Annotated in this window: 57 protein-coding genes and 1 tRNA gene (1 of these 58 only partly in view); 46 read left to right on the top strand and 12 right to left on the bottom strand. The window is 61.7% G+C overall.

Annotated features, from left to right (window positions below; all coding sequences use genetic code 11):
* From dapE to dapC, 4 genes are all read right to left on the bottom strand, one after another.
* Positions 1-920, bottom strand: the 5' portion of a protein-coding gene (dapE, locus tag CCR96_RS19980; protein WP_201222728.1) for a succinyl-diaminopimelate desuccinylase. 238 nt of this gene lie to the left of the window's left edge; the window shows 920 of its 1158 coding nt (coding positions 1-920); the start codon lies at positions 918-920; the stop codon falls past the left edge of the window.
* Between the two features lie 59 nt (positions 921-979).
* Positions 980-1333, bottom strand: a complete 354-nt coding sequence (locus tag CCR96_RS19975) for an ArsC family reductase (protein ID WP_201222719.1) — start codon at positions 1331-1333, stop codon at positions 980-982.
* Positions 1334-1384: 51 nt separating this feature from the next.
* Entirely contained in the window at positions 1385-2218 is an 834-nt protein-coding gene (gene dapD / locus CCR96_RS19970) for a 2,3,4,5-tetrahydropyridine-2,6-dicarboxylate N-succinyltransferase (RefSeq protein WP_201222717.1), read from the bottom strand.
* Positions 2219-2475: 257 nt separating this feature from the next.
* The gene (gene dapC, locus CCR96_RS19965) at positions 2476-3672 is read right to left on the bottom strand and encodes a succinyldiaminopimelate transaminase (RefSeq protein ID WP_201222715.1); all 1197 of its coding nucleotides are present in this window, start codon (positions 3670-3672) and stop codon (positions 2476-2478) included.
* A gap of 227 nt (positions 3673-3899) precedes the next feature.
* Between dapC and CCR96_RS19960 the strand changes: the two genes are divergently transcribed.
* Positions 3900-4274 carry a VOC family protein gene (locus CCR96_RS19960; RefSeq protein WP_201222707.1) on the top strand — a complete coding sequence of 125 codons (375 nt, stop codon included), beginning with the start codon at positions 3900-3902 and terminating at the stop codon, positions 4272-4274.
* Positions 4275-4278: 4 nt separating this feature from the next.
* On the opposite strand, the gene CCR96_RS19955 is transcribed toward CCR96_RS19960, so the two are convergent.
* From CCR96_RS19955 to map, 3 genes are all read right to left on the bottom strand, one after another.
* Positions 4279-4944 carry a hypothetical protein gene (locus CCR96_RS19955; RefSeq protein WP_201222698.1) on the bottom strand — a complete coding sequence of 222 codons (666 nt, stop codon included), beginning with the start codon at positions 4942-4944 and terminating at the stop codon, positions 4279-4281.
* Between the two features lie 70 nt (positions 4945-5014).
* Positions 5015-7681: a [protein-PII] uridylyltransferase gene (gene glnD / locus CCR96_RS19950; protein WP_201222696.1), complete on the bottom strand. Its 2667-nt coding sequence runs from the start codon at positions 7679-7681 to the stop codon at positions 5015-5017.
* Positions 7678-8541: a type I methionyl aminopeptidase gene (map, locus tag CCR96_RS19945; protein WP_201222694.1), complete on the bottom strand. Its 864-nt coding sequence runs from the start codon at positions 8539-8541 to the stop codon at positions 7678-7680. The genes glnD and map overlap by 4 nt, the downstream gene beginning before the upstream one ends.
* Positions 8542-8867: 326 nt before the next feature.
* On the opposite strand from map, the gene rpsB reads away from it, so the two are divergent.
* The 19 genes from rpsB to CCR96_RS19850 all read left to right on the top strand — a co-directional run bounded on the left by rpsB (position 8868) and on the right by CCR96_RS19850 (position 26895).
* Positions 8868-9596, top strand: a complete 729-nt coding sequence (rpsB, locus tag CCR96_RS19940; protein ID WP_201222979.1) for a 30S ribosomal protein S2 — start codon at positions 8868-8870, stop codon at positions 9594-9596.
* A gap of 80 nt (positions 9597-9676) precedes the next feature.
* Positions 9677-10564 (top strand): translation elongation factor Ts, encoded by an 888-nt coding sequence (tsf, locus tag CCR96_RS19935; protein WP_201222692.1) that lies wholly within the window; start codon positions 9677-9679, stop codon positions 10562-10564.
* A 34-nt stretch (positions 10565-10598) separates the two neighbouring features.
* Positions 10599-11327, top strand: coding sequence for a UMP kinase (pyrH, locus tag CCR96_RS19930; protein WP_201222691.1), 729 nt, complete (start codon positions 10599-10601; stop codon positions 11325-11327).
* A complete protein-coding gene (gene frr / locus CCR96_RS19925) occupies positions 11324-11881 on the top strand; it encodes a ribosome recycling factor (RefSeq protein WP_201222690.1) in 558 nt (185 codons plus the stop codon). The genes pyrH and frr overlap by 4 nt, the downstream gene beginning before the upstream one ends.
* Positions 11882-11937: 56 nt before the next feature.
* The gene (gene uppS / locus CCR96_RS19920) at positions 11938-12714 is read left to right on the top strand and encodes a polyprenyl diphosphate synthase (RefSeq protein WP_201222689.1); all 777 of its coding nucleotides are present in this window, start codon (positions 11938-11940) and stop codon (positions 12712-12714) included.
* The gene (locus CCR96_RS19915; protein WP_201222683.1) at positions 12704-13558 is read left to right on the top strand and encodes a phosphatidate cytidylyltransferase; all 855 of its coding nucleotides are present in this window, start codon (positions 12704-12706) and stop codon (positions 13556-13558) included. The genes uppS and CCR96_RS19915 overlap by 11 nt, the downstream gene beginning before the upstream one ends.
* A 13-nt stretch (positions 13559-13571) precedes the next feature.
* A complete protein-coding gene (gene ispC / locus CCR96_RS19910) occupies positions 13572-14759 on the top strand; it encodes a 1-deoxy-D-xylulose-5-phosphate reductoisomerase (protein WP_201222681.1) in 1188 nt (395 codons plus the stop codon).
* 6 nt (positions 14760-14765) lie between these two features.
* Entirely contained in the window at positions 14766-16130 is a 1365-nt protein-coding gene (gene rseP / locus CCR96_RS19905; RefSeq protein ID WP_338035920.1) for an RIP metalloprotease RseP, read from the top strand.
* A gap of 212 nt (positions 16131-16342) precedes the next feature.
* Positions 16343-18637, top strand: coding sequence for an outer membrane protein assembly factor BamA (gene bamA / locus CCR96_RS19900; RefSeq protein ID WP_207192027.1), 2295 nt, complete (start codon positions 16343-16345; stop codon positions 18635-18637).
* 12 nt (positions 18638-18649) lie between these two features.
* Positions 18650-19165, top strand: coding sequence for an OmpH/Skp family outer membrane protein (locus CCR96_RS19895; RefSeq protein WP_201222678.1), 516 nt, complete (start codon positions 18650-18652; stop codon positions 19163-19165).
* Between the two features lie 51 nt (positions 19166-19216).
* Complete coding sequence (lpxD, locus tag CCR96_RS19890) at positions 19217-20260, top strand: UDP-3-O-(3-hydroxymyristoyl)glucosamine N-acyltransferase (RefSeq protein WP_201222676.1); 1044 nt, start codon at positions 19217-19219, stop codon at positions 20258-20260.
* Between the two features lie 74 nt (positions 20261-20334).
* Positions 20335-20769 carry a 3-hydroxyacyl-ACP dehydratase FabZ gene (gene fabZ / locus CCR96_RS19885; protein WP_200247476.1) on the top strand — a complete coding sequence of 145 codons (435 nt, stop codon included), beginning with the start codon at positions 20335-20337 and terminating at the stop codon, positions 20767-20769.
* Between the two features lie 3 nt (positions 20770-20772).
* Positions 20773-21543: an acyl-ACP--UDP-N-acetylglucosamine O-acyltransferase gene (gene lpxA, locus CCR96_RS19880; protein WP_201222674.1), complete on the top strand. Its 771-nt coding sequence runs from the start codon at positions 20773-20775 to the stop codon at positions 21541-21543.
* Positions 21544-21558: 15 nt separating this feature from the next.
* On the top strand, positions 21559-22953 hold the full coding sequence (lpxB, locus tag CCR96_RS19875; protein ID WP_201222672.1) for a lipid-A-disaccharide synthase: 1395 nt from the start codon (positions 21559-21561) through the stop codon (positions 22951-22953).
* Positions 22946-23587: a ribonuclease HII gene (gene rnhB / locus CCR96_RS19870; protein WP_201222665.1), complete on the top strand. Its 642-nt coding sequence runs from the start codon at positions 22946-22948 to the stop codon at positions 23585-23587. Before lpxB ends, rnhB begins: the two co-directional genes overlap by 8 nt.
* 98 nt (positions 23588-23685) lie before the next feature.
* The gene (locus tag CCR96_RS24810) at positions 23686-24414 is read left to right on the top strand and encodes a peroxiredoxin family protein (RefSeq protein ID WP_242519235.1); all 729 of its coding nucleotides are present in this window, start codon (positions 23686-23688) and stop codon (positions 24412-24414) included.
* 138 nt (positions 24415-24552) lie between these two features.
* A complete protein-coding gene (gene ubiG / locus CCR96_RS19860) occupies positions 24553-25317 on the top strand; it encodes a bifunctional 2-polyprenyl-6-hydroxyphenol methylase/3-demethylubiquinol 3-O-methyltransferase UbiG (protein WP_201222663.1) in 765 nt (254 codons plus the stop codon).
* On the top strand, positions 25314-25925 hold the full coding sequence (locus tag CCR96_RS19855; RefSeq protein WP_201222661.1) for an NAD(P)-dependent oxidoreductase: 612 nt from the start codon (positions 25314-25316) through the stop codon (positions 25923-25925). Before ubiG ends, CCR96_RS19855 begins: the two co-directional genes overlap by 4 nt.
* Positions 25926-25977: 52 nt before the next feature.
* Positions 25978-26895, top strand: coding sequence for a CPBP family glutamic-type intramembrane protease (locus CCR96_RS19850; protein WP_201222659.1), 918 nt, complete (start codon positions 25978-25980; stop codon positions 26893-26895).
* Here CCR96_RS19850 and CCR96_RS19845 read toward each other — a convergent pair.
* Together CCR96_RS19845 and CCR96_RS19840 are read right to left on the bottom strand one after the other, a co-directional pair.
* Positions 26892-28727, bottom strand: coding sequence for a cation:proton antiporter (locus tag CCR96_RS19845; protein ID WP_201222653.1), 1836 nt, complete (start codon positions 28725-28727; stop codon positions 26892-26894). The two genes, CCR96_RS19850 and CCR96_RS19845, sit on opposite strands and share 4 nt — an antisense overlap.
* A 180-nt stretch (positions 28728-28907) precedes the next feature.
* Entirely contained in the window at positions 28908-30275 is a 1368-nt protein-coding gene (locus tag CCR96_RS19840; RefSeq protein WP_201222650.1) for a phosphotransferase enzyme family protein, read from the bottom strand.
* A 174-nt stretch (positions 30276-30449) separates the two neighbouring features.
* On the opposite strand from CCR96_RS19840, the gene CCR96_RS19835 reads away from it, so the two are divergent.
* From CCR96_RS19835 to CCR96_RS19740, 21 genes are all read left to right on the top strand, one after another.
* Positions 30450-30525 (top strand) — tRNA-Lys (locus CCR96_RS19835).
* A gap of 729 nt (positions 30526-31254) precedes the next feature.
* Positions 31255-32400, top strand: coding sequence for a tyrosine-type recombinase/integrase (locus CCR96_RS19830; protein ID WP_201222648.1), 1146 nt, complete (start codon positions 31255-31257; stop codon positions 32398-32400).
* 3 nt (positions 32401-32403) lie between these two features.
* Positions 32404-33000, top strand: coding sequence for a hypothetical protein (locus tag CCR96_RS19825; RefSeq protein ID WP_201222642.1), 597 nt, complete (start codon positions 32404-32406; stop codon positions 32998-33000).
* A gap of 104 nt (positions 33001-33104) precedes the next feature.
* Complete coding sequence (locus CCR96_RS19820; RefSeq protein WP_201222640.1) at positions 33105-33332, top strand: hypothetical protein; 228 nt, start codon at positions 33105-33107, stop codon at positions 33330-33332.
* Positions 33333-33622: 290 nt separating this feature from the next.
* The gene (locus CCR96_RS19815) at positions 33623-34975 is read left to right on the top strand and encodes an ATP-dependent DNA helicase (RefSeq protein WP_201222638.1); all 1353 of its coding nucleotides are present in this window, start codon (positions 33623-33625) and stop codon (positions 34973-34975) included.
* Positions 34972-37746 carry an ATP-binding protein gene (locus CCR96_RS19810; protein WP_201222636.1) on the top strand — a complete coding sequence of 925 codons (2775 nt, stop codon included), beginning with the start codon at positions 34972-34974 and terminating at the stop codon, positions 37744-37746. Before CCR96_RS19815 ends, CCR96_RS19810 begins: the two co-directional genes overlap by 4 nt.
* On the top strand, positions 37743-38081 hold the full coding sequence (locus CCR96_RS19805; protein ID WP_201222634.1) for a hypothetical protein: 339 nt from the start codon (positions 37743-37745) through the stop codon (positions 38079-38081). Before CCR96_RS19810 ends, CCR96_RS19805 begins: the two co-directional genes overlap by 4 nt.
* Positions 38078-38467: a hypothetical protein gene (locus CCR96_RS19800; protein ID WP_201222633.1), complete on the top strand. Its 390-nt coding sequence runs from the start codon at positions 38078-38080 to the stop codon at positions 38465-38467. Before CCR96_RS19805 ends, CCR96_RS19800 begins: the two co-directional genes overlap by 4 nt.
* A gap of 358 nt (positions 38468-38825) precedes the next feature.
* Entirely contained in the window at positions 38826-39008 is a 183-nt protein-coding gene (locus CCR96_RS19795) for a hypothetical protein (RefSeq protein WP_201222631.1), read from the top strand.
* A complete protein-coding gene (locus tag CCR96_RS19790; RefSeq protein WP_201222629.1) occupies positions 39005-39556 on the top strand; it encodes an HD domain-containing protein in 552 nt (183 codons plus the stop codon). Before CCR96_RS19795 ends, CCR96_RS19790 begins: the two co-directional genes overlap by 4 nt.
* 69 nt (positions 39557-39625) lie before the next feature.
* Positions 39626-39751, top strand: a complete 126-nt coding sequence (locus CCR96_RS25195; protein WP_274601164.1) for a hypothetical protein — start codon at positions 39626-39628, stop codon at positions 39749-39751.
* Positions 39748-39891, top strand: coding sequence for a hypothetical protein (locus CCR96_RS19785; RefSeq protein ID WP_201222627.1), 144 nt, complete (start codon positions 39748-39750; stop codon positions 39889-39891). The genes CCR96_RS25195 and CCR96_RS19785 overlap by 4 nt, the downstream gene beginning before the upstream one ends.
* Complete coding sequence (locus CCR96_RS19780; protein ID WP_201222625.1) at positions 39888-40091, top strand: hypothetical protein; 204 nt, start codon at positions 39888-39890, stop codon at positions 40089-40091. Before CCR96_RS19785 ends, CCR96_RS19780 begins: the two co-directional genes overlap by 4 nt.
* A 654-nt stretch (positions 40092-40745) precedes the next feature.
* The gene (locus tag CCR96_RS19775) at positions 40746-41264 is read left to right on the top strand and encodes a hypothetical protein (RefSeq protein WP_201222623.1); all 519 of its coding nucleotides are present in this window, start codon (positions 40746-40748) and stop codon (positions 41262-41264) included.
* A gap of 130 nt (positions 41265-41394) precedes the next feature.
* Entirely contained in the window at positions 41395-42141 is a 747-nt protein-coding gene (locus CCR96_RS19770; RefSeq protein WP_201222621.1) for a hypothetical protein, read from the top strand.
* A 293-nt stretch (positions 42142-42434) separates the two neighbouring features.
* Positions 42435-45221 (top strand): hypothetical protein, encoded by a 2787-nt coding sequence (locus CCR96_RS19765; RefSeq protein WP_201222619.1) that lies wholly within the window; start codon positions 42435-42437, stop codon positions 45219-45221.
* 67 nt (positions 45222-45288) lie between these two features.
* Positions 45289-46590 carry a hypothetical protein gene (locus CCR96_RS19760; protein ID WP_201222617.1) on the top strand — a complete coding sequence of 434 codons (1302 nt, stop codon included), beginning with the start codon at positions 45289-45291 and terminating at the stop codon, positions 46588-46590.
* Between the two features lie 118 nt (positions 46591-46708).
* Positions 46709-47308 carry a hypothetical protein gene (locus CCR96_RS19755; protein WP_201222615.1) on the top strand — a complete coding sequence of 200 codons (600 nt, stop codon included), beginning with the start codon at positions 46709-46711 and terminating at the stop codon, positions 47306-47308.
* 223 nt (positions 47309-47531) lie between these two features.
* Positions 47532-48593 (top strand): hypothetical protein, encoded by a 1062-nt coding sequence (locus CCR96_RS19750; RefSeq protein WP_201222613.1) that lies wholly within the window; start codon positions 47532-47534, stop codon positions 48591-48593.
* A 423-nt stretch (positions 48594-49016) separates the two neighbouring features.
* Positions 49017-49352 (top strand): Rha family transcriptional regulator, encoded by a 336-nt coding sequence (locus tag CCR96_RS19745; protein ID WP_201222611.1) that lies wholly within the window; start codon positions 49017-49019, stop codon positions 49350-49352.
* Positions 49353-49905: 553 nt separating this feature from the next.
* Positions 49906-50502, top strand: coding sequence for a hypothetical protein (locus CCR96_RS19740; RefSeq protein WP_201222609.1), 597 nt, complete (start codon positions 49906-49908; stop codon positions 50500-50502).
* A 1454-nt stretch (positions 50503-51956) separates the two neighbouring features.
* Here CCR96_RS19740 and CCR96_RS19735 read toward each other — a convergent pair.
* The 3 genes from CCR96_RS19735 to CCR96_RS19725 all read right to left on the bottom strand — a co-directional run bounded on the left by CCR96_RS19735 (position 51957) and on the right by CCR96_RS19725 (position 53340).
* Positions 51957-52208: a helix-turn-helix transcriptional regulator gene (locus CCR96_RS19735; RefSeq protein WP_201222607.1), complete on the bottom strand. Its 252-nt coding sequence runs from the start codon at positions 52206-52208 to the stop codon at positions 51957-51959.
* A 239-nt stretch (positions 52209-52447) separates the two neighbouring features.
* The gene (locus CCR96_RS19730; RefSeq protein ID WP_201222605.1) at positions 52448-53023 is read right to left on the bottom strand and encodes a FlhC family transcriptional regulator; all 576 of its coding nucleotides are present in this window, start codon (positions 53021-53023) and stop codon (positions 52448-52450) included.
* A complete protein-coding gene (locus tag CCR96_RS19725) occupies positions 53020-53340 on the bottom strand; it encodes a flagellar transcriptional regulator FlhD (RefSeq protein ID WP_201222598.1) in 321 nt (106 codons plus the stop codon). The genes CCR96_RS19730 and CCR96_RS19725 overlap by 4 nt, the downstream gene beginning before the upstream one ends.
* Positions 53341-53379: 39 nt before the next feature.
* Here CCR96_RS19725 and CCR96_RS19720 point away from each other — a divergent pair, with 39 nt between their 5' ends.
* The 5 genes from CCR96_RS19720 to CCR96_RS19700 all read left to right on the top strand — a co-directional run bounded on the left by CCR96_RS19720 (position 53380) and on the right by CCR96_RS19700 (position 56817).
* Positions 53380-53931: a helix-turn-helix domain-containing protein gene (locus CCR96_RS19720; RefSeq protein ID WP_242519234.1), complete on the top strand. Its 552-nt coding sequence runs from the start codon at positions 53380-53382 to the stop codon at positions 53929-53931.
* Between the two features lie 218 nt (positions 53932-54149).
* A complete protein-coding gene (locus CCR96_RS19715) occupies positions 54150-54596 on the top strand; it encodes a hypothetical protein (protein ID WP_201222596.1) in 447 nt (148 codons plus the stop codon).
* A 416-nt stretch (positions 54597-55012) separates the two neighbouring features.
* Positions 55013-55240, top strand: a complete 228-nt coding sequence (locus CCR96_RS19710; RefSeq protein ID WP_201222594.1) for a helix-turn-helix domain-containing protein — start codon at positions 55013-55015, stop codon at positions 55238-55240.
* On the top strand, positions 55218-56132 hold the full coding sequence (locus CCR96_RS19705) for a DnaT-like ssDNA-binding domain-containing protein (protein WP_201222592.1): 915 nt from the start codon (positions 55218-55220) through the stop codon (positions 56130-56132). Before CCR96_RS19710 ends, CCR96_RS19705 begins: the two co-directional genes overlap by 23 nt.
* Positions 56122-56817, top strand: coding sequence for an ATP-binding protein (locus CCR96_RS19700; RefSeq protein ID WP_201222590.1), 696 nt, complete (start codon positions 56122-56124; stop codon positions 56815-56817). Before CCR96_RS19705 ends, CCR96_RS19700 begins: the two co-directional genes overlap by 11 nt.
* The last annotated feature ends 399 nt before the right edge of the window (positions 56818-57216 follow it).

The following is a 57216-nucleotide window of genomic DNA, read 5'->3' as shown; positions in this document are numbered from 1 at the left end:
GCCGGGGTGAGGAACGGATGCCCGGAGACGCGCCAGTCGATCTGGTGGTCGAGGCCGTGGCGGTCGAGGATGGCGTGGATGCGCTGCTGGAGCCGCTCTGGCGTCTGCTCGGTGGAGAAGCGTAGATTGAACAGGACCTCCAGCTCGCCGGGAATCACATTATCGGCACCCGTGCCGGCGTGGATGTTCGAGATCTGGAAGCTGGTCGGCGGGAAGTGGTCGTTGCCCTGATCCCAAGAGGCCGCGCAGAGTTCGGCCAAGGCCGGCGCCGCGCGGTGCACGGGGTTGTCGGCGAGTTGCGGATAGGCGACATGGCCTTGCTTGCCGCGGATGCGCAGCCGGCCGCCGAGGCTGCCGCGGCGGCCGTTCTTGATCACGTCGCCGAGCCGCTGATGGCTCGAAGGTTCACCGACCAGCGCATAGTCGATGCGCTCATCGCGGGCTGAAAGTGCTTCGACCACGCGCCGGGTGCCGTCAATCGACGGGCCTTCCTCGTCGCTGGTGATCAAGAAGGCGATCGAGCCCCGGTGATCGGGGTGTTCAGCGATGAACCGCTCGGTCGCGGTGATCATGGCCGCCAGCGAGCCTTTCATGTCGCAGGCGCCGCGACCGTAGAGCAGGCCGTCGCGGATCTCGGGGGTGAACGGATCAGAGGCCCAGTCGGTGAGCGGGCCTGGCGGCACCACATCGGTATGGCCGGCGAAACAGAACAGCGGGCCGTCGCTGCCGCGGCGTGCCCAAAGGTTATCGACCTCGCCGAAGCGCATCGGCTCGATGCGGAAGCCGAGCGCCGCCAACCGCTCGGCCATCAATGGCTGGCAGCCGGCGTCTTCTGGGGTGACCGAGTGGCGCCGGATCAGGTCTCGGGCCAGTTCTAAGGTTGGGGAGGCCAAAGAATCGGCAGTGGAATCGAAAGACATCGTGGGGCTCATCAACCTGGAGCCGGCGCATCGCGGGCCGGCGATACTGAAAAGGACGCTCAGCGAAAGATCGCCGCGTACTCGGCCTCGGAGAAGCCGAGATAGCGCTGCTCGCCGGTATCAAGCAGCGGCCGGCGGATGATCGAGGGCTGCTCGAGCATCACCCGGATGGCCTGGTCCTCGTCCATGCCCTCGCGCAGGGCCGGATCGAGCTTGCGCCAGGTCTGGCCACGCCGGTTGATCAGCGCCTCCCAGCCGAGCGTGCTGATCCAATCGCGCAGCAGCGCCTCGTCCAATCCCTGCGTCTTGTAGTCGTGGAACTGGTAGGCGATGCCCTGGGCGTCGAGCCAGGCGCGCGCCTTGTTCATGCGGTCGCAGTTGCGAATGCCATAGAGCTTGAGTACTTGGGACACGGATCGGGACCTTGTCGAAAACCGGGTGGGCGGGCTGGCGGGAGGTTGCGCTCAGATATCGCGCAGCAACTCGTTGATGCCGACCTTGCCGCGGGTCTTCTCGTCGACCTGCTTGATGATCACCGCGCAGTAGAGGCTGTGGCTGCCGTCTTTCGCGGGCAGGTTGCCGGGGACGACGACAGCGCCAGCCGGCACTCGGCCATAGGTGATCTCTCCGGTCTCGCGATGATAGATCTTGGTGCTCTGGCCGATGTAGACGCCCATCGAGATCACTGCGCCCTGCTCGACGATGACGCCTTCGACGATCTCCGAGCGGGCGCCGATGAAGCAGCCGTCTTCGATAATGGTCGGCGCGGCCTGGATCGGCTCGAGCACGCCGCCGATGCCGACGCCGCCGGACAGATGCACGTTCTTGCCGATCTGCGCGCAGGAGCCGACCGTGGCCCAGGTGTCGACCATGGTGCCCGAGTCGACATAGGCGCCGATGTTGACGTAGGAGGGCATGAGCACACAGCTCGGCGCGATGTAGGAGCCGCGTCGGGCGGTGGCCGGCGGGACCACGCGCACGCCGCCGTCGCGGAAGTCCTTGGAGCTGACATCGGCGAACTTCGAGGGCACCTTGTCGTAATAGTTGGTGAAGCCGCCCTTGATGAACTGATTGTCTTCGATCCGGAACGAGAGCAGCACCGCCTTCTTGATCCAGTCGTTGACCATCCAGTCACCGTCGTGTGGCTGGGCGACGCGTAGCTCACCGCAATCCAGGCGTTCGATGGTGTCGATGACGGCATCGCGCACGCGGGTCTCGACCGTGCGTGGGGTGATCTCGGCGCGGTGCTCGAAGGCCTGCTCGATGATGGCTTGTTGTTCGCTGTGCTGGTCGGACATGGGGGGCTCCTGTGGAGACTAATGAAAAGAGAGCGGTGGAGAGAAGGGGGTTGGACAGGCGTTGCTAAGTGGCTGTCCACTTTCTACTTACCGATGATCGCTCAACACTGGCCATAAAATCGGGAAGAAGTTGATGGATACTTTCTAAGGCCATTTCTGGCAAACCTTGTCGCTTTATCCGCAAAGATTGCGAACCCCAGATGGACATAGATCCTCGCCGTTTCTATCCATATTGATCTGTGTTTATCTGTGGTTGTTCATAACCGCTCGCAGACGGCGCGGATGCGCTCCGCGGCTTCGATGCAGTCATCGAGCGGTGGCACCAGCGCCATGCGGATATGGTTCAGGCCGGGGTCGCCGTGCTCGTCGGCGCGCGACAGGAAGCTCCCGGGCAGCACGCGCAGATGTTGCTCGGCGAGTAGACGGCGCGCGAACTCGGTATCCGAGATCGGCGTATGCGGCCAGAGATAGAAGCCGGCCGGTGGTGTGCTGAACGCGAGCACGCCGTCCAGAATTGCGGTCACGGCGGCAAACTTCTCGCGATACAGGTGCCGATTCTCGATTACATGCGCCTCATCTTGCCAGGCCAGCAGGCTCGCCTGCTGATGCTGCAACGGCATCGCGCAGCCATGGTAGGTGCGGTACCGGAAGAACGGCTCGATCAGCTGCGCATCGCCAGCGACGAAGCCAGAGCGGAGTCCAGGCGCATTCGAACGTTTCGACAGGCTATGGAAACAGAGGCAACGGCGATAGTCGTCGAGACCAAGCGCTGCGGCGGCCTGCAGCAACCCGGGCGGTGGACTCGCCTCGTCAAGATAGAGTTCGGCGTAGCATTCATCGGAGGCGATGATGAAGTCGTGCCGCTGTGCCAGCTCGATCAGCCGCATCAGCTGGGCCTGATCCATCACCGCGCCGGTCGGATTGCCGGGCGAGCAGATGTAGGTGAGTCGGCATCGCTCCCAAACCGTTTCCGGGACAGACTCGAGGTCGGGCAGCCACTGCGTCTCCTCGGTGCAGGGGAGCAGATGGGGCGTGGCACCCGCGAGCAGTGCGGCACCTTCGTAGATCTGGTAGAAGGGGTTCGGCATCAGCACCAGCGCATCCTCGCGCGGGTCGATCACCGCTTGGGCAAACGCGAAGAGCGCCTCGCGCGTGCCGTTGACCGGTAGCACCTGGGTCTGCGGGTCGATACCGCTGGGGCCAAGCCCGTAGCGGCGACCGAGCCAGTCGGCGATCGCCTGGCGTAGCTCGATCAGCCCGCGTGTGCTTGGGTAGACGGAGAGCTGGTGCACATGCGCGAGCAGCGCGTTGGCGATGAACGATGGCGTTGAATGCTTCGGCTCGCCAATCGAGAGCGCGATCGCCGGGATGTCGGCCGGCGGCTCGATATCCTGCATCAGCGCCGCCAGCTTCTCGAATGGATAGGGTTGTAGGCGGCTGAGGTTTGGATTCATGACGGGCGAGCGGTCGACCTGCGGATGTTAAGCTGCGGGGCCGTTGCAAGAAGGCTTCGATCAAGCAAGGTTTCGATGAACAATCCGCCAGTATAGGCCAGGGGGCTGATCTGCTCCACTCGAGTGCTGGCGCTCAGCTTCATGGCGCGTCGTCATCCCGGCAGGTCAAGCGATTGATTCAACGCTGGTGCTCGGCTAATCGGTACAACCTACTGGAGCAGATTTCGATGCGTTTGATTCATGCTATCCACCATGTCAGCCTCATCGTCGCCGACACTGAGCGCGCCTTGGGCTTCTATCGCGACTTGCTGGGGCTCGAGGTGGAGCCTGGGCGACCAGACCTGGGTTATCCCGGTGCCTGGTTGAAGCTTGGTGGGCAGCAGATCCACCTGCTGGAGCTGCCGAATCCGGATCCGGTTGAGGCGCGCCCTGACCATGGTGGGCGCGATCGGCATCTGGCTGCGACGGTGGCTGATCTTGATGCGGTTGCTGCCGTGCTCGATGCCGCCGGCATCGCCTATCGCCTGAGTCGTTCCGGACGCCGAGCACTGTTCACGCGTGATCCGGATGCCAATGCGCTTGAGCTGATCGAACAGTCGTAACCGGTCACCAACCCTTGTAATACCAGAGATTGTTCCAGTCTGAGGGTGTCTGGGGGCTGCTACCCTGGGCCGGCTGCTGGCTGCGGGATTCGAGACTGCCGCGGGCCAATGGGTCGGGTTCGGCTGAAGGCGGAGGCATAGGAGCCAAGGGGCTGAGCCAAGGGCCGCGATTGAGGTAAAGGCGGCGCTCGCTCTCGATCAGCTCGCGCCGCTCTTCTTGGTGTCGTCGCTGCAGCTCATGGCGCTCATCGCGCTTGGCGCTGCCAATCGGATCGAATGCGTCGATGCGCGCTTGATGCGCTGCCCGGCGTTGCTCATATAGGGCACGCCGCTGAGCGCGTACCTCCTCGAGCCAACGCGGCACCTGTGACTGTGGGCTGCTCGGCTCCGCTCGCCGCGGCTCGATAGCCAAGCCTGCGGCCGGCATGGGCGCAGGCCGGATGTAAGGCGCTGATCCGTTCGTCTGATACGGCGCTGCCTGAGGGACTGGCTGATAGGGGGGGCGAGTGATGCCTGGTTGCGAGGTATCGCCCTGTTCCAAGGGCTCGTTTTGCGCTGTTTGCACTCCCTGATCCGCGTTTGCAGAGCGATCTTCGCGTTCTGCGGCGCCACTCTGGCCGCTCGAGAACAGGGTGATGAACAGGAGTGTGAGCAGGCGTGTGATGGACATGATCGATCCGGAAAAAGGCATTGCCGTCAATGAGCTGTGATGCGTCTGCCGGATTTCAATAGCGAGAAGGTTAGCCACCCGGCGCCTGGTCAAGGCGGTCATGGACTTCCCGCCGCAGGCAGCTCAGGGTCTGCCCGCAGCGCACTGGGGTTCCATCTCGGGTGGCAATGAAGAAGACGTCTTCCACCTCGGCGCCGACCGTGGCGATTTTAGCCCCTTGCACCTGGATGTCACAGCCTTCGAACACGGCGCCGATCTCGGCGAGCAGGCCGGGTCGGTCACGCGTGGTGAGATGCATCAGCGTGCGTTGATTGGTCGCATCCTCGGTAAAACTGATGCGGGTTTCGATTGGGAAATAGCGCAGTTGACGCGGTAGCCGGCGGTTGACGCGTAGCTCGGCGTTTGGCGGTTGCTGGAGTTCGTGGCGCAGCTCATTTGCCAAATCGTCGCTGGGCTCGCCCTCGTCCAAGGGTTCATGGTCGCGTGTGAGCACTTGGAAGACGTTCAGCGCGATGTCGTCGTCGGTGGTCATGATGCGGGCGTTGACGATGTCGAGGTTGCGCTGATCGAGCAGGGCGGTGATCTGCACGAACAGGCTCTCGCGGTCCTGCGTGTAGATGAAGATCTCGGTACAACCGCGGTTTGGCAATAGGCGCAGACTGACGATCGGCAGCTCCTCGGGACTGGCGTCGAGGATGCGCTTGGTTTGCCAGGCGATCTCCTCCGGCTGGCTGGGTGCAAAGAAGTCGACCGAGAAGCGGAACCAGAGGTTGCGACAGTCCTCGGCCTCGACACCTTGGCGCGCGAGGATGCGCATGGCCTCGATCTGCTTTTGCTCGATCAGTACGTCCTGCGCTTGTGGATTGTCGAGTCCGCGGTCAAGGCAGCGCCGAGCGGCTTGATAGAGCTCGCGCAGCAAGGCGTCTTTCCAACTGCTCCAGCGCTTCGGATTGGTGCCGCGCACGTCGGCGACGGTGAGTAGGTAGAGGTAGTCGAGTCGGTTGATGTCGCCAACCTGCTCGGCGAAGGCTTGGATCACGGCCGGGTCTGAGATGTCTTTGCGCTGCGCGGTGACGGACATTAATAGATGGTGCTCGACCAGCCAGGCGACCAGCCGGCTATCGAACTCGCTGAGATAATGCAGCTGGCAGAAGTCCCAGGCGTCATGGGCGCCGAGCAGCGAATGATCGCCGCCGCGGCCTTTGCCGATGTCGTGGAAGAGACCAGCGAGATACAGGATCTCGAGCTTTGGGACTCGCCTCGCTACGGCGCTACACAGCGGAAGCTCGTTGTCGTGCTCGGGCACTGAGAAGCGGCGCAGATTGCGCAGCACCCGTAAGGTGTGCTCGTCGACGGTGTAGACGTGGAAGAGGTCGTACTGCATGCGTCCGACGATATTGGCAAACGCGGGGATGTAGGTAGCGAGCACGCCGTAGCGGTTCATGCGCCGCAGTGTTTGGGTGACCCCGCTCGGATGGCGCAGGATCTCCATGAATAGGCTGCGTGCGCGCACGTCTTCCCGGAAGTCGTCGTCGATTCGATGCCGGTTTTCGCGGATCAAGCGAATCGTCGAGGCGCGCACGCCGCGCAGGTTCGGGCGCAGCTGCAGCAGATGGAAGACCTCGAGCAGCGCGATCGGGCGCTGTCGAAAGACGCGCTCGTGGGTGACTTCCAGGTAACCGCCGCGGCTTTGGAAACGGCGATTGATGGGCTCCGGCGGGCCGATGCGATCCTGCAGCAAGATCGCCTCGCGGAACAGTTGCAGCAGCATCTCATTGAGTCGGTTCAGCTCCATCACCGTACGATAGTACTGCTGCATGAACTGCTCCACGGCGAGATTGTCGTTGTGGTCACGGTAGCCGAATTGGTCGGCGAGGGTGCGCTGATAGTCGAACAGCAGCCGGTCTTCGTGACGGCCGGTGAGCCGATGCAGCGCAAAGCGAATCCGCCACAGCAGGGCGCGGCCTTCGATTAGGGCGAGATGCTCGCTCTCGGTCAGGAAGCCATGCTCGACCAGCTCATGCAACGAGTCTGATCCGAAGTGACGCTTGGTCACCCAAGAGATCATCTGGATGTCGCGCAGCCCGCCTGGGTTCTCCTTGATGTTCGGCTCGAGGTTGTAGGCGGTCTCGCCATAGCGCCGCCAACGCTTGTGCTGCTCATCGATCTTGGCCTCGAAGAAGCGGTCGGTGGGCCAGAGTTGGTCTGGCGCGATGGCTGACTGTAGCTGATCGAAGAGCGCATAGCGTCCGGTGATGAAACGGGCCTCGATCAGATTGCTGATGACCGTCAGATCATCGGCCGCAGCGGTAGCGCACTCCGATAGGGTCCGGACCGAATGGCCGAGCTCGACACCGATATCCCAGAGGAAGGTCACGAGCTCGGTGAGTGGCCCTTGCAAGGACTCGAGCGAGTCTTCGTCGACGAGGATCAAGAGGTCGATATCGGATGCCGGATGCAGCTCAGCGCGGCCATAGCCACCAACGGCGATCAGGGCGCCCACGCTGGGCGCTGGCATGATGCGCTGCCAAGCACAGCGCAGCACCATGTCGACCAGCGCGGAGCGCGCGGCGAGCAGCTGGCCGACCGGGACCCCCTGTGCGTAGCTCTCAAACAGGCGCTCACGACCCTCCTTGAGGGTCTGCCGAAACCCCTTCAGGGCGCTGCCGGGATCGGCGCTGAGCAGCTCGGCCTCGCGCTCCAGCAGGTCGAATCCAGGCGTGCCCTCGGTTCTCATCCGGTGCCTGTGCGAAGCTGAGCCGGCGTTGCGCTGCCCGTGGCTGTTTCGACCGCCTGCTCGGGGCCTTGCTCGGCGTCTGACCCGGCGGCCTGCGCCAGCTCTTCCTGGCGCAGCGTTAAGACCTCGTGGCCGTCGTCGGTGATCAGGATGGTGTGCTCCCACTGTGCCGAGAGGGCGCGATCCTTGGTGACCACGGTCCAGCCATCGGGGAGGAGTTTGACCTGGCGTTTGCCGGCATTGACCATCGGCTCGATCGTGAAGCACATGCCCGCCTGCAGCCGGAGCCCGTCGCCTGGCTTGCCGTAATGGAGCACCTGCGGCTCTTCGTGGAATTCGCGTCCGATGCCATGACCGCAGTACTCGCGCACCACCGAGAAACGATGACGCTCGACAAAGGTCTGGATCGCATGACCGATGTCGCCAAGCGTGGCGCCTGGTCTTGCTGCGGCGATGCCGATACGCATCGCCTGTTGGGTGATCTCGACCAGTCTTCGGGCCAGCACTGTCGGCTCGCCGACGTAGAACATCTTGCTGGTGTCACCGTGGTAGCCGTCCTTGATGACGGTGATATCGATATTGACGATATCGCCCTTCTTCAGGCGCTTATTGCCAGGAATACCGTGGCAAACCTGATTGTTAACCGAGGTGCAGATCGAGCGGGGGAAGCCGCGATAGTTGAGCGGTGCAGGAATCGCATCGAGCTGGTTGACGATGAAGGCGTGGCAGATGCGGTCGAGCTCGTCGGTGGTAACGCCGGGCACCACGTGTGGCTCGATCATCTCGAGCACAGACGCTGCCAGCCGGCCCGCAACCCGCATCTTTTCGATTTCCTCGGCGCTCTTGATGGCAACACTCATAGGGTAAAAAGTCCCGCGATAGAGAATACTCGTGAAGAACGACGAGGGTCTTCTCGACGTCGCTGTGGTTTGCGACGATGAAACCCGCCATGGTATAAGACGCAGCGGAGTCGGGCAATCAACCTCAGTTCCGTTCTCCGTATTTATCCCAGATAGAGATGTCGCTGCCGGCGGCTATGGTCAAGGACCGATGGCTGCAGGGCGTGACAATCAAAATACGCCACACACGTGCCGACACATGATGCTGGGTGCCTCATAAGAGGTTGCATCATGGGGTGCGTGGAGGCCCAACCCAACACGAGTACAGGTTCATGAGCGACGTATCGATGCGGGATATGCTGCAGGCCGGTGTCCATTTCGGCCATCAGACCCGTTACTGGAACCCGAAGATGGCGGCCTACATCTTTGGGCAGCGGAACAAGATCCATATCGTCAACCTGGAGCGCACCCTGCCGCTCTATCAGGAGGCGATGGGTTATCTGGGCAAGCTTGCGGCGAATGGTGGCAAGGTCCTGTTCGTCGGCACCAAGCGGGCGGCGCAAGACGCAATCCGTGAGGAAGCGACGCGCTGCAACATGCCCTTCGTGAATCATCGTTGGCTCGGCGGCATGCTGACCAACTTCAAGACCGTTAAGCAGTCGATTGCGCGGCTCAAAGAGCTCGAGGTGATGTTCGAAGACGGCAGCATCGAGCGCTTCGGTAAGAAGGAGCAGCTCACCCTGCGCCGCGAACTGGACAAGCTCGAGCTGAGCCTTGGCGGCATCAAGAACATGAACGGTCTGCCTGATGCCTTATTCGTGGTCGACGTCGGTCACGAGAAGATCGCCGTCAACGAGGCCAACAAGCTTGGCGTGCCAGTGGTCGGCGTTGTCGATACCAACAACGATCCGAGCCATGTCGACTATGTGATCCCTGGCAACGACGACGCGATCCGTGCCGTCCGGCTCTACATCGAAGGCGCCGCCTCGGCCATCCTCGACGGGCGTCAGACGGCGGCGGCGATGGCCGGCGGTCGCGACCTTGCCGACGAGCCCGAGGCTGCCGCTGCAGGCTGAACGATCGGATTCAGATCGAATCTTGCCCGAGCGCGCTGCGCGACTGTCTCGGGCTTCAATCAATTTTGTTGGAGTGACTCATGGCGATTTCAGCCGCACTGGTCAAGGAGCTGCGCGAGCGTACCGGCGCCGGCATGATGGAATGCAAAAAGGCGTTGGTCGAGACGAATGGCGATATTGAGGCTGCCATCGAGGCGATGCGCAAGTCGGGGCAGGCAAAGGCTGCGAAGAAGGCCGGGCGGGTTGCCGCTGACGGCGTCGCGGAGCTCCGTATCGCCGATAACGGCAGCACCGCTGTCGTGGTCGAGGTCAATAGCGAGACCGACTTTGTGGCCAAGGACGAGCATTTTGCTGGGTTCGCTGCCGCAGTCGCCGAGACGGCGCTGACCAGCGGTGTAACGGGTGAGGTCGCACTCGCGGCTCAGCCGTTGGCAGGCGGCTCCGGAGAGACCGTCGAGGAGGCGCGGCAGGCGCTGATCGCCAAGATCGGCGAGAATGTTGCTGTGCGTCGCATGCAGCGTTTCGATGCCCCCGAAGGCGACCTGTACAGCTACAGGCATGGCGTGCGTATCGCCGTGTTGGTCGAGATGCTCGGCGGCGATGAGACCCTTGGGCGCGATATTGCGATGCACATCGCAGCGTCGAGCCCGCTTTGTGTCTCGGCCGAACAGGTTCCGGCTGATGCGCTCGCAAAGGAGCGCGAGATCTTCCAGGCTCAGGCCCTCGAGAGTGGCAAACCGGCCAACATCATCGATAAGATCACTGAAGGGCGGATGCGGAAGTATCTCGAAGAGGTGACCCTGCTCGGCCAGGCCTTCGTCAAGGACCCTGATACCCAGGTCGGCGATCTGCTCAAGGCGCGTGGCGCCGAGGTCAAGCGGTTCGTGCGGATGGAGGTCGGCGAGGGGGTCGAGAAGAAGGTGGAAAACTTCGCTGAAGAGGTTAAGGCCCAAGCGGGTCAGGTCTAGGGCAACCATTAATCCAACGCTTAAGGATCGGAACGTGCCGCAGACACCCTATCGGCGTATCCTGTTGAAGCTGAGCGGCGAGGCGCTGCTCGGCGATGAGTCCTGCGGTATCGACCCGAAGTTGTTGGGACGTCTCGCCGATGACATTGCCGATCTAGCGCGCCAAGGGGTACAGCTGGCGTTGGTCATCGGCGGCGGAAACATCTTTCGTGGCGCGGCCCTCGCTGCTGAGGGCATGGACCGCGTGACCGGCGATCACATGGGGATGTTGGCGACGCTGATGAATGCGCTCGCGATGCAGGATGCACTCGAGCGCCGCTCGGTGCCAACCCGAGTGATGTCGGCACTGAAGGTCAATCAGGTCTGCGAAGACTATATTCGCCGGCGTGCGCTGCGGCATCTGGAGAAGGGGCTCGTGACCATCTTTGCCGCTGGCACCGGCAACCCCTTCTTTACGACTGACTCAGCCGCAAGCTTGCGTGCGGTTGAGATCGGCGCTGATCTCCTGGTCAAGGCGACCAAGGTCGATGGCGTCTTTTCGGACGACCCGATGACGAATCCGAACGCAACCTTCTACAAGCGATTGACCTATGATCAGGCCATCGCCGAACGGCTCAAGGTGATGGACACAACGGCCATCGTCCTCTGCCGTGACAATGGAATCCCGCTGCGCATCTTGAACATTTATGAGGCCGGCGCGCTTGCCCGAGTGGCGGCGGGTGAGGATATTGGCTCGCTGGTCGTGACTGGGAATCAACAATGATCGACGACATCAAGAAAGACGCGGCAGATCGGATGTCCAAGAGCGCTGAGGCATTGCGTCACGAACTCGCGAAGATCCGAACCGGACGCGCCCATCCGTCGTTGCTGGATCACTTGAAGGTGAGCTATTACGGCTCCGACGTGCCCATCAATCAGGTTGCGAACGTCGCCGTTGAGGATGCACGCACGCTGACCGTGACGCCCTGGGAGCGCAACATGGTGCAAGCGGTTGAGAAGGCGATCATCCAGTCGGACCTCGGCGTCAACCCGAATAGCGCTGGCACTGTGATCCGTGTGCCGATGCCTGCACTCACAGAAGAACGGCGCCGTGACTTGCAGCGCATCGCTCGGGGAGAAGCGGAACAGGCACGTGTTGCGGTGCGTAATATTCGTCGCGACGCTAATCACGAGCTGAAGGAACTGGTCAAGGAAAAGCTCATCTCTGAAGATGACGAGCGGCGCGGACAAGAGATTGTTCAAAAACTGACCGATCAGTTCGTTAAAGAGGTCGATCAGATTTTGGAGGAGAAAGAGCAGGATCTGATGGCGATTTGAGTGCGGCCACTGTTCCGCATCTCTGGTTGCTGCCTTGTGAAGCTCGCTGATCACTGATGATCCTAGCGCCCGTCGTCGATCGTGAAGGAGTCCCGTTCAAGGTGCCTCATCATGTCGCTATCATCATGGATGGCAACGGGCGATGGGCGCGGCAACGTGGCTTGCCCAGGACTCAGGGCCACCGCGCTGGGGCTAAGAGCGTTCGCGCTGTGGTCGAACAGAGCCTGCGCAGCGGCGTGAAGATCCTCACCCTGTTTGCGTTTAGCAGCGAGAATTGGCGGCGGCCAAAATCTGAGGTCAGCACCTTGCTTGAACTCTTCATGAGTACCCTGAGGGCTGAGGTGAGTCGCCTGGCGGAGCACGGCGTGAAGCTCCGCTTCATTGGTGATCTATCCGCGTTCTCGGACAGGCTGCAACGTCAGTTGGCTGCGGCCGAGGCGGCGACCCGCGAAGGCGATGCCTTGCTGCTTCAGGTGGCCGCGAACTATGGCGGCCGCTGGGATATTGCGCAGTCGGTCCGCGCCCTGGCCCGAGAGGTGTCTGCCGGGCGACTTGAGCCGGACGCGATTGATGAGAAGCGCATCGAGTCCCGCCTCTGCACAGCCGGACTACCTGAGCCCGATCTGTTCATCCGCACCGGCGGTGAGAAGCGCATCAGTAACTTTCTGCTGTGGCAGTCGGCCTACGCCGAGTTTTATTTCTCAGATCTGATGTGGCCCGAGTTTGATGCCGATGCCTTTGGTGCTGCGCTGAAGGATTTCGGGCGTCGTCAGCGACGCTTTGGCCTCACCAGTGAACAGGTCACCGAACTGGCCAAAGTCTATGGCGTCTGATCGTGCTGGTTGGTGGACGCCCGCGTTGCGTGCTCGGGTTTTGACCGCGCTCCTGCTAGCGCCCTTGGTGATGGTCGGCGTGCTGCTGTTGCCCACGGCTTGGGTGGCGCTGTTGATGGCGCTGTTTGTCGCCATGGGCGCTTGGGAATGGTCGGCGCTGGCGGGGTTCGATGCGCGGGCGGTGCGCGCTGGCTATGTGGCGCTGACGCTGGCCTGCCTGCTCTTCCTCTGGCTGGCTGCAGCCACTCAGTTCGATAGCTTTATCCTGGCCGCTGCCGCACTCTGGTGGTTGGTGCTCTCGGTGCGGCTGGTCTCGATTGAGCGCATCGATCAACCAACGCAGATCGAGCCGGTGCTGTTGCTGTTGGGTCTCTTGGTGCTGGTGGCGCCTTGGCTGGCGTTGGTGCAGTTGCACCGACTCCCAGACAACGGCCCGGGCGTTGCGCTGGGTTTGCTGATGCTGATCTGGATCGCGGATTCTGCTGCCTATTTTGGTGGGCGGCGCTTCGGCCGCGCAAAGTTGTCCGCTCTGCTCAGTCCCGGCAAGACGCGTGCTGGCGTCTATGCCGGCTTGGCTGCCGCGGTTGTCTGGGGTGCGGTCGTTGCGATTCTGCTTGGCTTGTCGGCAGTGAAGATGTTGCTTCTCGTGCTGATCTGTGTCCTGACCGCGGTGATGTCGGTGGTTGGCGATCTGTTCGAGAGCTTGCTGAAGCGGCGGCGTGGAATCAAAGATGCCGGCGCCCTATTGCCCGGCCATGGCGGCATACTGGATCGCATCGACAGTCTGACAGCAGCGGCTCCGATCTTTGCGCTAGGCTACATCTGGCTCATCGGCGGGCAATGATGGAGGAGAGGCTATGATCGGTATCACGGTGCTCGGTTCGACCGGCTCTATTGGCGTCAGTACGCTCGATGTCGTGCTGCGGCATCCAGATCGTTTTCGGGTGGTGGCGCTGAGCGCGCACCGCAACGTCGAGCGCATGGCCGAGCAATGCCGACGCGTAGAGCCTGACTATGCGGTGATGGTCGATGCCTCGGCCGCAGTCGCGTTGCGTGAGCGGCTCGCGGACATGTCCCGGCCGCCCGAGGTCCTTGCGGGTGCCGAGTCGTTGAACAGCGTTGCCGCGTTGCCCGAGGCCGATTATGTGATGGCGGCCATCGTTGGCGCGGCAGGTCTGCCGTCGACGTTGGCGGCGACCCGTGCTGGTAAGCGCGTCTTGCTGGCGAACAAGGAGGCGCTGGTGGTGGCCGGGGACATCATGATGCGGGCGGTGGCGGAGAGCAACGCTTTACTTCTGCCGATCGATAGCGAACACAACGCGATCTTTCAGTGCATGCCGCCCAGCTTTGCCGATGGACTCGGCAACTGTGGCGTCGAGCGCATCCTACTGACCGCCTCGGGTGGGCCGTTCCGTGATGCCGCGCCTGAGTCGCTGGCGGCAGTGACGCCGGATCAGGCCTGCGCCCATCCGAATTGGCAGATGGGACGCAAGATCTCGGTGGATTCCGCGACCATGATGAATAAAGGCCTGGAGATCATCGAGGCCTGCTGGCTGTTCAATACCTCACCGGCCAAGATTCAGGTCGTAGTGCATCCGCAGAGCGTGATCCACTCGATGGTGCAGTACTCCGACGGCTCGGTCTTGGCCCAGCTCGGAAATCCGGATATGCGAACGCCGATTGCGCACGCCCTGGCTTGGCCGGAGCGGATGGCCTCTGGTGTCGAGCCGCTGGACCTGTTTATGACCGCTCAGCTTGATTTCGAACCGCCGGCGCTGGACCGCTTTCCCTGTCTCGCATTGGCGTACCGGGCCGCGGGCGAGGGTGGTACCGCTCCGGTGGTGCTGAACGCCGCCAATGAGGTTGCGGTGGCTGGTTTCCTGGCCGAGCGGATCGGTTTCACCCAGATCGCGACGCTGGTCGAGCGCACCATGGACCAGCTGCCGGCCGTGCCGGTGGGTGCCAACGGTCTCGAGCAGGTGCTTGCAGTCGATGCTCGGGCGCGTGAGATTGCGGAACAAAGCCTGCTCGAGATGGTCGCTTAACCCATCATGATGGACCTGCTCCTCAAGCTTGGCGCCTTTCTAGTCGCCATCATTGTCCTGGTCACCGTGCACGAATTTGGGCACTTCTGGGTTGCGCGTCGGCTCGGTGTCAAGGTTCTGCGGTTCTCGATTGGCTTCGGGCGTCCGCTGCTGACCTGGCGCCGGCGCGCCGATCCGACCGAGTACGTCATCGCGGCGATACCGGCCGGTGGTTATGTCAAGATGCTTGACGAGCGAGAAGAGCCCGTGCCTGAGGCCGAGTTGGGGCAAGCCTTTAATCGGCAAAAGCTCTGGGTGCGCTCGGCCATCGTCGTCGCCGGTCCAGCGTTCAATTTCCTGTTCGCCTTTCTGCTCTACTGGCTGCTGTTCATGGTGGGGCAGTCGGGCCTAAAGCCTGAGATTGGCGAGGTGGCGCCGCAAAGCATTGCTGCTAAGGCGGGCTTCGAGTCCGGAGATCTGGTGCTTGAGGTTGATGAGCGTCCGACGCCGACCTGGAACGCCGTCTGGCTCACGACCCTGTCCGAAGGGATCGGTGGGGACGACCTCAGCATCCGTATCCGGCGCCCTGATGGCAGCGAACAGGTTCATGTGCTAGACGGCGACCTGCTTGCCGATCTCGAGCCTGGCCAGGGCTTTCTCGATGCGATTGGTCTGCAACGCGCATCACCCTTGATTCCTGCCGTCATCGGCGAGCTGGTCCCCGGCGAGCCGGCAGCGGAGGCGGGATTGAAGATCGGCGATCAGGTGCTGCAAGTCGATGGCGTTGAGATGAGCGATTGGCAGGCGCTGGTCGAGACGGTGCAGGCGCACCCTGATCAGGTCTTGCGTCTCTTGATCCAGCGCGGGGCAGAGCGCTTGACGCTCTCGATCCGCCCACGGTCGGTCGAGGTCGACGGTGGGCAGAGTGGGCGCATCGGCGCGGGTGTCCAATTCCCCGACGAGTTGCTCGCCGAGCAAGAGGTCTGGGTCTCTTACGGACCTGTCGAGGCCATTGGCCAGGCTGCGCGGCGGGTGGTCGATGTGTCGGTCTTGACCCTTCAGATCGTCGGCAAGATGCTGGTCGGTAAGGCTTCGGTCGAGAACATCAGCAGCCCCATCGGTATCGCCAATGCAGCGGGTCAGACCGCGAGCTACGGTTTGTCTTCGTTCGTTCAGTTCCTCGCCCTACTGAGCGTGAGTCTCGGCTTGATCAACCTGTTCCCGATCCCGGTGCTCGATGGCGGTCATCTCCTCTACTTCGCGATCGAAGGCGCGATCGGCCGCCCCTTGTCTGAGGCGGTGCAGGAGCAGGGCCAACGCATCGGCATTGCGTTGCTGATCTCACTGATGGCGCTGGCCTTCTACGTCGATATCGCACGGTTTCTGAGTTGATCCCCCGGTGTGATCTCGCTGGGCTGATTTGGGTAAATCCCTTATACTCGAGCGCTTTGTAGGCGTTGGGTCTTGTCGGTCGCCATCAGCTGCTTTGATCGCGTCATGCAAGCCTGACCTTGCCGACCCTAAAGAATCGTTCAAAGAATCGTTCGTTTCCTGTCCAGGAGGTCAATGTGACGTCGTCTCGCGCTATCAGCGCAGTAGGCCGATTGAGGGCAGCGGTTTTCGCCTTGCTGTTCCTCGCCGTCGGCGTCCAGGCCGCTGAATTCGAGGTTGCCGATATTCGCGTCGAGGGTCTCCAGCGTATCGCTGCTGGGACGATCTTCAACTACCTGCCGGTGCAAGTCGGGGATCGGGTGAGCGACGGCATTACTGGCAATATCATCCGCTCGCTCTATTCGACCGGTTTCTTCAGTGATGTCAAAGTCGAGCGCGAAGGTGATGTGCTCATTGTCGTGGTGCGCGAGCGCCCGGCCATCGCGCAGATCGACATCTCTGGTAACAAATCCCTGAAGACCGACCAGCTCAAGCAGGGGCTCGAGGAGATCGGCCTCGCCGAGGGTCGGGTATTCAATCCAGCCATGCTGGATCGCATCGAGCAGGAGCTACGTCGGCAGTATTTCGGTGCCGGCAAGTATGGCGTCGACATCGAATCCACGGTCTCTCCGCTCGAACGCAACCGGGTGGGGGTCAGGATCGCGATCACTGAAGGCCGGACCGCGCGCATCAAGCAGATCAATATCATCGGTAACGAGGCCTTTGATGACAAAGAGTTACTGAAGCAGTTCGAGCTAGGTACGACTCGGTGGTACTCGTTCTATACCAAGAACGACCAGTATTCGAAGCAGAAGTTGGGTGGTGATCTCGAGGATCTGCGTTCCTTCTATCTCGATCGCGGCTACGTCAATTTCCAGATCACCTCGACCCAAGTCTCGATCAGCCCGGATAAGGACGGCATGTACGTCACCATCGCTGTCGAAGAGGGTGATGTCTATCGGGTCAAAGACATCAAGCTCGCGGGTGAGTCTTCGGTGCCGACCGAGCAGCTATTTCCGTTAATCCACCTGCGTCGCGGTGAAGACTTCTCTCGCATCAAGGCGACCGAGAGCGCGGAGCGGATCTCGGAATTGTTGGGCAGTGAGGGCTATGCCTTTGCCAACGTCAACGCAGTGCCAGAAATCGATGAAGAGAACAAGGAGGTCACCATTACCTTTTTTGTCGATCCCGGCAAGCGTGTCTACGTCCGTCGGATCAACATGGAAGGCAACACACGCACCCGTGACGTCGTCTTGCGGCGCGAGATGCGCCAGCTGGAGCGGGCCTGGTTCTCTACAGAGCTGGTCAAACGCTCGCGCGAGCGCCTGCAGCGACTCGGCTACTTTGAAGATGTCACGCTCGAAACACCAGCTGTGCCCGGCCTCGCCGATCAGGTGGATGTGGATGTGACGGTGAAGGAAAGGCCCTCTGGCAACCTGCTCGCTGGCGTTGGCTTTTCGCAGTCGCAGGGCATCTTGTTCAATGCCAGTGTGACCCAGAATAACTTTCTTGGTACGGGCAAGCGTGTCTCGTTGGCGTTGAATACGAGTCGCAGCTCGCAACTCTATCGGCTGGCCTACACGAACCCCTATTATACGGTCGACGGCATTAGCCGAGGCTTTGATCTGAGTTACAGGGCAACCAATTTCGACGATCTGACTGGCGCTGATTATACGACCGACGTTGGCGTTGCTGAGATCAACTTTGGCGTGCCGATCTCCGATAACAGCCGAGCCGGCCTCGGATTTCGCTATCAGTATACGCACTTCTTTCCCGGTGGAGCCTCGCCACTGGCGCAGGACTTCGTGCTGGACAATGGCGAGAAATTCAATGATTTCTTTGTCACTGCAAGCTATACCAAAGACAGCCGCGATTCGGCCATCTTTCCCAATCGCGGCACGCTGCAGCGCGTATTTGGCGAGATTGCGATCCCGGGCAGCGATCTTCAGTACTATCGGCTGAATGTCCAGGGTCGACAGTACATCCCACTGACGCGCCGTTTTACCTTTGCTGCGAAGGGCGATATCGGCTATGGCGCCGGCTATGGGGATACCGCGCAATTGCCGTTCTTCGAGAATTTCTACGCGGGTGGCCCACAGTCGGTGCGCGGCTACGACGCCTACTCGCTCGGTCCGCGCGAGATTGGCGGGAATGAGGACCCGGTCGGCGGCAACCTAAAGCTCACCGGCTCGCTAGAGGTCTATGCGCCGCCACCGATCGGCGGTCGCTTTGAGAATACCGTTCGCCTCGGCGCTTTCTTTGACTTCGGCAATGTCTGGTGGACCGAGTCCGACCCATTGGTCACGCCAACCGGCTTCGACCTTGGCGAGCTGCGCTACTCGACGGGTGTCTCGTTTGCGTGGCTCTCGCCCGTGGGTGCCCTATCTTTGAGCCTGGCCTATCCGATCAATTCGACGGATCAGGACGAGACCCAAGTCTTTCAATTCTCTTTCGGCCAGGCCTTCTAGAGCCGAATCGCCATGTTGAAACAACGCTGGATAACTTCCGCCTTCTTGTTGCTACTCGCCGGCCCGGTGCTGGCTGACGAGCCCTTCCGTATTGCGGTGATTGACCCGAATCGGATCGTTGAGGAGTCGCCTCAGTACGAGGCCGCGCGCAATCTGCTGAGCGCAGAGGCGCAGGAGCGCGAGGCGGAACTGACCTCGCAGCAGGAAGATATCGCCCGCTTGGAGACGCGCCTCGAGCGTGATGGCGCCTTGATGCGCGCCGACGAAGCCACGCGGCTACGCAATGATATTCGCGCTCGCGAGCGTCGGCTGCGCTATGCGCAGGAGGAGCTGCAGGCGGACTTCGCGCTGCGCCAGAGTGATCTGCGCACGAAGCTGGTGCAACAGGTCGAAGAGGTTGTTGAGCAGGTCGCAAAGGACAAAGGCTTCGACCTGATCTTGAGTGAAGGGGTAGTCTATACGAGTCCGCGCGCCGATATCTCAGACGAGGTGATCGCCCGCTTGAAAGAGGTGTTTGAGAAGCGCTGAGACCGCCCGTGCGGTGCTCGCCTCGTATGACGCCTCGAGACTGCCAAGACGATGCTGCTGACTGAGCTTGCAATTCGAATCGGGGCCGAGTTGAGCGATCCCGGCGCCACCATCGAGATCAATGATGTCTGTGCGCTGACCGATGCAAAACCTTCCGCTGTCACCTACGTCAGCGCTGAGAAGTTTCGTCATGCGCTGCGCGAGACTACTGCGGGGGCCGTCATTGTGACGCCTGCCTTGGCGGCGGAAGCGCCCTGTGCTTGCCTGCTGGTCGACAATCCGGTGTTGGCATTTGCGCGTGCTGCCGAGCTGCTGCATCCGCGCAGCCGCGCGCCCGCCGGGTGCCATCCGAGCGCCGTGATTGCGGCAGGCGCCGAGGTCCACCCGTCTGCCTCCATCGGCGCGCTCTGTGTCATCGAGGAAGGGGTGCGGATTGCAGCGGGGGTTGAGATCGGACCTCACTGCGTGATTCAGCGCGATAGCCTCATCGGCGCCGAGACGCGTTTGGTGGCTTCAGTGACCGTCTGCGAGCGGTCGATCATCGGCAAACGTGTACTATTGCACCCTGGTGCGGTCATCGGTCGCGAAGGATTCGGTTTCGCCCGTGACGGCGAGCGCTGGATTCGGGTGCCGCAGATCGGGCGCGTGCGTCTTGGCGACGATGTGGAGGTTGGCACCAACAGTGCCGTGGATCGTGGCGCCATCGGTGAGACGGTAGTCGGCGATGGGGTTAAGATCGACAATCTGATTCAGATTGGGCACAACGTCGAGATTGGTGACCATACGGCAATGGCGGCTTGTTCCGGGATTTCGGGCTCGACGCGGATTGGCAAGGGCTGCACCATCGCAGGCGCCGTCGGTATGGCCGGGCACCTCGAGATCGGCGACGATGTGCACTTCACGGGCATGGCGATGGTGACCCGATCATTTGAGCAGCCCGGAACCTACAGCAGTGGAATCCCAGCCATGCCAAGTGCGGATTGGCGACGTAACATCGCTCGATTTCGGCATCTCGACGCGATGGCCAAGCGCTTGCGGCGGCTTGAGGAGCGGGTGGCCGAGCTGCAGAAGGCTCAGCGCGACCAAACAGACTGAGCAAGAGCGAGTAAGGTGATGAGACAGCGTGATGTTGGCGTGCAGTCGGCTCTCTGGAGGTAGTCTTGATTAACATGGATATCCATAAGGTGCTCAGCCTGCTGCCGCACCGCTATCCGTTTCTATTGGTCGATCGCGTGGTGCTGTTCAAGCCCAATGAGCAACTGATCGGCTTGAAGAACGTGACCTTCAATGAGCCTTATTTTGCCGGTCATTTCCCGGTGCGTCCGGTGATGCCGGGGGTATTGATTATCGAGGCTCTGGCCCAGGCGACTGGGCTGCTAGCGATGGAGTCGCGACCAGAGGAGGTCGGCGAGAAGTCGCTTTACTACTTCGTCGGCATTGACAAGGCGCGCTTCAAACGTCCGGTCGAGCCCGGCGATCAACTCTTCCTCGACGTCCAAATCCGTAACGTCAAGCGCGGCATCTGGAAGTTCTCCGGTGAGGCGCGCGTCGATGATCGCATGGTCGCGAGCGCTGAGATCATGTGCACAGCGCGGGACTTCTGAGCCTTGATCCATCCAACCGCGGTCGTCGATCCGTCGGCGCAATTGGAGTCAGACGTCGAGGTTGGACCCTATGCCATCATCGGTGCCGATGTCAGCATTGGCCGCGGTACCCGAATTGGCCCCCATGCCGTCGTGCGCGGGCCGACGGTCATCGGTCGAGACAACCGGATCTTTCAGTTTGCGTCGGTTGGCGAAGACCCGCAGGACAAGAAGTATGGTGGTGAGCCGACGGCCTTGACCCTGGGCGACCGCAATGTGGTCCGCGAGTCAGCGACCATCCATCGCGGCACCATTCAGGGCTATGGCGAGACCCGTATCGGCAATGACAACCTGTTCATGGCCTATACCCATGTCGCGCATGATTGCATCATTGGCGACCAGGTGATCATGGCCAACGCCGCCTCCCTTGGCGGCCATGTGGTGATCGAAGACTGGGCCATCCTCGGTGGCTTCACCATCGTGCATCAGTTCTGTCGTATCGGTGCGCATAGTTTTAGCGCGATGGGTTCGGTGATCGGCAAGGATGTGCCGCCCTATATCACCATCGACGGTCATCCTGCGGTGCCGCGCGGCATCAATAGCGAGGGTCTCAAGCGCCGACAGTTCTCGACCGAGCAGATCAGCGCCATTCGGCGCGCCTACCGGTTGCTGTATCTGTCGAATCTCAAGCTCGAGGAGGCGGCACAGGCGCTCGATGAACTCGCTGAGACAGAGCCCCTAGTCGCAGCGATGACCGCGTTCCTCAGTGCGAGTGCGCGCAGTATCGTGCGTTGATCTGATCGCTTCATCGTGCCAACGCTCGCTGCGAGCCGCCCCCATCCGCTGATCGGCATCGTCGCCAACGAACCCTCTGGCGATCAACTTGGTGCGCTGCTGATCAGGGCGTTGCGCGAGCGGCGTCCGGAGCTGCGCTTCGTTGGTGTTGCCGGTCCGAAGATGCTCGCGGCGGGGTGCGAGACCCTGTTGCCGATGGAACGGCTCTCGGTCATGGGACTGGTCGAGGTGGCCAAGGTGCTACCGGATCTGCTGCGAGCGCGCCGCGATCTCGTGCACAGGTTGCAACTGCTGAATCCACTGCTGGTGGTTGGTGTCGACGCGCCAGACTTCAACCTTGGCCTGGAGCGCCGCTTGCGCGCTCGAGGTATCCCAAGCGTGCATCTGGTGAGCCCAACGGTCTGGGCCTGGCGCCCTGGGCGGGTGAAGCAGATCCGGCGCTCGGTTGATCTGATGCTGAGCATCTTTCCATTTGAGGCTGACTTCCTGCGCGAGCATCGGGTGCCGGTCACCTATATTGGTCATCCGCTCGCCGATGATTTTCCGCTGCAACCAGATCGCGAGGCGGCGCGTCGCGCGCTCGGCATCAGCATCGATTCGCCAGCTGCCGTCGCCAGTGACCCGATGCCTGTGGTGCAAGCGGTTGAGGTACAGGCGGGTTTGCCGAATGCGCCTAGCGTGGAGGATTCAGGAGCGGCGGTGCCAATGGCGACAGTGGTGGCACCAAAAGCGATCAAGCCCTCGGCGAGCAAGCCACAGGCGAGTGGGCTACCCACGCGCAAGTCTCGCGAGGAGCTTACCACCGCGCTCATCGCGATCCTTCCCGGCAGCCGACGCAGCGAGGTCGAGCTGCTTGGGCGGCCGATGCTGGAGACTGCGACCTGGTGTCATCGCCGGCGTCCAGGGCTTCGCTTCATCGCCCCGATGGTCTCGGAGGCGCTTCTCCAACGCTTCGAGACGATGCGCTGCGAGATTGCGCCGCAACTCCCGCTCAAGGTGATCAGTGGCCAAAGTCGTGAGGCCATGGCTGCCGCGGATCTAGTGCTGACCGCTTCAGGAACCGCAACATTGGAGGCGCTGCTCGCGAAGCGGCCGATGCTGGTCGCCTATCGACTGCATCCTATGACCTATTGGCTGGTGACCCGACTGCGGCTGATCAAGGTCCGCTATGCGGCCATGGCCAATCTCTTGGTCGGGCGAGCGTTGGCACCTGAGTTTCTTCAAGATCGCTGTCGCGCCGATCTCATGGGGCCGGCCGTGCTCGACTTGCTCGACGATGCCGAGCGCCGTACCGAGATCGAAGCCGCCTATCGGCAGATCCATCTTGAGCTGCGGCAACATGCCGCGCACCGCGCCGCCGAGGCCATCCTAGCGCTGGCCGACCGCTCTGAACGTCCTCGTCATGCTTGACTCACAACGACCACAACCCATCCCGAGCCTGCGTGTCGCGGGTGTCGATGAGGCGGGACGTGGTCCACTCGCGGGGCCGGTCTGTGCCGCAGCCGTGATTCTTGATCCGGCGAATACCCCACCTGGAATCGCCGACTCAAAGCTGCTCTCAGCGACGCGGCGCGAGGCACTGGCGATTGCGATTGAGGATGCCGCGATTGCTTGGGCGGTGGCCTTTGTCAAGGTCGCCGAGATCGACCGCATCAATATCCTGCAAGCCTCGTTGCTGGCGATGCGCCGCGCGCTCGATGCGTTGGCGGTGGCGCCAACGCTGGCGTTGATTGACGGTAACCGCTGTCCCGAGGGGCTCAGTTGTCAATCCCAAGCTGTGGTGCGAGGAGATCGCACTTTGATATCCATCGGTGCCGCCTCAATCTTGGCCAAGGTGGCCCGAGACCAGGAGATGCGGCGGCTCGATCAATGCCATCCCGGCTATGGTTTCGCCCAGCACAAGGGCTATTGCACCAAGGCACACATCGAGGCGCTAGATCGGCTCGGCCCCTGTATCGAACACCGCCGCAGCTTCGCTCCGGTACGCATCCGGCTAGAGAATAGTGTCTCGTCCGCAGTCTCGCGGGGCCCTGCCATCGGCTGACCTGTCTTGCTAGCCGCATCCTGGGGCGAACTCGCCATGAAGGTCGCGTACAGAGAGCCGATGTACTGTCGATCCACATCAAGACCGAGAAGACCAGCATGCAACCAGCCTCCAACAGCGCGAGCCCGAACAGCCTCCTGCCGACCAAGCCACTCTCGAGCAACCAGCTTTCGATCGACACACCGCTGAAGCGTCCACTCCGCACGGGGCCGCTCCTCAAGAGCCTGGGGCGAGGCCAGGTGACACCGACGCAGGAGCCCCGAGTCAGCCGAAGCCGCTCGCTGGTGGTGCTCAGCCGCAAACCGGCATTCGGCATCGGCACCTTCATCCTCAGTGCACTTCTGCTCATCCTAGCACCCGCAGCCATGGCCGCAGAGCCTGGTGCGCTCCTGACGCCGTTGCCGGATCAGCCTGATGCGCCCGCTTTCGAGCTGGTCGGGCCTGATGAAAGGGTCTACCGGCTTGCTGACTTCAAGGGCCAACCGCTGATCGTCAACTTCTGGGCCACCTGGTGCCCACCTTGTCGTGCCGAAATGCCTTCGATGCAACGCGCCTGGGAGCAGATCGAAGCAGAGGGCATTGGCATGATTGCGATCAATGTGGGTGAGGACGTGGAGACGGTGCAGGCTTTCTTGGAGCAGGTCCCGGTGAGCTTTCCACTGCCACTCGATACCGACTCTAAGGTCACCCAGCGCTGGCCCATGCGCGGACTGCCGACGACCTTCGTCGTCGCGCCGGACGGACGGTTAGTCTATAAGGCCACCGGCGAGCGTGAATGGGACGACCCTGCGCTGTTAGAGCAGGTGCGCGCACTAAAGGTGGAGTGATCGTTGCCCGGGTTGCAATTCTCAGCGGCAAACACGACCTTTGACACCACGATGATCCGCCCAGGCGTGTGCGCAGACCCGCGGACATCGGCATCGCGCAACCGGGCAGTGATACCAAGCATGGAGATTTAAAATACTATGTCGGCGGTCCATCTGAGTGCTCCTGACATCGACCCGAAAGAGGTCGCCTACTTTGAAGGCTTGGCGCATCGCTGGTGGGATGAGCAGGGCCCGTTTTGGCCGCTGCATCGGCTGAACCGCTTCCGGGCCGACTACATACGCGCACAGCTGTGTCGGGTCTTCGCCCGCAGTGCGACGGCTAAGCAGCCACTCGAGGGGCTAGACATCCTCGACATCGGCTGCGGCGGCGGCATTCTCAGCGAATCCATGGCGCGGCTCGGCGCACGCGTCACCGGCATCGAGATCACCGACAAGAACATCCGGGTCTCGCAGATCCATGCCGCCTGGAGCGGTCTCGACATCGACTATCGGCTGGCGACCGCGCGGCAGCTGGTCGATGAAGGCAAGACCTTCGATGCCGTGATGAATATGGAGGTGGTTGAGCACGTTGATGATCTACCCGGCTTCTTGGCCGACTGCGCGCAGCTGGTGCGTCCTGGTGGCGTGATGGTGGTGGCCACCATCAACCGCACCCCGCTCGCTTGGCTGATGGCGATCATTGGCGCCGAGCGGATCATGGGTTGGCTGCCCAAGGGCACCCATCATTACCGCAAGCTGGTCAAACCCGATGAGCTGATGGACGGGCTTGGCGAGCAGTTGGTGCCGATCGATCGCACCGGCGTGCGCGTGAGTCCCTTCACCCGTGCGTTCAGCTTCACCAGCTCAATGGCGGTGAACTATATGATGCTTTTCCGACGCAACGCTGAGGCAAGCGAACAATGAAGATCGCGCTCTTTGGTGCCACCGGCGGAACCGGTCAGCAGGTGCTCAGCCAGGGGCTTGCCAAGGGCTATGCCTTTCGCGTGTTGGCGCGCTCGCCCGATAAGCTGCAGCCGGCGGACGCTGTCGAGGTCATCGCTGGGGACGTCCTTGACCCCGCTGCAGTCGAGCGCTGCCTGACTGGAACCGATGCGGTGATCTGCGTGCTCGGCAGTCATGGCAGCGCGGCGCCTGTCGAGGCCGAAGGTAGCGAGCAGATCATCGCCGGCATGCAGCGTCTTGGGATCAAGCGGTTGATCGCGGTGACCTCGATGGGCGTCGGCGACAGTTGTGATCAGGTGCCGGCCTTCTTTCGCGTGATCATGCAATTGACGCTGAAGAAGATCATGGCGGCGAAAGAGGTGCAGGAGCAGTTGATCCGCGACAGCGGCCTCGACTGGATCATCGTGCGCCCAGGTGGACTCACCGATGGCCCGGCGACGGGGGCCTATCTGAGCGGCACGGACAAGTCGATCAAGGCCACCCGTGTCTCACGTGCCGATGTGGCGGACTTTGTGCTGCAGCAACTGCTCGATGATCGCTACCTGCGGCAGACGCCAGCGGTTAGTTGAGCAGATGCATGATGCGTCTGGGTCTGGGTCTGGGTCTGGGTCTGGATATGCGTTGCGCACCACCCTAATCTTCTTTTGCTATCTGTTCATCGCGCTGCTGCTCGCGGCGGCCTTGACCTATCCACTGATGCAGACCGGCTGGATCGGCTACGAGCCGCAGCGGGTCATGGGGCGGCTCGCGCAGCTGTTCATCTTGCTCGGGCTCTGGCCGTTCCTCTGGCTGATGGGAGTCGCCAATCGGCAAGCGCTGGGCGTTGCACCGGCGCGTGCTGATCTGCTGCGAGCGATTTGGGGTGGTTGGCTGCTCGGCGTCGCCATCCTCGGCGCTCTCGTGCTCGCGGAACTCTACCTTGGCGTGCGCATCCCTGACCTCGACGGTTTGCACCCGCTCAGCCTGCTCGAGAAGACCATGGCGGCGCTGATCGGTGGGCTGCTGATCGGCCTGCTCGAAGAGCTGTTCTTTCGCGGCGCGCTCTATTCCGCCATTCGTCGACGCGCGAGCGTTGGGGCCGCTGCGGTCGGCTCGGCCGCGCTCTATGCGCTGGTGCATTTTCTCAAACCGCACGCACTGCCGCCGGGCGTCGTCTTCGATTGGGCTGGCACTTGGAGCATGTTTCTGCATGTCTTCGTAAGCCTGTTCCAGTGGCAGCATCTGGATTCACTGGTGGCCTTGTTCAGCGCCGGCCTCTTCCTCGCCCTAGTGCGCGAGCGTAGCGGGCATATCGGCTGGAGTATCGGTCTGCATGCCGGCTGGGTGTTCGTGATTCAGCTCACACGCCGCGTCACCGATGGCGATGATGCCTCATCACTCGCCTTTCTCGCCGGCCAATACGACGGCGTGATCGGCTGGCTGGCCGCGGTTTGGATCGGGCTCTTGGCCTGGGGCTATTGGCAGGTGACAACCTGGCAAGCCAGGCGTCAGCGAGGTCGCAATCGCCACAGCGAGCCGGTTGATGGTGCGCAGTCTTAGGGTTGCGATTGCGGTGCTTGAGCCTCGGGGGCATCCCGCTCACAACGCTGCTTGCAGCCGTACCAGAGTACGCGTTGCCCCGGGCCCGCCTTTAAGGGTTTATCGGCCTCGATCAGGCTGACCTCGTTGTCAGTATCGATCACCAGCAGTGGGATCGCATCCTTCGGCAGCGAGGCCTTCATCGCCTCAAGATCAAAGCTTTCGGTGATACGGGTGCCGTGGAAGCCCCAGCCTTGGTACCAGTGGCGCTGCAGATCCTCATAGTGCACCTCGCTTGAGAAGGCGACGCGCCCGCGCGCCGCCGGCGCTGGCCGCCGCGTTTCTGCAGCCTCGCTCGCTGCCAGTTGGAACACCTTTTGGGTGCCCAGTTCAGGTGCAAAGTGGGCGCAGACCAAGGCGTTGTAGGCATCGTTATTGCTGGCGGCGAGTAGGTTCGCATAGGCGCCGAGCTCGAGCGCGTACTCAGCGTGCTCCGAGAGCACTTCCCCAAAATAGACGGTGACGCCGGCAAGCCGCGCGCCACGCAGTCGATGCCAAGCATTGTCGACCACGATCACGGGCACTTCACGCTCATGCAGGGCCTTGGCCAAGCCATTGCTCCAGGCGGTGGCGCCGGCAATGATCAGGCCGCCGCGACGCTGAGCACTCAGGTCCAGCCGCCGCGCCATCCAGCCCAGACTGAAGCCGTGCAGGACCACCGTCAGCAGGATCATCGTGAACACCAACGGCAGCAACTGCTCCGCGCCTGGGAAGCCGCGCTCGGCCAACGCCGGCCCAAAGACACCAGCAACGGCTGCGGCCACCACGCCACGCGGCGCGATCCAGCCCACCAGCGCACGTTCCTGCCAAGGCATGCCCGCGCCGATGGTGCTGATCCAGACCGCGGCCGGGCGGACCAGAAAGATCACCGTGACCACCAGTGCACCGCTGCGCCAATCCATGGCCGCCATGATCTGTGGGTCCAGATCTGCCGTGAGCAGCAGGAAGACCCCAGAAACCAGCAGGATGCTGATGTATTCCTTGAAGCGCCGGATCTCGCCCATGCTTGGCAGGTTCATATTACCGAGCACGATCCCGAGCACCGTCGCCGCAATCAGGCCAGCCTCCTCGAGCACCAGGTTGGCCAGCGTATAGACGCCGATTGCGGTCACCAGCGCGATCGCACCCTTGAGGTATTCTGGCACCTTGCCGGCCAAGAAGGCGCGTCCCAACAGCCAACCACTCAAGCCACCAAGCAACAGCGCCGAAGCGACACCGATCGCCATCTGCAAGAGGGCCTCGTCCAATGGGGGCGGAGTGCTGCCAGAGCCGGCCACATAGTCGAACAACACCACCACGAGCAGGGCGCCGATCGGGTCGTTGACGATGCCCTCCCACTTGAGATAAGAGGCAGGGCGTCGCTTCAGCCGCGCCTGGCGCAGTAGCGGCAAGATCACCGTGGGGCCAGTCACGACCATGATCACAGCGAAGATCAGCGCGACCGCCCAGGATAGGCCGCCGATCCAATGTGCGGCGGCGGCCGTGAGCCCAAGGCTCAAGGCGACGGCAATGGTCACCAAGCGATTGACGCCCGAAGCCGCCTGCTTCAGCTCACCAAACTGCAACGACAAGCCGCCCTCGAACAGGATCGCTGCCACGGCGAGATTGATCAGTGGCTGATAGGCGTCACCGAGCGCCTCGCTTGGCCGGAAGATCCCCAACACCGGGCCGATCAGCAGCCCGCTGAGGCTGAGTAAGATGATCGCTGGGATCTGCAGTCGCCAGCCGATCCATTGCGCGGCGATACCGATGACCATCAGCAGCGCCAGGATCTCGGTCAGATGATGCGTCATCGAAATCTCCCGGTTGAAACCGCCCCGGTCAGGGGATCATGCCGCAGGGAAGAGCCGTCACCTCGTCCAGGCAGCGTTCACCCGGCTTGACCGGGCGTTGATTGAAACATTGAATGGTCATCGCGGTGGCATGCTCGGCTAGCCACAAGGTTAGGTTCAAGGTTAGGTGCAAGGCTAGGCTCAAGCGAAGCAGTCGTGGATGATCTTCTCGATGGCCTCGTGCTTGGTCTCGATGTCCTCAACCAGTGCTAGCTGAATCAGGGTCTTGTCCAGGTTCTGCCGCGGGCTGGTGACGCGGAAGTAGCGATCACCCTCGAGATAGTCGGTCAAGAAGCGGATGGCCAGCTCGAGCGGGATCAGCCGGATCGCAGGATAGAGGAGGGCGACGGCAGCGCGGTCGAACAGCGGCGCGGCAAACTCTGCATAGCCGCTCAGCAGCGCCCGGCAGATGCTGAGGTCGAAGAGCACGCTCGCCTCGCCTTGTGCGCCATGGCTCACCCGTTGCGTCGTGCCGCGCGGGCTAGGGCCAATGCTAGAGCTAGAGCTATGGCCAGGAGCATCAACGCTCAGGCTTGGAATGCCGCTGCCGTTTGGGCGAGCAGCGACGCTGCGGTTGCAACAGGAGCGCAGACAATCGGCGATGTCCTGGTGCAACAGCCCAGGTTGTACGGTATCCAGATCAATCAGGCACAGGGCACGATCCTCGTTCCGCGCAAATAAGACGTTGTCGAGCTTTGGGTCGCCATGTGTCACGTAGGACGCGAGCACGCCATCTGCCTGCGCCTGTTGTAGTAGCGGGATCGAAGCCGCTCGAGCCTCAATCTGCCGCAGTGCCGCCGTCACCTCAGCGTCTACCTGGCGTAAAATGCAGTCGCCAAGTCGCGTCTGGTGATGAGCCTGTTGCCCAGCGTCGCCATCCCGCGTCGGATGACGCACTCGCGCGCCAGCATTGGCCTGGCTACCGATTCCGGCGGTCCTTTCGGTTTCGGTAGATTCGGTGAGATTGGCCACCTTGGTCGAACTGACCACTGCGTCAAGACTCGCCTTGTAGCGGGGGGTATCATGTAGTTCAGGCAGCGTGAGCGCCAAATGACTTGGGTCGAGCTTGGCCAGTGCGGCATGAAAGCGCCCGAGGGCGCGGCCAACCTCGGCGGCCTGCTCAAGATTCTCCAAGGGCTTGATGACGCGACTGTTGTCCACATACTCCAGCAGCCGCCAGGCCTGACCATCGGCGTCTCGCAGCGTCGCCTCACCACTGGTCGCAGGAATCAGCCGCGGCAAGCGCACATCGATATGCTCATGGGTGCAAAGCCAGTCCTGCACCCGCAGGATATTGTCCGCAATGGCATTGGCATTTGCGAAGATGGCGCCATTGATACGCTGCAGAACAAAGCGCTGAGCAGCAGTCTCCACCAAACGCGTCTCGTTGATGAGCCCCGCGCCAAGGGGGCTCAACCGCAAACGCGACTCGCCGACCAGAAACCGCCGCGCCATATCCTCCGCAACCGCATCTTCGCCTCGACGGTAATTGCCCGACCGATCGTCCATCATGTTGTCCCCGACCTCCCCAAGCCGCCTCTCCCGTGGCGGCAAGAGCCCGGGACCAGAAGGCGAGTCCGCTCGGCTAACTGCTTGAACCGACCACCCGCTTACCGACTGAAGTCTAGCAACTTTCAGTCGGACGCTTCATGAGGTATGATACCGGGATAGAGTTACTCCAAAGCGCCCTTAGCTCAGTTGGTAGAGCATCTGACTTTTAATCAGGTGGTCGTGCGTTCGAGTCGCACAGGGCGCACCAAGCAAATCAAGCGCTTACGGTAAACCGGAGCGCTTTTTTGATGCCTGGAGGGAGCGCTTGGCACACTCACGGCACACTCAGAACAACAATACACAATAAAAAACCAAAAAAAATTCTCAGTATGTCAGCGTAAAACCCACCATCTCCCACCACTGAAAAATTCAAACAGTTGTTGGGCCGCGCTAACCCCTTGATTCTTCGTCCGCGCCGCTAACCCCTTGATTCTTCGTCCGCGCACCCTCCGCGCACCCTCGCACTCGGCGCCATGTCCCGCGCATCCTCGCGCGCCTGATCCTGCGCGAACTGTGCCACGCGACACACCGCGAGCGCTCCCGTCGCTACGAAATCTCCAGCGACCAGGTGAAAACCCACCATAACCCACCACTTGGGCCATTTTGGGTCTTTTTTGCTATATAAAACAATGGGTTATAGCGTTGTGGGTTTCGATCGCCAAACCCACCACTAACCCACCATTTTTTGCCGTTCTGGGCGTGTGCCGCGCTCCTTCGTCGCTCAGCACGGATGTCAAGGGTTCTCAAAAAACGCCGTTTCGCTGAGCAACTGTGCCGTCAGTGTGCCGCGAGCGCGGTATTCAGAAGAAAAACACAACAATTACAGACTTTTGTGTTGTGGGTGCATCGGATTGTATATCAGACGTTGGCCTTTTTCGTCGTTTGTTGTAGGCTTTAGCCATGGCTTCAACCCGCGCAACCGACTGATTCAACGTCCATGGCAACCATCCAAGACCGCAAGAGCGCCGACGGCAAGACCACCTATCGCGTGATGATTCGCCTCAAAGGCTACCCGGCGCAGACCGCCACCTTTGAGCGCAAGACAGACGCAAAGGCATGGGCCGCGCAGACCGAGGCCGCGATTCGTGAAGGACGGCACTTCAAGACCGCCGAGGCCAAGCGGCATAGCCTCGCCGACCTGATCGACCGCTACAGCCGTGATGTGCTGCCAAGCAAGAAAGGCAAGACGCAAGCCACTCAAGCGGGACAGCTCGCGTGGTGGAAAAAACAGATCGGCAACACCTTGCTTGCGGACGTAACACCAGCGCTGATCGGCGAGTACCGCGACAAGCTGCGTGATGAGCCGATCCCGAGCGCGGCAACAGACCCGAAGAAGCGCGGCGAGGGTAAGGCGCGGAGTCCGGCGAGCGTGAATCGCTACCTGGCCGTTCTAAGCCATGTGTTCACGGCTGCCGTGAAAGAATACGGCTGGTGCGAGGACAACCCGCTAAGGAAGGTGACGAAGCTCAAGGAGCCGCGCGGGCGGGTGCGCTTCCTCAGCGACGACGAGACCCTACCGAACGGGACCGTCATACCCGGCGAGCGGACCCGATTCCTCAACGCCTGCCGCGCCAGCACCAGCCCGGACCTCTACACCTGTGTCGTGTTGGCGCTCAGTACAGGCGCAAGACTCGATGAAATCATGTCGCTACGCTGGCCGCAGATCGACCTCAACCGGCGCGTGGCGACCTTGAGCGACACCAAGAACGGCGAGGTTCGCGTTCTCCCGCTGGCCGGTCACGCCCTGGAGCTGGTGCGCGAGCGCGCCAAGGTCCGCCGCCTGGATACCGACCTCCTATTCCCTGCTCGCAAGAAGCAAGACGACGGCAGCATCAAGCCGGTTGATCTACGCACTCCGTTCGAGACCGCGCTGAAGCGAGCCGCGATCACCGATTTCCATTGGCATGATCTCAGGCACTCGGCAGCGTCCTACCTGGCGATGAACGGCGCAAGCCTCGCCGAGATCGCCGAGGTGTTGGGTCACAAGACCTTGGCAATGGTGAAGCGCTACAGCCATCTTTCTGAAGCGCATACCGCCGGCGTGGTCGAGCGCATGAACGCACGCATCTTCAAGGAGGGTTGAGCGATGGATCGACCAACCACCGAGGAACTGTTCGAGCAATCGATCGAGGACGCGATCGCAAACGGCGGTCGGAACAGTTCGGCCGCGCTGCTGCGCTATGCCTCTGGCATATTGCGTGGTGAGTTGCCGCTATCGCCAGCACTGGCGCAGTGGTTCACTGAAGCGATCGAGCGCATCGGCAATGACGAATCGGCCGACGTAGCCTTTGGCACGAAGCGGCGAAAGGGGTCGAAGCCGATCAGGTCGGGCGAACAAGACGCCATCTCGATCCTTGACCGCGTGAACGCGGCGCGTGCCGAAGGCTACCCCACCAAGGAGAACCGCAACAGTCCGAGCTGCTTTCATGTCGCCGCTGAATCGCTCGGACTGTCGGAGGACATCGTTCGCAAACGGTATTACGACTGGGAGGTTGTTGATGAGATCGTGTTTGAGGTTCCGCCTGCGCTCTTCGAGCACCAGGAGCACAAACACCATCCGAAACCGCTTACCCAGCCTGAAGTGGACGCCCTCGCCCTCGCCGTCAAGGCGTTAAGCCCGCCCGACCAAGAAGCGATCGTCGCCACACTAGAGGTGATCGCCAAACGCGAAGGTTCCCGCTAATCGCTGGTTACAGCGACCCACTACACGCCCATCGCTCGCGCCGACAATGCCCCGCAACAGACGGCTAACCACTGTCTATCTCGCTCACACAACTGGAGGGCATGATGAGCACCAAGCGAAACCTCTACCGCGTCCGCGACTTTCAACAACGCAACGCGGGCATGTACCCCACTGAGTCAGCGATTCGTTGGGCCATCTTCAACGAGAAAACCAACGGTCTCGCCGACTCCGGCGCCATTCTGCGTCAAGGACGCAACGTCTTTATCGATGAGGATCGATGGTTCGCGTGGCTTGATCGCATCAACGGTGTCGAGCAGCGCAGCGCGGCGTAGGGAGTGTGCGAGATGAAAAACCGAGATCGCCGCGCCTTGCGGCAAATGAAGCAGCGCGGCCGCTGGCCTGACGCCGAGAAAAATGAACCCCGACCGGCGGGCGACACCGGTCAGGGTTGCGATCTGACAGTTAGGCGACGTGATATGCTTTCAACCGTCCGCCGCAGTGCTTGCAACACCGCGACGGCAAAGCCCTGACCGCACGAACGGCTGGGCACCGGCATTCGTATTCTACCCGATCAGCGGGTGAACTGCGTCCGCCTCTGCCAACCGTCGGCGGTCTCCAAAATTTGGAGACTGACCACATGATTCTATCCCCTGACCAAGCTCAAGCACTGCGCGAGCTTCACGCCTTCACGGCATCTCATCGCACCAGGCACGCCCTGAGCGGACCCGCGGGTTCCGGCAAAACCTATCTTGTCGGGCAGTTCCTCAGCCAGACCAAGCTGCCGATCCGGCTTTCCGCAACAACGCACAAGGCCGCCAAGGTCGCCGCAAGGATGAGCCCAGACGGCGAAGCATCGACCGTGCACAGCCTTCTGGGTCTGCAGCCCGAAGCTGACCACAAGCGCGGAAGGATGGTGCTCGAGCGCAAGCGCCGCCCAAAGGCCAAGCGTGGCGACCTGGTGATCGTAGATGAAGCGAGCATGGTGGACTCGGACCTGCTGGCCGTTGTTGACCAGTACGCCTCTGAGATCGGTTTCCGCGTGCTTTACGTCGGCGATAATCATCAATTGCCGCCCATTTTCGAGTCTGTATCGCCCGCGTTCGACAAGGTGCCAACGTCGCATCTGACGACGATTCACAGGCAGGCGCTCGACAATCCCTTGATTGCCACCGCGACCGGATTCCGCAAGGTGCTCGACGGCGCCCCATTTCCGGTCATCACACCGCGCGCCCCAGGTGTCTACTGCGCCTCAGCCGGCAAGTTTGAGAGCGCAATGCTGAACGCATTTGCCACCGACGACTACCGCGCCGATTCGGATTTCTGCCGTGCAATCGCATGGACCAATCGGAGAGTGGTTGAACTCAATCGGGTGATCCGTCGCCGCTTGGTCGGTCCTGCCGCTGACCGCTACCCTTTTACCGAAGGCGAGCAATTCATCGTCAACGAGGCCGTCAAGCAGTACGGCAAGGTGATCCTGCCGACCGAGGCGACCGTCACCGTGCTTGATGCCGCCGAGGGCACAATCCACGACTCAGGTTTCGAGGTTCGTGGGGTCTCGGTCGAGGTGGAGCACGAAAAAGGGACTGCCAACCTTTTTTGCCCAACCGACAGAGATGCCGCAAAGGCGCTGTTATCGCACTATGCCAGCAAGGCGAACGCGCTGCAGCGAGCCTGCAAGGCCCACCGCAACCCAACTGATGAGCTGGATAAGGCTCGCCGTGAAGCCTGGAAAGATTTTTTCAGCGCTAAGGAGCGGATGAGCGATCTACGCCCACCACACGCCTGCACGGTTCACAAGAGCCAAGGATCGACCTTCCAACATGCGTTTATCGACATTGGCGACATCGGTCAATGCACCCGATCCGACATCATCGCTCGTCTTACCTATGTGGCATTGACCAGACCCGCGCTATCCGCCCTGCTGACGGGCGAACTACCGCCCCGCTGCTATCCGGATCAGAGGGTCGCCGCATGAGCAACAGCAATTCAAACCTGCATGCGGTGCCGAATCGCGGTATCGCGCTGACCCGGATCACGGCAACCAACCCGCGAATCCTGACCAAGCAATTCAAGGTCGGCACCAACGGCAAACTGGTTAAGACCTCCAGCGCGCAACTCACCGAGGGCACAGCCGAACTGGTTACTGTTCCGTCGTTGCGTGAATTTGCTGACCTGCTCGACGGACTGAAGGTCAGTCAAGCGCTGGCCTTTGGTGTAACGCCTGAAGCGACAGCGCGCCTTGTTTCCGAGAAGCGTCTTGAGTCGGCGCCCGGAGCAATATCCCGAACCCGCAAGTTCTTTGGGTTCCGTCGCGCTCCCGGCATCTTCATGCTGGACCACGACAGCGACGCGGATCATGCGCTTGAACCTGAAGCACTGATCGAGGTCTTGCGTGGTCTTGCTCCCTGCCTCGCGTCGGCGCCGATGCTTTGGCGCCCGTCCGCGTCGAGCGGCATCCAGTGCACTACCGACGATAGCAAAGCAGGCATCACCGGGCAGCGCATCTACATCCCGGTTCGTGATGCCGCGCTGATTCCCGAGGCAGGAAAGGCGTTGATGGCGCTGCTGTGGTCATCTGGACATGGCCGCATCGAGATCGGCAGGGCGGGGCAAGCGCTAGAGCGCGGCCTTGTAGATGCCTCAGTCTGGCAGCCCGAGCGCCTAGATTTCGCAGCGCCGCCGATTCTCGGTGAAGGCGTCGAGCGCAAAGCGCCAAGATGGTTCATCGACGGCGATACAAAGGGCATGCTCGACCTCCGCGACCTAATCGCCGCTGCCGATGGCACGATCAAGACCCAAGCCACCAACGCACGCCGATCCGCCCGCGAGGCCATCAAGCCGCAACTCAAATCGGCCCGCGAGGAATGGGTCGAGACCGAAGCGCCCAAGATTGCCGAGAAGCACGGCATCGCCGTCGAAGCGATCCGCGCCGCGTTGACCCGCGCCAGCGAGAAACGCGAGCTAACCGGCGATTTCGTCTTGCACTGCGATGATGGCAGTACGCCCACGGTCGGCCAACTGCTCGACAACCCGCAGAAGTGGCACGGCAAGCGCTTTGGCGATCCGCTGGAACCTGACTATGGCAGTGATCGACGCATCGCCTGGGCCAATCTCCGCAGTGGTGGACGCCCGTACATCTACAGCCATGCCCACGGCGGACGACGCTTCCCGCTGCTGCGCCCGAGCGCCAGGATTGAGCTGAAACGTGGTGATCGCGCGCGTGTGGTGGATCAGGTACTCGACCTGTTGCGCGCCCGAGGCGATCTGTACGACCACGGCGACGGTGCATCCCTCGCGCGCGTCACCGAGGACGCCCGGACCCTACCGGTCAACCGTGATTGGCTGGTGGACCACTTCGACCGCATCGCCGAGTTCTATGTCCTGGTTGCCGGTCCAGAGCCGGACGCGCCGCCTGATGAAGAACCGCAGGACGCGCCAGCATGGGCCGCCATGCGGATTGTCGCCAAAGACGGCGAGCGCGGTTTGCCTCAACTGGATGCGGTGATAACCGCGCCGACCTTGCGCGCCGATGGCAGCATCCTTGCGGAGCCGGGTTATGACGCTGCCTCAAAACTGCTGCTGATGAGTGATACGCCAGACCTCCCGGCGGTCCCGGTTGCGCCGACGATGGAGCAGGCACGCACGGCCCTGGATGCGTTATGGCATCCGTTCCGGCTGTTCCCGCTGGTGGACGAGGTGGATGCTGGCGTCGTGCTGTCGATGCTGCTGACCGCAGTGGTCCGCGCCAGCCTGCCGACAGCGCCCGGTATCGCACTGGATGCGCCGAGCGCAGGCACCGGCAAGACCTTGCTTGCTCAAGCCATCGCCGCGTTATCGCTGGGGTATACGCCTCCGGTTCTCCCGCCCGCAGGCAGCCAAGACGACGAGGCCCGCAAGCGCCTGTTTGCAGCACTACGCGACGGTCATCGCGTGATCTTGTGGGACAACGTGAGAGACGGTCTTGGCAATGCGGCCTTAGACGCCTTCCTGACGAGCGCGACCTATTCTGACCGCATCCTTGGCAGTTCGCAGACCGCAACCCTTCCGAACCGATGCCTGTTCCTAACTACAGGTAACAATCTGCGGCTGATCGGCGATACCTGTCGGCGCATCTTCCCGGCCCGACTGGACGCCCGGATCGAGAAACCCTATGCCCGCGAGTTCGATTTCTGCCCATTGGAGCAGGTGCTTTCTCGCCGCATGGAACTTGTGTCGGCAGCGCTGACCATCATGCGTGCATGGATCACCACCGGCCGCGTCAGACATGGCGCCGGCAGAACGGCCTCCTTTGAGGTTTGGGATGACCTTGTGCGGCAGACGGTCTGCTGGGTCGGGACATGGGACAAGCGGTTTGCAGACCCGCTGACCGCCACCGAGCGCGCCTTTGCGCTCGACCCTGAAACAGCGAAGCTCAGCGCCCTGTTGTCGGCATGGGATGCCGTGATCGGCACCAAGCCCACCACCACCGCTGCACTGATCACTGCCACCGAGCACAGCGAGTTCGCACCCGAGGACGATGCGCGGCCCGCACTTGATGATGCTGTTCGTGAGATCGCCGACCAGCGCGGTGTCATCAACCCCCGAATCCTTGGTCGCTGGATCGAGCGCCACGTTGACCGCCGCCACGACGGACGACGGATCATCCGAGGAACGGTCTCCCGAGGGCGCCAGCAATGGGCGCTGGTGCGAGATGCCGATGAGTCGGTCAAGCCGCAAGCAGCCGAGAAAGTGAGGGCATCGCTATGAGTGCAGCCACCTTACTCGACCGCGCCAAAGCTGCGGACGTGACCATCACCGCCACCGCAGCGGGGACGCTTGACCTGTATGGACCTCCCGAGGCGATTGCATCGCTCACGCCAGAGTTGCGAGCCCACAAGGCGGAGCTGTTAGCGCTGTTGACCGCCGCCAACGAGTCAAGCATCGACGCTGGCGACGAGGCAACCATCCGCGCCTGGCTCGCGTCCATCGGCGAGCACGACAAGCAGATCATCGGCGAGGTGATGCAGATGTGCGCAGTCGACCCGGCCGCACTGACGTATTACCTAGATCGAGCGACCGAGGGAAGGAGGGAAGCCGCGTGAACAACCGCATCCGATGCTCGGACTGCGCACGCCTGGACGATCAGGATTGGTGCACGCACTACGTCGAACACATACCCTACGCGCGGCACTGGCGGACCTGCGACAGCTATAGCGGCCTACCGCCGATAGCGAGCGTCCGGGCTAGCCTGGAGGCTGCGGATTTGATGCGGTACGTCGCCGAGTTGCGCGACACACCCGAGGGCCGTGCGTTGCGACTGCGGCATGGAGCAACGGAGATTGAGCGCTTTTGCATCTATGGCCTGGCTGGATTGACCGTCATCCCGAACGATCCCGCCATCATCGCCAGAGCCACCAAGGGGCACCGCAATCACGGCGGCAGAGCCGATGACAGCGATCCGCGAATCCCCGAATACCAAGCCGCTTAGGAGCAATCACCATGGCGGAGCACGCGGCATGATGAACAACCTGCTCGGCACTGAGCTACCGATGCCACCGAGGCCGCGGCCGCAAGCGGTCTGAGCGATGCCATTCGCGTTGCAACGGCACAACGCAAACCTGCACCGTGCCCGCCGATACCCTCAGCCGGGGTAACACTCACTCAGGAGCAGGTGATCTGTAGTCAGCTGCTACCTATCCCGCAAGTCCAGCAATGACGGGGCTTTCATGCCGATAGGGAGCAGCTGACTTGGGGTAAATGGTGGCTGGGGTAACGCTGGGGGTAACATTTTAGCAGCGTTAGAAAAAACACTTGCACTGTGAGAATCAACGGCGCAGACTAACGGCATGTCAGACCAAAACGCCAAACGACGCCAAGCCCGGTTTCATCAACGCAAGACCGAGCAAGGCTATCGCAAGCTGAATTTCTGGATTCCCGAGCGCGATGTCGAGCGCGTCAAAGCGTACGTCGCGCGTCTGACTAAGGCTTTCGAGCGCGAACGCAAGGCCGATGAGGACAACGAGCTATGAGCTACGTCGAGAACGCAATCCAGATCGCCACCAAGGCGCACGAGGGCCAGCAGGACAAAGCTGGCAAGCCGTATATTGAGCACCCCTTGCGCGTCATGGCGGCCATGCAGACCGACCAGGAGCGCGCCGCAGCCGTCTTGCATGACGTGCTCGAGGACACCGACACCACAGCGGCCCATCTTCTGCAGGCAGGCATCCCCGAGCGCGTTGTGATCGCGGTCAAGGCCCTGACCAAGCGGCCCGGCGAGCCCTATGCAGACTTCGTGGCTCGCTGTGCTGATGACCAGATCGCGCGGGCGGTCAAGACTGCAGACCTGAAGGACAACATGGACCTGTCACGGTTGCCTGTGGTGACCGAGAAGGACCGAGCCCGGACTGAGAAGTACGCCGCAGCACTGGCGCAGATCGATGAGCACGAGCGCTATCTGGACAGCTGGGAAATGGACTGCCGACCGCCGACCACCGAGCACGGTGTCACGGCTGGCAAGAAGTACCGCAAGAAAGATGACGACAAGCCCGCCGACGATGGCGGCAGCAAGGACAGCTGATAACGGCACCGTCACCGGCTGGAACCCGGCAACGATGCCTCACCACAACCACCTAGTACGAGGTGAATCATGGCTACACGCCAGCATACCAACACCCTAACCCTGATGGCGCGCATCAACACGGCGCTGTCGTTCATACTCGCCTGCACTTCCGTGACCCTGGCCGTGCTCGCGCTCGGGGGTGCACCGGTATGACAAGGCCCCGCACCGATCGGCCGCGCGAGGTCGAACGTTACATCGCTCGCCAAGTCCGCAAGCTGAACGAGCCGGCCCTGCTACGCCTGCTCGCCGAACTGCGAAACCTGACCACACCCACCACAGGAGCCCAACAATGACCGACATCACGCAAGAAGCCATCGACGAAGGCGACACCATGCACGCGATCATCAAAGACACCCTAGAGCAGATCGCGGGCGACGGCGAATTGACTGATGAGCAGCGCAATCGTGCTCGTCGCGTGCTGGCCGGACTGCACCAGCTTGAGGAAGCGCTGATCGATATGCTCGAGCGCGGCGAGCGATTGCCGGCCGCATAGCAATCTCGATTGAGACCAACCAACCCGCCCATGGCAACATCGGCGGGTTTTTTATTGCGCGCACAGCCCCGCTGAAGTTGTCGTGACTCACATAATCGGTTTGTCACGACAAGTCACGACAGCGAGAACAGCATGGACCTTCCACCGCTTTTCGATTGCCCGAATCGGCCATCGCTGCGATTGACCGAGCACGCTTGCGCTCAGAGTTTCCTCAAGCACCAAGGTGACCAGCATCATCCTTGCTACCGATGCGAGATCGGCGCGGGTCATGCTGGCGTCAAGCTGAAGACGGCAACAGGAAGGCATTGCGCCTGGTGCGGGAAGGATCATCGGCGCCTTGTGTTCAAGATCGTTTGCATATCGTGCTTTAACCGGCTACGCGAAACCATCACTGGCAAATGGCGCCGCAGTAAGCCGCCGACGCTCACTGAACAACTCAATGCCTACTATATCGAGGTACGAATCGATGATGACCAGAGAACTGATGATTCTCGCACCGAGCGCTGAGGCCGCAGCAGAGATCGTGCGCAGAATGCACCCCGAGGCGACCGTCGAGACGATCGAGGACACAGGCCGAGCGACCGCTTCTGACGTGATTCATTTCCACCAGCACGCCAAAGCGACCAACAAGCGAGCAAACAGAGGTAAGGCAGCATGACCTATTCATGTGATGTTCGACAATGCAGCAATTTCCAATCACTCGTTGAAGACCTGGCCGCGATCGATCGCATCGGCGGCAGTGTGGTCGCTAAATCGTTTGGCTACAGCGAAGACATGAGCGACATGGACTTGCTGCTCCGGTCATACAGCGCGATGAGCGACAACGAGATTCTTGCGGCCCGCCGAGCTACAGCAGGGTTTCCTGCTCGCCGAGCACCGGGAACGATGCCGGTTTCGCGTTATGAGTATCGCAAGAGCATGACCCATATCGACCACAGCGAACAAGGCACAACCCGCGCCATGAGAGAGATGTCCAAAATGATGAAATCGATTGCACGTCAGAATCGGAGAGCTACCCCGCGTGTGAATGCCGGCGCCGAGATCGCAAAAGCGAGAGAGACGGTCTGGAATGCACAGCAGCAAGGCCAGATCGACACCCGCACCGCTGCCGAAGCAGATCTGCGTTTGCGAAATCTCGCGTTGCACAGGCTGCAGCGCTTGCAAGGCCGGTAATCCCCATCGCCACCGACAGACCTACAGCCCGGCCCTTGCGCTGGGCTTTTTTTTGCCTTGCTCGCTGGGGTGTCGTGACGTGCTAATGGTCGAAACCCCACCGAAACCCGGTCAAAACCCCGAGGAAAGTATGTCGAAAGTCGATCCCATCGAACGCGCCGAGCAGCAAGTCGCAACCGCTCGCGCCAATCTTGAGCAGGCTTTAGAGCGCGGCTCAGACAGCACAGGACCGCGCGCCGACCTTGACCATGCCCTAGCTGCCCTGGACGCCGCCAGAGCGGCACAGGCCCAGCCAGAGGCCCTAGAGCAAGACACCAGCATCGACGCTGAAGCCGACACCCTGGCGCTGCAGGCAACCAAGGAGATCAGCGCCAAGATCGAGGCCCTTTGCCAGATCGAGCCGCCCAAGGTTTCGATCAGCACCGCCGCCGCCCGCGATCTGATCATCGCCCGCAAGCAGTCTCAGCAGGCTCAGGAGCGCCTGAACGCCTGGACTGAGCGTGTCGCCAATCTTGAGCAGCGCATTGCCGAGGTCGAAGCCAAGCGCCAGCAGATCATTGACCGCCGCTTAGCCGGCGACACCAGCGACAACGACGCCGCCGAGCTGCACCTCCACCAGCAAGATGCTCAAGCGCTGGGCGAGATGCTGGCGCGAGTCAAAGCTGATCGTCCGACGCTGGTCGGTCTGTCCGGTCCTGAAATCCAGTGGCAGCGCGCCCAGGCCGAGGCCCAAGCCAGAGCGCGCGTATCGCTGATCTCCGAGTTGCAGGAGCGCCTCATCGCGATGGCATCGATCGAGCCCAAGCCGCCTTATGGCGAGCGCTGCCGTGTTCATCCGAAGATCGCCGAGCTGACGATGCACGGTGCATGGGGCTGATCAATGCCCGCGCCAGCAAAAACAGGCCGGCCTCCGAGTCTCGATAAAGAGATTCGGCGCCTGGCCCGCTGCCACGGGCACCAATGGCTCGAGCAGATCGATCGCGCGGCCCGGCTTGGTGACGCAACCGCTGCTGCCTGGCTGGCCGATCGAGCGCTCCAGCTGCAGGAGCAGCGGCCGAAGCAACCGGGATCGTGATTGCCCACCGGAGCTGCACCGGAGGTTAAATCCGTCCACGTCGCCGCCGGCCGACGCTGCAGCAAGCCGGCACTAATTCACCGAGGACATAAGACATGGCAGAAAACATCCGCATCGGCATCAAAGGCGAGGCCGACTTTACGCAGCTCGAGAACGCGGCCAAGCAGACCGCCGACAAGTTGGCGCAGACGCTCAAGGGCGCATCAGTTACGGGCGCGTTCAATCCGCAGGAAGCGCACGACTTCAACTCGGCGATCGACAAGATCAACCGCGCGCTCAAGGAGACAGGGCAAGCCGGGCGTGCCTTCGCTGACATCCGGTTTCCAACCGGTCAGTTTGCCGAGGTCGAGAAGCACCTCGACAACATCAAAGACCGCATCGAATGGATGCGGCGCAACTCGAGCTTCGGCCGATCGATCATCAAGCGTGCCGGCGAGCATGGGCTGAGCACCGAGCATCCGGATCAGTGGACCCCGGAGCAGTTTCGACGCATGTACCGCGATCCGCGCATCGCCGACATGAACTGGCAGCGGTTTATGGGGCCGGGTTATCAGGCAGGCGCTCAGCCGCCACAGCCGGGTCCAGGGCACCGCAGCGGTGCGCTACAGGGACTCGCTTATGGCGGTCAGGCACTCGGTCGCCATGTCGTCGGTCAGGCCGGCATGGGCGGTGCGCTCGGACTCGGCTTAGGCGCGCGTGGTGCGGCAGCGATGGCAGGCGGAACCGCGCTCGCAGCGACAGGCATTGGTGCCGTGGTGGGAGGCGTTGCTGCAGCTGGTGCCGTTCTCACCAAAGGCTACGGGGAGCATTTGCGCACGATCAACAGCGTCGACGCGCAGTACAAAGCGCTCGGTGCCAAAGACGGTTTCGGCGGACTGATGGACCGCACACGCGATCTGGGCGAAGCGCTGCAGATGGCGCAATCGGATGCCGCGGCGCTCGGCGAGCAGTTCATGCGCACCGCCAACAGCGACGACACCGAATCAGCACTCACTGGCGCAGCCTCAGCAGGGCAGTGGGCGCGTGCCATGGGTCTGCAGCCTGGACAGGGTGTCGGTCTGCTCGGTCGCGCTGAGCGAGCTGGCATCGGCGATGACGAAGGCGAGCGAGACGCTTTCAAGGATCTCATGGCGCAGACCATCGAAGGGTCTGGCATGAACGCGCAGGCGCTGCAGCTGACCGAGCAGATGGTCGAGTATCTAGCCAACATCGAGCAGAACCTTGGGCGCGAGGCAACGCTGTCTGAAGCGGAGAACCAAGCGGCTTTGCTGCGCGCGCTCTACGGTCCCAACGGTGCGATGTCGGTCGGTGCGGCATCCAAGATTACGTCGTCGTTGTCCAGTTTGGGAACCGGCAAGAACGCGATGGATGAGGTTTCCGCGACGATGGCCTTCGGGCCGATGCTCGGTTTTGACTACGCAAAAATGAAACTGTTCATGGAGCAGCCATGGACCGCGACACCAAACGAGGTTTTTGGCGAGGGCGGCGACAAGACCAAAATCGAGATGATGATGGACTACCTGCAGGGCGCCCTGCCGACGGGGCTGTCTGACGACCCGCTGCGCTCAATGGCGGCAGGCTTCAAGGATATGGGGCTCGGTTCGATGACCGACTTCCTGCACGCCGTGAAAATGCTCGAAGAGAAACGCAAGCAAGAAGCGGCCGGCGGCGAGTACAGCTGGCGCGAGCGCATCGGCGAGCCGACACCAGCCGACACCTCCCGATCGCTGACCGCGGGGATCGCCAACGAGTCGGCGGACATTGCGGCCCGGGCGCAACCGACCATCCATGCGGTGAAAGGCTTGCTGCTCGAGGCCCTGGAGGGTGTCGAGGGGTTTGCAACAGCCGTCGAGGACGCGGCGACCGAGCTGGAGATGTTAGGGAAGGCGGCCAATTTCGCCTGGAAGATGACCGGCAAAATGATGGGCGTCTTTGGTACGGGGCCGGCGGGGCTGATGTGGGACGGAGTGCAATCAGTACGCGACGCAGCGCCAGCGCTCGGTGACGGGGCAGTGCGGGCAGGTGGTGCGGCATTGGATTTTCTCATCCCGCCAGCAGAGGGCAGCGTCAACCCGACGCCTTATGCGATCAATCCCGGCGCTTTAGGCCAGCCGAGCGCCAGCACCAACCCAATCCCGACGCCAGAGCCTCAGTCGAGCGCCAGCACGCAATCGGTGATTGAGAGAATCACGAGGAACATGCCAGCCGTTGAGCAAGACACTCGCCGGCTGCGTGGTGGCACGCTCAGCAACGGTTGCGCAGCACACACCAGCTCGCTGCTGCAGCGCAATGGGTTTGATGTGAAGACAGAGCTTGGTGCTCAGAATTTAGTGGACCAACTGCTCGGAAAAGGCTGGGATAAGGTACCGATCGGCGAGCAGCAGGCAGGGGATATCGGGGTGACAGCAGACTGGGGCGCTGGCCTACGCGGCTCCGATCACGTCTATACCGTGATGGGTACGGACCCGGACGACCCTAACATGCTCGACATTGTCGACAACCAGAAACCGCGCGGCGGCAAGCGCCCGATCGTCGGTGGTGGCAAGACGACCACCGAATACTTTATCCGCCCTCCCTACAGGATGCAGGAGTTCATGCGCCAGTTCGGCGCCGACGCCGGCAACTGGCTATCCACAGGCGCCATGCTGCCCGGCATGGCCGACCTGCCCCGCGAGATCCAGCAGCAGCAGAAAGAGCAGCAAGAGAGGGCTGAGGCACGCCAACAGGCCGTATCGGCCGCGGCCGATGTCAACGTCAACATCAGCACCGCAGCCGCTGACGGCAGCGTCAACATGCAGCGCTACAACCTCACTGTGTCCGAGCCGCTCGTGGCGGGATCGACGCGGGACCGCAAGACCTGGAATCACGATGTCACAGTCTAATATCGCAACGCGCCACAGCTACCGACCCGAGATCAAGGTCGAGATCGACGGCGGCGACGTAACCCACTTGCTCGGTGACCGCGGTTCGGTGCGTATCAGCAAGAACCTCTATGCACCCACCGGCGAGGCGCAGCTGATCTTTCCCGATATGCCACTGGACGGCGACTCAGCTTATGGTCAATGGGAGCCGTTTCAGCCCATCACGATATCGATGCGACGCTGGCGCGAAGGGAGCGCGAGCCTGGAAGACTTCTATGTCGTGTTCCGGGGCTTCCTGCGCTCGGTCGGGCGTAACGAGTCCATCGACGGCCAAGGCAAGCCGCAGCGTTTCGTGACGGTCGTCGCGCATGATGCGGGGTGCTTGTTCCTTGTCGAGCGTTTGCACCCCTGGATCACGTTTCAAAACCGGGGCATACCAACCAAGGACGGCGCCAGCACGTTCCTCAACGAGTATTTGGTCGGGACCGAGCTTGTCAGTAAGGCCCATCCTGCAGGGGATTTCCTGTGGGAAGTGGCGACGATCACCACCGATTCGATGATGACGGCGGCCGGCTACGAGTTCCAAAAGAAATTCTTCGTCAAGCGAGGCACCATCATCCCCGCGACCGCGCTCAGCCAGGAGGGGCCGGTCTGGTCGCTGCTGGACCGCTACGCCGACAGACCCTGGAACGAGTTCTTCGTCCGCGAAGGCGAAGACAACCCGGAACTGGTGTTCAGGCCAGCACCGTGGTTTGACATGGACGGCAACCCGCTGCCGGACTTTGACGACGATGTGAATGCCGATCTGCGGTTTTTCGAGATCCCGATGTCAAATGTCGTCGCGCTCAATGCCCACCGGGACGACGCGGAGATGGTCAACCATGTCTGGGTAGTGCCACCACAGGGCGCGGCCATCGGTTATGCGTCGTCGGTCGCCAACGGTATGGGCGTCGTCAACGCGGAGACGCGCGCGAAATACGGCGATCGGATTCAGATCGAGGAAACGCACCTGCTGCCGAGTCAGTTGTCGGTGATGAACAACCGGGAAGCCGAGCAGAACGAGGCTCAGGAAGGCGTCAAAGGCTGGGCCGAGGAACGGCAGAAGTGGCTGATCCAAGCGGGCGAGCAGACCCACAATTTCGAGCGAGGGTCATTGACTGTCAAAGGCTATGCGTCCTATCGCGTCGGCGACTACTTCAGACTCAAGCGCAGCGCAAAGAGCGAGTCGTTGTGGTGGTCTGCCTATGTCACGCAAGTCGTGCATGACTTCCAGCCGTTCAACCGCTTCCTCTGCACGCTGCATTACATCCGGTCGGATCAGTGGGTTCGGCGCAAGAACGTGCAGGGTGCATATTGGGTCGAGCGTCAACGTGGGATCGATGTGGCGTGATGCGGCTGGCGCTATTACCAGGATCGCCGGTAATAGCGTCGCCTGCCCTTCAGCCATTGCCAGTTCTGGCGAAAACGTCAGGTTCAGCGATCTGAACCGAAACTGAACCACTGAACCCATGCCTCGCAGAACCGCAAAAATCGACGTTCCGCGCCTTCGCCAGCGCATCAAGGACCACCTGCTGAGCTGGGGTGACAGCGAATGGGAGCGCTTCGATCGACCGCACTCAATCAGCCATTCAATGTGGCGCCGGTATGTGCGCGAAGAGCGCGACAAGCTGATCGAGAAAGGCATCCTCGAGCGATCCACCGGCGATCTACTGAAGACCTACGCCGACAAGACCCGCGTCAAGACGGTTGCCAAAGCCGTCGACGCCAAGGCCATTACCAAGCCAGACGTTGCGCAGCCGATTGAACTGATGGCCGAGATCAACAACATGTTGCGCTATTGCGATGCCCTCACCGACCATGCCGCGGCGGTCGACGGCGATACGATCACGGTCAACGATCCCGCGGATTTGCGTGAGGCGCTGAAGACGCGAGCAGCGATTCTGAAACTCGCGGTCGATGGTCAAGAGCGGTATTTCTCGGTGAGTCGAGTAACCCGCTTTCATCGCATCCTGCTGGCGAGGATCACCGAGGCCGACCCGGTCACCGCGAAACGAATACTGGCCGAGATGAACGCTATTGACGCTGAGTACGGACTAACCCTGGGCTGAGCACCAAGGGGGGTAGCCACCTGAAAATGCTACGGCGGTATCATTTTGCTGCCTCAGCAATGACCGCCCATCCAGATCAAAACGCCGCTGCGCGTCGTCGGCTCAGTGACCGATGCGCTGAGCAGGAGCGCACCATCGGCGAACTGCGGGAGCGTCTAGCGGCCGTGGAACGTGGCTCTACCCAGCTGCGCAACGCTGTTGGCCGAGCTGCGGGGGTTGTGCGATGAGTGAAACACCAACATCGATGGAGACCGAGATGAACCAACAAGGCTTGGCTGTGGCACCTACCTTTGAACGCAAGGTGCATAGTGCGTTCGCCAAGGACGATGCCTCTCGCGCGACTGCTCAGCAAGCAATCATCCTGCGCCTGGAAGCCGGGAGAGACCTAGCTTCGTTGCGAGACGAATGGAAAGCAGAGCACGGCAAAAAAGGTTGGATCGAGTATCTGAACAGCCAGAGACCAAGCGGGTATTCGCGGGCAACCGAGCTGATCAAAACCTACGCCGAGTTCGGCCACTATCTCGCCGAAAATGTTACTCCCGGGAGTAATATTCTGAACAGCTTCTCCGTGCTCAAAGCAATCGCTTCTGCATCCCATGATGGGGTTAAGCAAGACCTCAAAGCGCGCATGGAAGCCGGCGAGACCTTTACCAAAGCGCAAGTCGAGGCCGAAATTCGCAAAGCGCGGGAGGATGAGATCGAGAAGACCAGAAAGACCCGAGCCAACGCCAAGCGGGACCGCGAAGCGCTCAAGCGGCTGGAGCAGGCTGCTGCGGAGAAAGACGGTCAGGTCGGGCAATACGCTGCAGAAATGACCCAACTACGGGAATCCCTCGCCGAAGCTCAAGCTAAGCTCGAGGCCGCAGAAACAGGCGCCCTGGCCGTTGCGCCTCGCGTCGTCACCCGGGCCGACCCCGAGATGGAATCTCGCCTGCAGGAACTGGAACGCGAGCGCCAGCAATGGGAGCAGGAACGTAAGGAAATGGCGCACCGGCTGGACTTGCGCGATGCGCAGTTGAACGATCAGACCAGGAAGCTCGCGGAGGCGCTCGGCACCGCGGCCAAGCACTCGTCTCCGCAGCTGGTCATCGAGCAGTTCATAAACTCGACCTGGCTGGCCGGGACCGAGCGCGACTTGAAAGCCGTGGCAGAGATCGTTCGCCGTCATCCCGCCCTTGGTGACCATCCTGGCCTGCAGTACCGACTGCGCAGCCTGGCTGATCTGGTCGACGGCGCCCGCGGTGCGATCGAGATGCAGGATGTCGGGATGCTGGTCGACGCTTAGACCGCGAGGGGCATGGTCAACACGACCATGCTCGCCTAGACTGATATTGGGCAGGGCCAAGCAGGCGGTTATCAAGGCGCTCGACGGCGGCTTTCACCTCTTTCACCGACCAGTCATGCTCGACCAGTAACCCGGCCAGCATGGGCCACAATTCGCGCGGGGATTGTTTGAGTTCGACGAGGTGGAGACGACGGTTACTGTCGGTGGATAGGAGTAATGTGACATCGTTGTCACATTGCTCAATCAAGTGAGCGATAACCTCACCGGCATCGCCGAAACGCCTTGCTTCAGTTCTTGCGGTATCCCCCTCCTTCCCCGTCGCCGCCCTCACAAGCTGGGTGCGGCTGAGGGGACGGTGAACAATCCGAGCGGGGCGAACCAATACCGCAAGCTGGTTGATGAGGTGGAGCCTGCAGGGGTTCGATGGGTCAACTCGGATTTGAAATCCGAGTTGTTTCGGCTCATGGGGCCGGGCAGCAAACCGAAGTCGCACTGCTGAGCGACGATCAGGCCGCATTCGTCCTCCTACTGACCCGCAACACAGAGCGCGTTGTCGAGTTCAAGTATCGGCTTGTGATGGAGTTTCGCCGCATGCGGAAACTGATCGCCAAGCTCTACGCGAACCCACCAAGACAGGACGCACTGAAGGGCAAGCGCGAGGCCCACGAGCCGATGATGAACGCGCTCAAGGCCTACAGCGGTTTGCCATACGGCAGCGCACGCGCATGGTCGAAGCCGCCTAGACCACCAAAGGGGTAGCCATCGACGACCCCCTTGTCTAAGCTGTACCTGAGCTTCGTCGGACGCCAACGCGCAAGCCTGGCTAGGACCCCGAATCGAGGGTTGCGATTCGCTCGTAACATCGCTCACGGGAAACCCGGAGACCCGCCCGGGACGGCGAAGCATCCAATTTACAGCGCTGGCAAATCCAAGCCGCACGATCCATGCTCATCCTGCAGCCGCCGTCAAGACGGTGACGTTTGCCCGCTACCAAGTGCTGCCTGGTGACACCGAGGGGAGCAATCCCGCCCTGTAGGGGCCTGAAACATCGGGGAATGCGGAGAAAGAGCCCTGCTATTTTGCGGGGCTTTTTCATTCTAGTGTTTCGATCTTCGCAACGCCCTTGGTCTGTGCGGCCGCTGAGGAGGCTGCTCCACGCGCGCGGGCGCGACAGTCAAACCGGCAGATCGCAGGTTTGGGCTCTCGGCTGCCCCACGCGCGGACTTGCCCATTCCAGATTTCTCTGCCAGTTCCAGCAGCCATTTCTGTTCCATAGTGGAATCTGCGTCGCCGCTGGAATCGACGTACAACCGTGGAATCAACCTCCCCACCTCAGCCGCAAACGCTTTCCGCTCGGCGCCGGTCAGGTCATTGCGGCTTCGAGCCAATCGAAGAAGGCGGATTTATCCTCTGGTGTGGCTTGCTTGGGTGTGATGCTGCGGTTGGTTTCGGTGGTGAAGGATTTCCACCAGTTGTAGAGTGTTTTTTGCGGAGTCCCTGTTGCCTTTGCCATTTCACCAAGCCAATTGCCATCCTCCCCCTCATTGCCACTGGCAAAATCTGCGCCTTGGCAATCCGCTGCAATTTTGGCAACGCCGACCGCAAAAAAGCACTAGCGAGCCTGCTGTCCGTTACCGTGCGATCCGTTACGTCATGGGTCTCAGACCTTGACCAAGCCGACCGCGAAGCGCGTAAGGCGACCATCCGCGATCTGTATCTGAAAGCCTATACCGCTGAGGAGATTGGCGAGGCGGTTGGGTCTGTTGATGTAGTGAAAAAGGAACTTCCGTGCATTTTAGAAGATTTTCCAAAAAGCACCAAAGTCCAATTTTCCGACGAGTCTTTCGAGCCGCCCATCTACAACGTCTGGAAGCTCCAGAACAAGACCAACACCGCTCGCCAAGATTGATGAGCCGAGATGGCGGGTTAAGGCGTTGCTGACAGCGATTGAGTCGGATCGGAAGCATGGGACGGAGCGGGTTGGCAGTAAATTTACTGCCAAAACCGACTCGGTCGCGCCCGCGCGCGCGTGGGGCAGCCCGGCACATCGGGCCAAAGGGTCATTTTCAGATGGTCGCGCCCGCGCGCGCGTGGGGCAGCCTGTACAACGCCAGACAGCCCGCACCTAGGCCCACAGGCCCGCCACGGCGCCTCAGCCACTTAGCCGCACCTGGACAGCACCCGACGCCCGATAATCGCGCAATGAGCCCCTAAGGCCGTGCTGTGGCTGGCTTGGTGGCGAGCCGAGCAGCAACGTCTGCGCGATGAGGCCAATGCTAAGCGGGCTGAGGCGGCGAAGGCACAGATAGCCGAACAGCCGCGCGACGATAGCGGGAAGGTGCAGAGCCGGGTAGCGCCTCAGATTGAGGCGCTACCCGGGAAGGTAGAGGCAGAACCATCACAACCCGCACCAAAGCCAAAGCAAAAACGCGGCAACGAGTCTGAAGCCAAAGCTAAGCGCATCGGCGTCAAGCGCGCGGCCGTCGAGCGCGAGAAAGCCGGGTTCCTCCTGGCTGGCATCGAGCGCGGCGAGGTGAAGCTAACCCGCTGCCACCGCAGATAATCCAAACCTGGATCTGGTCACGCTCCACGACATCCCCGTTACCGCGTTACCCGGTAACGCCACGATCGGCGAAGGTATGGTGAACATGACCATACCCTGAACCATCACGATGTCCCTGACGGTTGCCGGGACCGTGGGGTTGATCGCCATGGTTGTATTGCCCCTGCTGAGGGTATTTGCTGGCGCTGATCGACCGCGTGTGGTGGGTTTTGCGCGGGAAACCCACCACTACTTAACCTCTTGTCTTGTATAAGGAAAAAGGCCAAAAAACGGCCTAGTGGTGGGTTATGGTGGGTTTTGAGCGGACGCTTGAGATTTTGCTGCGCGGAGAACTGAGAATCAAACGCAGCAAAGCAAGAAAGCGCTGTGCCGTGGCACACTCACGGCACAGTTGAGGCTCAGAAACGGCAACAAACGGCCACAAGGCGCAACAATTGCATGGCACTGTAAGCCGTTGACCCGGAAGAAAAAGCGAGACGAGACAGCGACTTGCGAAACCGGGAGAGTCGGTCTTTTAATCAGGTGGTCGCAGGTTCGAACCCTGCAGGGCGCACCATATAAAACAATGGGTTAGCTACTTTACGGGCTAGCCCGTTTTTCATTTTAGGCCTCTGGGGTAACGCTGGGGGTAACATTTTGCAGACGTTTGAAAGGCACTGACACAGGACCGAGGTGCTTCACTGGGTCGGGATGCTTGGCCGTCTACTTCGCGTTGTGATGACCACTGGAGGCGGTCGGCGATCGTCATTGTCAGCGGCTCCCATCGCAGCACTTCCCAGCCGCCCCTCCTTTAATCAATCTCACAGCTGCTCGGCGTTAGCCCGTCCTGCGTGCGTCAGCGAGGCGACGACCGCCGATCGCCACCAGTAACGGCGACGCTCGATCACCAAGGGTGCCGGGGTGATCCCCAGCTTGATCCAGCGCCACAACGTCATGTCGCTGATGCCGCCAGCCAGACGCCGAACCTCATCGGCAGTGATCAAGCGGTCGTTGTCGACCTGGGGCTCGTTGGGAGTCGGGGTACTGTCGGTGCACTGCGTTTGTGTCTGCATGGTCGTCCTGCTTGGGTCGTGGAGGAAAACGCGATCCTGGACTCGCGCCCGTTCGCTGGAAAAAGGTGTGGCCCTTCTGGTCTTGAGACGGCGCTCACTCATTCAGGGTGTTCCAAGCCGATGGCAGCCGATCAGCGTTGACCGAGTGAAGGGCGGTTTCTTGGCGATCCCTAGCCGAACACAGCCATGGCCGGCGGGTTCATCTGGTGGGGCCTCTTTGACAGCGCTCCTCAGCGGCGTCAGTGAGCCGGGGGCTGCGCATCAACGGCCTCATCATCCTTCGCCGGCCGCACGCCACCCCGTCCTCGCCAACCACCCCGTTGCTTGAGTCTGCAGATCGGACACTGCAACGCGGTGCGCGAAAAGTCCGCAGCGAGGTAATGGATGCGGCACTGCCGACAAAAGCGCCGCAACGCCAACCCGGTGGTCAGATCCCGGGCCAGTACCCAAGCCGCATTGATATCGATGGCTGGTCCCAGCCGGCCACCAGCCGCGACGCGCTCCTGCTGCTCCAGGTACAACCGATGGGCCTGCAGCAACGCCTCAAGCTGGATCTGCCGCTCCGTCTCGGCACCACCGAGCGCCCGATACAGCGCAATGAACAGCGATGCGCTGGCCTGACTGAGTACCGAGTCCAGCACCGCGTGCGTACTCGGCAGCTGTCCAGACTTGGGCTTGTCCGCATGGATCTCCCGGTGCAGCTCGCGCACCAACGCAGCCCGCAAACCCGTGATCCGCTGGACCAAGGTCGTGCGCATCCCGCATCGGAGCAGCGCGACGGCCTGCTGTGTGCGGGCCAATTGCTGCAGTCTCATGAGCGCTCCGCCTCCTCGGCAGCCAGCAACAGCGTCTGCAGTTCAGAAGCGACCATCGACGACGAGGGAACGCTCAAGCGCTCATGCAGTAAGCGCGATGGAAAGCGCGGTCGAAACAGCAACACCCCCGACTCCGCCAAGGCGCACAGCACCAAGAACGAGGCCTGGCGCAGCACGCCGATCAACTCCAGATCAAGACCGTAGACCAGCCTCGCCTTCTCCACATCTGAGCGCGCCAGCGCCTGCGCGCTCAGGAGCCAGTGCAGATTCAAGGTCACCACCGCTCGGTCCAGATCAGCCTCCGTCTTTGTGGGCATCAGATAAAGCGTTATATCGAGCTTAGTTCGCGCTATGATATGCACTACAGCGCGAAAAACACAACAATGACTCGCGATAAAGCGTTACACTTTGTTCATTCTGACCTGGAAAGGACGCTGATCATGTCCGCCGTTGAGACCTCAAAGACCCCATCAAACATCGATACAGCCCGCTATCCCGGTTGGGATGGCGCCGGTTTCCCGCAACGACTGGCCGAGATCAAGGGCGGCATGAGCACCCTGGGTTTCGCGCGAAAGTGTGGAATCTCGGAAAGTATCTTCCGCAAGTATCTCGCGGGAACCAGCGTGCCTGGTGCCGATAAACTGGTGGAAATCGCCCAAACGACCCAGGTCTCGCTGCGCTGGCTGGCCACTGGGGAAGGACGCCCTGACGGGGTTGAGGACAGGCTTGATTTGGCGATGCTGGGCTCGGTGATCGCCGGCGTCGAAGCGGGCCTCGAGGAGATCGGCGGCAGCATGGCGCCGGAGAAGAAAGCCGAACTGATCGGGCTGCTCTACGAGATGGCGTGCAATGGCGAGTCCATCTCGGAGAAGCCGATGCTCCGCTTGGTGCGACTCGCGAGCCGTTGAGGTGGGCTGAGGACACACGCTCTCCTCGCCGTCAGCCTTCGGAGCGCACGTATCGCAAACAGCGTCTCCGTTCTACTGAGGTGTCGACGAGTCCCGCTGGCTTCGCAGATCGGAAGCGGTCGGGTATCCTTTCGCAGCGCGTGGTCTCCGGATCGGTGCCATGGGAGCCGATCGGTGTGCGTCTTACATTGATCCCCATCGACCTGAGGACCGAGGCCATGAGTACCCGCCAAGAGGAGATTCGTGACGCCATCCGGGGCTTCGCCGACCAGATCAAACCGGCTGTTGATCCGGATCAGGCGAGCCCAGAGACCGCATCCGTGCACAACGAGTATCCACCGCTGCAGAGAGCTGAGAACGGCGGATTCGTCTTCCATGTCGGCGACACGATGTTCGGCCAGGGGCCGGTCGATCCCGACAAGGCGCACCATGCTTACGTGATGTCGCGATCAGAACCTCCAATGACCCGCGAAATGCCGACGGACAGGCCAAATCTGAAGCTGCTCATTAGCAGCGTCTTCTTTTGGGTGCTCGCCATCCTACCGTTGTACATCGCCCGATTCTTGCCCGATCTTCAACACCATTGGTTCGACGCTGTGGGTTTCTTTTCGCTCTTCCTGGCGGCAGCGACCACGTTTATGTTCGCGTTCGAGATGAGGCGTTAGTCCTCGGCGGGGATGGCGCGCCTTAGGGGCGGCCGTCCACCGCGAACGCCCCTCGTCGGTGACCAGGACGGCGACAGCGATCTGTCAGCAGTGAGTGACAGCACGGCGGTGCGCCCCTGCGCGTGCATGGCGCTCGGTCTCGCCTCTCACCACAGCCGCTTCCTACAGCCGTCCCGAAATCCACCACAACGACGCCATGCGAGTGGACAGATCGCAGCGTGAAACCGGCATGCTGTGCCAGCAACCGTTTCCGCCTCTCTAGCGTCTTGTCAACCTGAATTCACGCCGAAAATCGGCATCTAAACCCACTGCGTCGGCCTCGCCCTTTGCCTAGCCTATCCCTCTGGCAGCGCGCTTGAGCCGACGTCGATCGAGCAGGCCCCCGCGCTGGTGATGGTTCGCTTGCGAGGTTCTCGATGCGCAGCTCAGTCGGAATGACGATTCGCCAACGCCGCCAACAGCTCGGCTATTCCCAAACCACATTGGCCCAGCGAGCCAAGGTCACGCAGGGCTGGATTTCGCGTCTGGAGAACCGGGTCGAGAATCCCACCCTCAACAGCCTGACCCAGATTGCCAAGGCCTTGGATGTCGAGGTGATCGACCTGCTGAGCCCGCGCCGTGATGACCACGCCGCTTCCCATTGACGCGGTGCGCGCCTGGGCCTGGCAGTGTCCAGGCATCACGCCGTCGCAGCGGTTGGTGCTGCTGGCCCTCTGCGAGCAGCTCCATCGCGGTCATCCTTGCCAGTGCTCGGTGCATGAGCTGGCTACCCTGGCTGCCGTGACGCCGCGCGGTCTGACCAAAGCCCTATCCGGGTTGGACGGGCGTTACCTGCAGCGAGAACGCCACGGCCGCGGGTATCCGACCCGGTACCGGCTGCTGTGTTCGGCGTTAGATGTGCCAACAACCGATGACCGGGTGCCCATTGAGGCTGCTGTCGAGGCTGATCCACTCCCGCGCCCACCTCAGGTTTCCCATGCGGACGAACCAGCACCCAAGGACAGCGCGCGCCAATCTCCGCCACCTCCTGCCGAGCACAAGCGGACACCAGCGCCAAGCGCAACCAGTCCCAGCAAAGCTCAGCATTTGACCTTGGTTCGGCAAGACGGAAGCGCTGCTGCGACGCGTCCTCCAGCCGCCCTAGCGCCGGCCCCCGTCACGTCCTCACCGCCTTCACCGGCACCGAGCCCTGTAGACCCCCCAGCATCCCCAACGCACCAACAACGCGCCCGCAGCGCGCCGATCCCACCCACTTGGAAACCGAGTGAGTCGGTCTATGCCTGGGCGCACAAGCGCGGTCTCACTCGCGACTGGGTGCAGGCGCAGATCGATGAATTCATCATCTATTGGCGCGACTGCGGCGAATCACGCAAGAGCTGGGATGCCACCTTCATCAATCGACTGCAGCTGCTGCAGTCGCGCATGACCAAGGGGTCGACCCATGAAACACGTCAGCGACTGGCCGATAAAGACTACGCTGCGGGAACAACTCCGCTCGATCAAATCGACTGGCTGCGCGCCGGTGATGTCGCTTGAGGAACTGGGTGCCCCAGGTCGCGAGGAGGTGCGGCGGATTCTCGCCGAACGACGCGCCGCACAGCAGCGCGCCTCCGAACGCCTGCTCGGGCGCAGCGGGATTCCGGCACGCTATCGCGACAAGACCTTTGCCAACTATCAGGTGACCACCGCAGAGCAACGACGGGTGCTTGGGCTCTGTCGGGCCTATGCCGACCATGTGCAGCATTCGCAACAAGGTGACAGTCTGGTGCTTGTCGGCACCCCCGGTACCGGCAAGACCCATCTCGCCTGTGCGATCGTTGCTGAGGTGCTGACCGCCGGTCGCAGTGTCTTGTTGCTCTCGATGTCGGAGGCCTTGCGGATGATGCGGGCGAGCTTTGCGTCCGATGCCGCCTACAGCGAGCGCGAGGCCATCGCTCAGCTCACGCGCGTCGATCTGCTGGTCATGGATGAGGTCGGCATGGCGATCGGCAACGCTGACAAACGCCGGGCGATGCTGTTCGATGTGCTTGATGCCCGCTACAGCGACCTGCGCCCGACCGTGCTGGTCAGCAACCTGAGTCGCGATGAGCTCACCGACTACCTTGGCGAGCGACTCATGGATCGCCTCTGCGAAGGCGGTTCGGTGCTGATCGCCTTAGCCTGGGAGAGTTATCGGCAACGACCCCGCTCATCGGGCTCGACGGTGCTGAAGAGCGTTTGATACCGGGTTCCACGGGCTTGTCTCACCGCGCCTGCGTGCAAGCATCCTTAGTCCGCTTGCGAGCGGCGCTCGCCAGGCTCAACGCGCGTGTTGGAGCGAACCACTCGTCGCTGTCTCAGTGCTCTGGGCCGGCTTCTATACGGACCTTGAAGCGCAGGCCCCCGCTGGTTAGGAAGTGTCCATCAACTGTTTCCCGATTTCATTGTAGTCGGTATGCTTGCCTATAGTGGTGTTAGGGTCGAGGGTGAAAGCAGATGGCAGCGGTTGAAGTTGTGATTCCGGAGGCGGTAGAAGAGCACGTCAAGGCGGTTTTTGATCAACTCAACGAGAAGCACCGCCGCTGGGTTGCGGGTCTGTTGTCAGAAATTGTTGGTTACGGTGGAACGAAGTGGGCGGCGC

The sequence above is a fragment of the Halochromatium roseum genome, assembly GCF_016653315.1.
Classification (GTDB): Bacteria; Pseudomonadota; Gammaproteobacteria; order Chromatiales; family Chromatiaceae; genus Lamprobacter; species Lamprobacter roseus.
This window is presented reverse-complemented; position numbering and strand designations above follow the sequence as displayed.

Coding starts and splice junctions, on each gene's coding strand:
- CCR96_RS19790 (WP_201222629.1), top strand. CDS start 39,005: ATGAGCTACGTCGAGAACGCAATCCAGATCGCCACCAAGGCGCACGAG.
- fabZ (WP_200247476.1), top strand. CDS start 20,335: ATGGATATCCATAAGGTGCTCAGCCTGCTGCCGCACCGCTATCCGTTT.
- CCR96_RS19770 (WP_201222621.1), top strand. CDS start 41,395: ATGTCGAAAGTCGATCCCATCGAACGCGCCGAGCAGCAAGTCGCAACC.
- dapD (WP_201222717.1), bottom strand. CDS start 2,218: ATGTCCGACCAGCACAGCGAACAACAAGCCATCATCGAGCAGGCCTTC.
- glnD (WP_201222696.1), bottom strand. CDS start 7,681: ATGAGAACCGAGGGCACGCCTGGATTCGACCTGCTGGAGCGCGAGGCC.
- tsf (WP_201222692.1), top strand. CDS start 9,677: ATGGCGATTTCAGCCGCACTGGTCAAGGAGCTGCGCGAGCGTACCGGC.
- ubiG (WP_201222663.1), top strand. CDS start 24,553: ATGTCGGCGGTCCATCTGAGTGCTCCTGACATCGACCCGAAAGAGGTC.
- dapC (WP_201222715.1), bottom strand. CDS start 3,672: ATGAATCCAAACCTCAGCCGCCTACAACCCTATCCATTCGAGAAGCTG.
- uppS (WP_201222689.1), top strand. CDS start 11,938: ATGATCCTAGCGCCCGTCGTCGATCGTGAAGGAGTCCCGTTCAAGGTG.
- rpsB (WP_201222979.1), top strand. CDS start 8,868: ATGCGGGATATGCTGCAGGCCGGTGTCCATTTCGGCCATCAGACCCGT.
- CCR96_RS19745 (WP_201222611.1), top strand. CDS start 49,017: ATGGGTCAACTCGGATTTGAAATCCGAGTTGTTTCGGCTCATGGGGCC.
- CCR96_RS25195 (WP_274601164.1), top strand. CDS start 39,626: ATGGCTACACGCCAGCATACCAACACCCTAACCCTGATGGCGCGCATC.
- CCR96_RS19895 (WP_201222678.1), top strand. CDS start 18,650: ATGTTGAAACAACGCTGGATAACTTCCGCCTTCTTGTTGCTACTCGCC.
- CCR96_RS19755 (WP_201222615.1), top strand. CDS start 46,709: ATGCCTCGCAGAACCGCAAAAATCGACGTTCCGCGCCTTCGCCAGCGC.
- frr (WP_201222690.1), top strand. CDS start 11,324: ATGATCGACGACATCAAGAAAGACGCGGCAGATCGGATGTCCAAGAGC.
- CCR96_RS19710 (WP_201222594.1), top strand. CDS start 55,013: ATGCGCAGCTCAGTCGGAATGACGATTCGCCAACGCCGCCAACAGCTC.
- CCR96_RS24810 (WP_242519235.1), top strand. CDS start 23,686: ATGCAACCAGCCTCCAACAGCGCGAGCCCGAACAGCCTCCTGCCGACC.
- rseP (WP_338035920.1), top strand. CDS start 14,766: ATGATGGACCTGCTCCTCAAGCTTGGCGCCTTTCTAGTCGCCATCATT.
- CCR96_RS19810 (WP_201222636.1), top strand. CDS start 34,972: ATGAGCAACAGCAATTCAAACCTGCATGCGGTGCCGAATCGCGGTATC.
- CCR96_RS19780 (WP_201222625.1), top strand. CDS start 39,888: ATGACCGACATCACGCAAGAAGCCATCGACGAAGGCGACACCATGCAC.
- CCR96_RS19915 (WP_201222683.1), top strand. CDS start 12,704: ATGGCGTCTGATCGTGCTGGTTGGTGGACGCCCGCGTTGCGTGCTCGG.
- CCR96_RS19825 (WP_201222642.1), top strand. CDS start 32,404: ATGGATCGACCAACCACCGAGGAACTGTTCGAGCAATCGATCGAGGAC.
- CCR96_RS19795 (WP_201222631.1), top strand. CDS start 38,826: ATGTCAGACCAAAACGCCAAACGACGCCAAGCCCGGTTTCATCAACGC.
- ispC (WP_201222681.1), top strand. CDS start 13,572: ATGATCGGTATCACGGTGCTCGGTTCGACCGGCTCTATTGGCGTCAGT.
- CCR96_RS19805 (WP_201222634.1), top strand. CDS start 37,743: ATGAGTGCAGCCACCTTACTCGACCGCGCCAAAGCTGCGGACGTGACC.
- CCR96_RS19855 (WP_201222661.1), top strand. CDS start 25,314: ATGAAGATCGCGCTCTTTGGTGCCACCGGCGGAACCGGTCAGCAGGTG.
- CCR96_RS19960 (WP_201222707.1), top strand. CDS start 3,900: ATGCGTTTGATTCATGCTATCCACCATGTCAGCCTCATCGTCGCCGAC.
- CCR96_RS19765 (WP_201222619.1), top strand. CDS start 42,435: ATGGCAGAAAACATCCGCATCGGCATCAAAGGCGAGGCCGACTTTACG.
- CCR96_RS19750 (WP_201222613.1), top strand. CDS start 47,532: ATGAGTGAAACACCAACATCGATGGAGACCGAGATGAACCAACAAGGC.
- rnhB (WP_201222665.1), top strand. CDS start 22,946: ATGCTTGACTCACAACGACCACAACCCATCCCGAGCCTGCGTGTCGCG.
- CCR96_RS19830 (WP_201222648.1), top strand. CDS start 31,255: ATGGCAACCATCCAAGACCGCAAGAGCGCCGACGGCAAGACCACCTAT.
- CCR96_RS19715 (WP_201222596.1), top strand. CDS start 54,150: ATGAGTACCCGCCAAGAGGAGATTCGTGACGCCATCCGGGGCTTCGCC.
- CCR96_RS19775 (WP_201222623.1), top strand. CDS start 40,746: ATGACCTATTCATGTGATGTTCGACAATGCAGCAATTTCCAATCACTC.
- CCR96_RS19785 (WP_201222627.1), top strand. CDS start 39,748: ATGACAAGGCCCCGCACCGATCGGCCGCGCGAGGTCGAACGTTACATC.
- CCR96_RS19720 (WP_242519234.1), top strand. CDS start 53,380: ATGCACTACAGCGCGAAAAACACAACAATGACTCGCGATAAAGCGTTA.
- CCR96_RS19955 (WP_201222698.1), bottom strand. CDS start 4,944: ATGTCCATCACACGCCTGCTCACACTCCTGTTCATCACCCTGTTCTCG.
- CCR96_RS19820 (WP_201222640.1), top strand. CDS start 33,105: ATGAGCACCAAGCGAAACCTCTACCGCGTCCGCGACTTTCAACAACGC.
- CCR96_RS19730 (WP_201222605.1), bottom strand. CDS start 53,023: ATGAGACTGCAGCAATTGGCCCGCACACAGCAGGCCGTCGCGCTGCTC.
- CCR96_RS19725 (WP_201222598.1), bottom strand. CDS start 53,340: ATGCCCACAAAGACGGAGGCTGATCTGGACCGAGCGGTGGTGACCTTG.
- lpxD (WP_201222676.1), top strand. CDS start 19,217: ATGCTGCTGACTGAGCTTGCAATTCGAATCGGGGCCGAGTTGAGCGAT.
- map (WP_201222694.1), bottom strand. CDS start 8,541: ATGAGTGTTGCCATCAAGAGCGCCGAGGAAATCGAAAAGATGCGGGTT.
- CCR96_RS19735 (WP_201222607.1), bottom strand. CDS start 52,208: ATGCAGACACAAACGCAGTGCACCGACAGTACCCCGACTCCCAACGAG.
- CCR96_RS19705 (WP_201222592.1), top strand. CDS start 55,218: ATGACCACGCCGCTTCCCATTGACGCGGTGCGCGCCTGGGCCTGGCAG.
- CCR96_RS19845 (WP_201222653.1), bottom strand. CDS start 28,727: ATGACGCATCATCTGACCGAGATCCTGGCGCTGCTGATGGTCATCGGT.
- CCR96_RS19840 (WP_201222650.1), bottom strand. CDS start 30,275: ATGGACGATCGGTCGGGCAATTACCGTCGAGGCGAAGATGCGGTTGCG.
- CCR96_RS19700 (WP_201222590.1), top strand. CDS start 56,122: ATGTCGCTTGAGGAACTGGGTGCCCCAGGTCGCGAGGAGGTGCGGCGG.